At 69.3% G+C, this 56701-nt stretch carries 53 protein-coding genes and 1 pseudogene (2 of these 54 running past the window's edge); 20 read left to right on the forward strand and 34 right to left on the reverse strand.

From position 1 onward, the window contains the following. The 3 genes from AKJ13_RS05540 to AKJ13_RS05550 form a co-directional block, all read left to right on the forward strand. Positions 1 to 142: the final stretch of a hypothetical protein gene (locus tag AKJ13_RS05540; protein ID WP_050732435.1), read on the forward strand. The gene continues 872 nt to the left of window position 1, outside the view; 142 of the gene's 1014 nt are visible here — the last part of the coding sequence; its start codon lies beyond the left edge, outside the window; the stop codon is at positions 140 to 142. 66 nt (positions 143 to 208) lie between these two features. Further along, entirely contained in the window at positions 209 to 733 is a 525-nt protein-coding gene (locus AKJ13_RS05545; RefSeq protein ID WP_050732436.1) for a DUF2937 family protein, read from the forward strand. A 117-nt stretch (positions 734 to 850) separates the two neighbouring features. After that, complete coding sequence (locus AKJ13_RS05550; RefSeq protein WP_050732437.1) at positions 851 to 2083, forward strand: hypothetical protein; 1233 nt, start codon at positions 851 to 853, stop codon at positions 2081 to 2083. A gap of 8 nt (positions 2084 to 2091) precedes the next feature. Here the strand turns inward: AKJ13_RS05550 and AKJ13_RS05555 are convergent, their stop codons facing one another. Together AKJ13_RS05555 and AKJ13_RS05560 are read right to left on the reverse strand one after the other, a co-directional pair. Further along, positions 2092 to 3096: an alpha/beta hydrolase gene (locus tag AKJ13_RS05555; RefSeq protein WP_050732438.1), complete on the reverse strand. Its 1005-nt coding sequence runs from the start codon at positions 3094 to 3096 to the stop codon at positions 2092 to 2094. Between the two features lie 130 nt (positions 3097 to 3226). Continuing rightward, positions 3227 to 4585 carry an RsmB/NOP family class I SAM-dependent RNA methyltransferase gene (locus AKJ13_RS05560; protein WP_244471523.1) on the reverse strand — a complete coding sequence of 453 codons (1359 nt, stop codon included), beginning with the start codon at positions 4583 to 4585 and terminating at the stop codon, positions 3227 to 3229. 157 nt (positions 4586 to 4742) lie between these two features. Here AKJ13_RS05560 and AKJ13_RS30270 point away from each other — a divergent pair, with 157 nt between their 5' ends. Further along, positions 4743 to 4928 carry a hypothetical protein gene (locus tag AKJ13_RS30270; RefSeq protein ID WP_007568255.1) on the forward strand — a complete coding sequence of 62 codons (186 nt, stop codon included), beginning with the start codon at positions 4743 to 4745 and terminating at the stop codon, positions 4926 to 4928. 197 nt (positions 4929 to 5125) lie between these two features. On the opposite strand, the gene panE is transcribed toward AKJ13_RS30270, so the two are convergent. The 3 genes from panE to AKJ13_RS05575 all read right to left on the reverse strand — a co-directional run bounded on the left by panE (position 5126) and on the right by AKJ13_RS05575 (position 8908). Continuing rightward, the gene (gene panE / locus AKJ13_RS05565; RefSeq protein WP_050732439.1) at positions 5126 to 6070 is read right to left on the reverse strand and encodes a 2-dehydropantoate 2-reductase; all 945 of its coding nucleotides are present in this window, start codon (positions 6068 to 6070) and stop codon (positions 5126 to 5128) included. 294 nt (positions 6071 to 6364) lie between these two features. Further along, the gene (gene guaB, locus AKJ13_RS05570) at positions 6365 to 7858 is read right to left on the reverse strand and encodes an IMP dehydrogenase (protein WP_007568264.1); all 1494 of its coding nucleotides are present in this window, start codon (positions 7856 to 7858) and stop codon (positions 6365 to 6367) included. 162 nt (positions 7859 to 8020) lie between these two features. Then, entirely contained in the window at positions 8021 to 8908 is an 888-nt protein-coding gene (locus AKJ13_RS05575) for a DUF3313 domain-containing protein (protein WP_050732440.1), read from the reverse strand. Positions 8909 to 9114: 206 nt separating this feature from the next. On the opposite strand from AKJ13_RS05575, the gene AKJ13_RS05580 reads away from it, so the two are divergent. Continuing rightward, positions 9115 to 10563 carry an MFS transporter gene (locus AKJ13_RS05580; protein WP_050732441.1) on the forward strand — a complete coding sequence of 483 codons (1449 nt, stop codon included), beginning with the start codon at positions 9115 to 9117 and terminating at the stop codon, positions 10561 to 10563. 5 nt (positions 10564 to 10568) lie between these two features. Here AKJ13_RS05580 and AKJ13_RS05585 read toward each other — a convergent pair whose 3' ends face one another. From AKJ13_RS05585 to AKJ13_RS05600, 4 genes are all read right to left on the reverse strand, one after another. Beyond that, positions 10569 to 11099 carry a DoxX family membrane protein gene (locus AKJ13_RS05585; RefSeq protein ID WP_050732442.1) on the reverse strand — a complete coding sequence of 177 codons (531 nt, stop codon included), beginning with the start codon at positions 11097 to 11099 and terminating at the stop codon, positions 10569 to 10571. Between the two features lie 75 nt (positions 11100 to 11174). Further along, a complete protein-coding gene (locus AKJ13_RS05590) occupies positions 11175 to 12446 on the reverse strand; it encodes a multidrug effflux MFS transporter (protein WP_200905590.1) in 1272 nt (423 codons plus the stop codon). Positions 12447 to 12533: 87 nt separating this feature from the next. Next, positions 12534 to 13829 carry an MFS transporter gene (locus tag AKJ13_RS05595; protein ID WP_050732443.1) on the reverse strand — a complete coding sequence of 432 codons (1296 nt, stop codon included), beginning with the start codon at positions 13827 to 13829 and terminating at the stop codon, positions 12534 to 12536. 29 nt (positions 13830 to 13858) lie between these two features. Then, a complete protein-coding gene (locus tag AKJ13_RS05600) occupies positions 13859 to 14275 on the reverse strand; it encodes a MarR family winged helix-turn-helix transcriptional regulator (protein ID WP_050732444.1) in 417 nt (138 codons plus the stop codon). 158 nt (positions 14276 to 14433) lie between these two features. Between AKJ13_RS05600 and AKJ13_RS05605 the strand changes: the two genes are divergently transcribed. Then, positions 14434 to 19278, forward strand: coding sequence for an NAD-glutamate dehydrogenase (locus AKJ13_RS05605; RefSeq protein WP_050732445.1), 4845 nt, complete (start codon positions 14434 to 14436; stop codon positions 19276 to 19278). Positions 19279 to 19562: 284 nt separating this feature from the next. On the opposite strand, the gene AKJ13_RS05610 is transcribed toward AKJ13_RS05605, so the two are convergent. The 3 genes from AKJ13_RS05610 to AKJ13_RS05620 all read right to left on the reverse strand — a co-directional run bounded on the left by AKJ13_RS05610 (position 19563) and on the right by AKJ13_RS05620 (position 22504). Beyond that, a complete protein-coding gene (locus AKJ13_RS05610; RefSeq protein WP_050732446.1) occupies positions 19563 to 20738 on the reverse strand; it encodes an MFS transporter in 1176 nt (391 codons plus the stop codon). Positions 20739 to 20888: 150 nt separating this feature from the next. Continuing rightward, complete coding sequence (locus AKJ13_RS05615) at positions 20889 to 21887, reverse strand: LacI family DNA-binding transcriptional regulator (RefSeq protein ID WP_050732447.1); 999 nt, start codon at positions 21885 to 21887, stop codon at positions 20889 to 20891. Between the two features lie 113 nt (positions 21888 to 22000). Next, the gene (locus AKJ13_RS05620; protein ID WP_050732448.1) at positions 22001 to 22504 is read right to left on the reverse strand and encodes a MucR family transcriptional regulator; all 504 of its coding nucleotides are present in this window, start codon (positions 22502 to 22504) and stop codon (positions 22001 to 22003) included. 299 nt (positions 22505 to 22803) lie between these two features. On the opposite strand from AKJ13_RS05620, the gene AKJ13_RS05625 reads away from it, so the two are divergent. Next, positions 22804 to 24609, forward strand: coding sequence for an outer membrane beta-barrel protein (locus AKJ13_RS05625; protein ID WP_244471518.1), 1806 nt, complete (start codon positions 22804 to 22806; stop codon positions 24607 to 24609). A 7-nt stretch (positions 24610 to 24616) separates the two neighbouring features. On the opposite strand, the gene AKJ13_RS05630 is transcribed toward AKJ13_RS05625, so the two are convergent. Together AKJ13_RS05630 and AKJ13_RS05635 are read right to left on the reverse strand one after the other, a co-directional pair. Next, positions 24617 to 25321, reverse strand: a complete 705-nt coding sequence (locus AKJ13_RS05630) for an SDR family oxidoreductase (protein ID WP_050732449.1) — start codon at positions 25319 to 25321, stop codon at positions 24617 to 24619. Between the two features lie 58 nt (positions 25322 to 25379). Next, entirely contained in the window at positions 25380 to 25868 is a 489-nt protein-coding gene (locus AKJ13_RS05635; RefSeq protein ID WP_200905591.1) for a nucleoside deaminase, read from the reverse strand. A gap of 150 nt (positions 25869 to 26018) precedes the next feature. Between AKJ13_RS05635 and AKJ13_RS05640 the strand changes: the two genes are divergently transcribed. The 4 genes from AKJ13_RS05640 (at position 26019) to rsmD (ending at position 29019) form a co-directional block, all read left to right on the forward strand. Next, positions 26019 to 26210, forward strand: a complete 192-nt coding sequence (locus AKJ13_RS05640; protein ID WP_050732450.1) for a CsbD family protein — start codon at positions 26019 to 26021, stop codon at positions 26208 to 26210. Between the two features lie 77 nt (positions 26211 to 26287). Next, positions 26288 to 26464, forward strand: coding sequence for a DUF1328 domain-containing protein (locus tag AKJ13_RS29975; RefSeq protein WP_007558816.1), 177 nt, complete (start codon positions 26288 to 26290; stop codon positions 26462 to 26464). Positions 26465 to 26611: 147 nt separating this feature from the next. Continuing rightward, complete coding sequence (locus tag AKJ13_RS05645; RefSeq protein ID WP_200905592.1) at positions 26612 to 28465, forward strand: pseudouridine synthase; 1854 nt, start codon at positions 26612 to 26614, stop codon at positions 28463 to 28465. Continuing rightward, positions 28462 to 29019 carry a 16S rRNA (guanine(966)-N(2))-methyltransferase RsmD gene (gene rsmD / locus AKJ13_RS05650; protein WP_050732451.1) on the forward strand — a complete coding sequence of 186 codons (558 nt, stop codon included), beginning with the start codon at positions 28462 to 28464 and terminating at the stop codon, positions 29017 to 29019. Before AKJ13_RS05645 ends, rsmD begins: the two co-directional genes overlap by 4 nt. Before the next feature lie 7 nt (positions 29020 to 29026). Here the strand turns inward: rsmD and AKJ13_RS05655 are convergent, their stop codons facing one another. The 4 genes from AKJ13_RS05655 to AKJ13_RS05670 all read right to left on the reverse strand — a co-directional run bounded on the left by AKJ13_RS05655 (position 29027) and on the right by AKJ13_RS05670 (position 31767). Beyond that, positions 29027 to 29380, reverse strand: coding sequence for a cupin domain-containing protein (locus AKJ13_RS05655; RefSeq protein WP_050732452.1), 354 nt, complete (start codon positions 29378 to 29380; stop codon positions 29027 to 29029). A gap of 80 nt (positions 29381 to 29460) precedes the next feature. Further along, a complete protein-coding gene (locus tag AKJ13_RS05660) occupies positions 29461 to 29910 on the reverse strand; it encodes a helix-turn-helix transcriptional regulator (protein ID WP_050732453.1) in 450 nt (149 codons plus the stop codon). Positions 29911 to 30292: 382 nt separating this feature from the next. Next, entirely contained in the window at positions 30293 to 31231 is a 939-nt protein-coding gene (locus tag AKJ13_RS05665) for an alpha/beta hydrolase (RefSeq protein WP_050732454.1), read from the reverse strand. Then, entirely contained in the window at positions 31228 to 31767 is a 540-nt protein-coding gene (locus AKJ13_RS05670) for a phasin family protein (protein WP_050732455.1), read from the reverse strand. Before AKJ13_RS05670 ends, AKJ13_RS05665 begins: the two co-directional genes overlap by 4 nt. A gap of 249 nt (positions 31768 to 32016) precedes the next feature. On the opposite strand from AKJ13_RS05670, the gene AKJ13_RS05675 reads away from it, so the two are divergent. Further along, on the forward strand, positions 32017 to 33669 hold the full coding sequence (locus AKJ13_RS05675; protein WP_050732456.1) for an AMP-binding protein: 1653 nt from the start codon (positions 32017 to 32019) through the stop codon (positions 33667 to 33669). Between the two features lie 4 nt (positions 33670 to 33673). Here the strand turns inward: AKJ13_RS05675 and AKJ13_RS05680 are convergent, their stop codons facing one another. From AKJ13_RS05680 to AKJ13_RS05735, 12 genes are all read right to left on the reverse strand, one after another. Continuing rightward, positions 33674 to 34006, reverse strand: a complete 333-nt coding sequence (locus tag AKJ13_RS05680; RefSeq protein ID WP_050732457.1) for a DUF6285 domain-containing protein — start codon at positions 34004 to 34006, stop codon at positions 33674 to 33676. A gap of 2 nt (positions 34007 to 34008) precedes the next feature. Further along, entirely contained in the window at positions 34009 to 35019 is a 1011-nt protein-coding gene (locus AKJ13_RS05685; RefSeq protein ID WP_050732458.1) for a phosphotransferase family protein, read from the reverse strand. Between the two features lie 3 nt (positions 35020 to 35022). After that, positions 35023 to 35790 carry a glucose 1-dehydrogenase gene (locus tag AKJ13_RS05690; RefSeq protein WP_050732459.1) on the reverse strand — a complete coding sequence of 256 codons (768 nt, stop codon included), beginning with the start codon at positions 35788 to 35790 and terminating at the stop codon, positions 35023 to 35025. A gap of 1 nt (position 35791) precedes the next feature. Continuing rightward, positions 35792 to 36970, reverse strand: a complete 1179-nt coding sequence (bktB, locus tag AKJ13_RS05695) for a beta-ketothiolase BktB (RefSeq protein WP_050732460.1) — start codon at positions 36968 to 36970, stop codon at positions 35792 to 35794. 396 nt (positions 36971 to 37366) lie between these two features. Then, positions 37367 to 38572 (reverse strand): acyl-CoA dehydrogenase family protein, encoded by a 1206-nt coding sequence (locus tag AKJ13_RS05700; RefSeq protein WP_050732461.1) that lies wholly within the window; start codon positions 38570 to 38572, stop codon positions 37367 to 37369. Positions 38573 to 38608: 36 nt separating this feature from the next. Further along, a complete protein-coding gene (mutL, locus tag AKJ13_RS05705; protein WP_050732462.1) occupies positions 38609 to 40567 on the reverse strand; it encodes a DNA mismatch repair endonuclease MutL in 1959 nt (652 codons plus the stop codon). Between the two features lie 78 nt (positions 40568 to 40645). Then, positions 40646 to 40999 carry a hypothetical protein gene (locus AKJ13_RS05710; protein ID WP_007558847.1) on the reverse strand — a complete coding sequence of 118 codons (354 nt, stop codon included), beginning with the start codon at positions 40997 to 40999 and terminating at the stop codon, positions 40646 to 40648. A gap of 90 nt (positions 41000 to 41089) precedes the next feature. Beyond that, a complete protein-coding gene (locus AKJ13_RS05715; RefSeq protein ID WP_050732463.1) occupies positions 41090 to 42076 on the reverse strand; it encodes a branched-chain amino acid ABC transporter permease in 987 nt (328 codons plus the stop codon). Between the two features lie 23 nt (positions 42077 to 42099). Beyond that, positions 42100 to 42987 (reverse strand): branched-chain amino acid ABC transporter permease, encoded by an 888-nt coding sequence (locus AKJ13_RS05720; RefSeq protein ID WP_007558850.1) that lies wholly within the window; start codon positions 42985 to 42987, stop codon positions 42100 to 42102. Between the two features lie 28 nt (positions 42988 to 43015). Then, positions 43016 to 44233, reverse strand: coding sequence for an ABC transporter substrate-binding protein (locus AKJ13_RS05725; RefSeq protein ID WP_050732464.1), 1218 nt, complete (start codon positions 44231 to 44233; stop codon positions 43016 to 43018). A gap of 90 nt (positions 44234 to 44323) precedes the next feature. Next, a complete protein-coding gene (locus tag AKJ13_RS05730; protein WP_050732465.1) occupies positions 44324 to 45067 on the reverse strand; it encodes an ABC transporter ATP-binding protein in 744 nt (247 codons plus the stop codon). Then, complete coding sequence (locus tag AKJ13_RS05735) at positions 45060 to 45818, reverse strand: ABC transporter ATP-binding protein (RefSeq protein WP_050732466.1); 759 nt, start codon at positions 45816 to 45818, stop codon at positions 45060 to 45062. Before AKJ13_RS05735 ends, AKJ13_RS05730 begins: the two co-directional genes overlap by 8 nt. A 261-nt stretch (positions 45819 to 46079) precedes the next feature. Between AKJ13_RS05735 and AKJ13_RS05740 the strand changes: the two genes are divergently transcribed. The 3 genes from AKJ13_RS05740 (at position 46080) to AKJ13_RS05750 (ending at position 48825) form a co-directional block, all read left to right on the forward strand. Continuing rightward, positions 46080 to 46958, forward strand: a complete 879-nt coding sequence (locus AKJ13_RS05740) for a 2-dehydro-3-deoxygalactonokinase (protein ID WP_050732467.1) — start codon at positions 46080 to 46082, stop codon at positions 46956 to 46958. Further along, entirely contained in the window at positions 46955 to 47587 is a 633-nt protein-coding gene (locus tag AKJ13_RS05745) for a 2-dehydro-3-deoxy-6-phosphogalactonate aldolase (protein WP_050732468.1), read from the forward strand. The genes AKJ13_RS05740 and AKJ13_RS05745 overlap by 4 nt, the downstream gene beginning before the upstream one ends. A gap of 77 nt (positions 47588 to 47664) precedes the next feature. Next, entirely contained in the window at positions 47665 to 48825 is a 1161-nt protein-coding gene (locus AKJ13_RS05750; RefSeq protein WP_050732469.1) for an alanine racemase, read from the forward strand. A 9-nt stretch (positions 48826 to 48834) separates the two neighbouring features. On the opposite strand, the gene AKJ13_RS05755 is transcribed toward AKJ13_RS05750, so the two are convergent. From AKJ13_RS05755 to AKJ13_RS05765, 4 genes are all read right to left on the reverse strand, one after another. Further along, positions 48835 to 49077: a hypothetical protein gene (locus AKJ13_RS05755; RefSeq protein ID WP_050732470.1), complete on the reverse strand. Its 243-nt coding sequence runs from the start codon at positions 49075 to 49077 to the stop codon at positions 48835 to 48837. A 182-nt stretch (positions 49078 to 49259) separates the two neighbouring features. Further along, on the reverse strand, positions 49260 to 49430 hold the full coding sequence (locus AKJ13_RS32195) for a hypothetical protein (protein ID WP_200905593.1): 171 nt from the start codon (positions 49428 to 49430) through the stop codon (positions 49260 to 49262). A gap of 182 nt (positions 49431 to 49612) precedes the next feature. Continuing rightward, positions 49613 to 50533 carry a histone deacetylase gene (locus tag AKJ13_RS05760; RefSeq protein ID WP_200905594.1) on the reverse strand — a complete coding sequence of 307 codons (921 nt, stop codon included), beginning with the start codon at positions 50531 to 50533 and terminating at the stop codon, positions 49613 to 49615. Then, positions 50530 to 51384 carry an FAD-dependent oxidoreductase gene (locus AKJ13_RS05765; protein ID WP_244471524.1) on the reverse strand — a complete coding sequence of 285 codons (855 nt, stop codon included), beginning with the start codon at positions 51382 to 51384 and terminating at the stop codon, positions 50530 to 50532. The genes AKJ13_RS05760 and AKJ13_RS05765 overlap by 4 nt, the downstream gene beginning before the upstream one ends. Positions 51385 to 52130: 746 nt before the next feature. Between AKJ13_RS05765 and AKJ13_RS05770 the strand changes: the two genes are divergently transcribed. From AKJ13_RS05770 to rfbG, 5 genes and pseudogenes are all read left to right on the forward strand, one after another. Continuing rightward, on the forward strand, positions 52131 to 52517 hold the full coding sequence (locus tag AKJ13_RS05770; RefSeq protein WP_050732471.1) for a transposase: 387 nt from the start codon (positions 52131 to 52133) through the stop codon (positions 52515 to 52517). Then, positions 52517 to 52864, forward strand: a complete 348-nt coding sequence (gene tnpB / locus AKJ13_RS05775; RefSeq protein ID WP_050732472.1) for an IS66 family insertion sequence element accessory protein TnpB — start codon at positions 52517 to 52519, stop codon at positions 52862 to 52864. Before AKJ13_RS05770 ends, tnpB begins: the two co-directional genes overlap by 1 nt. 102 nt (positions 52865 to 52966) lie before the next feature. Next, positions 52967 to 54473 (forward strand): annotated as a pseudogene (locus tag AKJ13_RS05780) (IS66 family transposase). A gap of 547 nt (positions 54474 to 55020) precedes the next feature. After that, positions 55021 to 55956: a glycosyltransferase family 2 protein gene (locus tag AKJ13_RS30275; RefSeq protein WP_082316870.1), complete on the forward strand. Its 936-nt coding sequence runs from the start codon at positions 55021 to 55023 to the stop codon at positions 55954 to 55956. A 71-nt stretch (positions 55957 to 56027) separates the two neighbouring features. After that, positions 56028 to 56701, forward strand: the 5' portion of a protein-coding gene (rfbG, locus tag AKJ13_RS05785; RefSeq protein WP_050732473.1) for a CDP-glucose 4,6-dehydratase. The gene runs 421 nt beyond the window's last position; the window shows 674 of its 1095 coding nt (coding positions 1-674); it begins with the start codon at positions 56028 to 56030; the stop codon falls past the right edge of the window.

The raw sequence follows: 56701 nt of genomic DNA on the forward strand, positions 1-56701 counted from the left end.
CTTCACCGATGCCTCCGAGCTGCTGGTGCGGCGGGCCGTGCAGGGCAGCGGGATCACGGCGCTCGCCTGGGACGCGCGCGGCAACCGCATGCTGTTCGGCTGCGCCGACGGCCAGGCCGGCCTGCTGACCCTGCCGGCCTGATCGTCTTGGTCTTTGGCCGCAGCCCATCGTTCGGGCTGCAGCCCGTTTCGAACCGGAGGGTCTGACGTGTTCCGCGTGTTCCGCACTTTCGGCCTCGCCCTCGGCCTGCTCGGCGGCGTCGTTGCCGCCCAGGCCCCTGAATTCGCGCAGCAATACGCCCAGCGGCTCGGCGGCGCGGTCGACGAGCTGCGCCGGCAGGTGGCGGTGCTCGAATCGGACGCGCAGGCCTCCGGCACCACCCGCGAGGGCGCGGTCGACCGGCTGCGCACAAATCCCGACCAGCTCGTCGCCCGGCGGGGCGAGGCCGCCCAAGCGGACATCGCCCGGCTCGCCCGGCTGAGCGCCCAGCAGCAGGCCCTGACCTCGGCGACAAGCCCGCTCGGCAAGGTGGTGGCGATGCTGCGCGATCCCGACGTGCCGGTGGCGCAGGCCGCCTACCGGGACTTCAGCCCCGCGGTGCCGACCAATGCCGACGGCCTCGCCGCCGGCCTGATCGGGTTCCTGACCGCCTGGGGCGGCGCGCGCGTCCTGTCGGATCTCGGCCTGCGGATGGTGCGCCGGCGCCCGCGCACGACGACCCGGACGGCCTGAACCGCCGTCGGCTCGGCGCGCGCGGACCCGGGAGTGTTGCTCAGGGTCTACAGCGGCTTGCGCGGAGCTTGCGTATCGAGCGTGATCCGGCCGCCTCGGTCCGGCAGAAGGCGCAAGATGCCCCGCGCGTCGAACCCCACCACGATCGATCCGGCGCTCGACGCCGCCGCCCTGCTGCGGCGCATCGGCTTCTTCGGGCTGTTCGTGATCCTGCCGGTGCTGGCCCAGGTCGCCCGGCGCGCCACCGTGATCCTGGCGCCCATCGCCGTGGTGCTGCTGATCATCGCCAGCGCGATCGACCGCCGCCAGCGCCCGGTGCGCCCGGCCGTCACCCGGCTGCTCACCGCGCCGGCCTTCCTCGCCGGCATGCTGGTGGTGCTGTGGTCGGTCCTGTCCCTGACCTGGACACCGTTCCTCGGGCCGGCAGTGGAACGCCTGGCGAATCTCGCGGCTACGATCGGGCTGGCCCTGCTCGGCTATTTCGCCCTGCCCGACCGGATGCGGTCCGCCAACCTCTATCTGCTGCCGCTGGGGGTGGTCGCGGGCTCGATCGTGGCGATCGTGCTCGGGCTGTTTGGCGCCCATCTGGCGCCCCCCGGGATCGACGACGACGGCGCCCTCGATCGCGGCCTGATCCTGCTGATCCTCCTGGTCTGGCCAGCTCTGGCCTGGCTCCGGTCCCGGCGGCGCGATCGCGAGGCGCTCGGCCTCGCCCTGCTGGTCGCCCTGGCGCTGACGGTCCAGCCCGACGTCACGCAGATCGCCGCCCTGGCGGTCGGCGCGCTGGCCTTCGCGGTGACGAGCTACCGCCCGAAGCTCGGCGTGATGCTCACCGCGACGATCTCGGCCGCGCTGCTGGCCGTCGCGCCGCTGCTGCCGTTCCTGGCCCGCCCGATTGGCGCCGCCCTGCTCGGGCCGCTCTCGCCCGGGGTGCTCTCACTCAAGAGCTGGCAGAAAGTGGTGACCACCGACCCCGTGCGGCTGATCACCGGCCATGGCTTCGAGACCGCCCTGCGCGGGCGCCTCGTCGGGCTGTTGCCGGTGAACGCGCCGACCACGGCCTTGTTCGAGTTCTGGTACGAGCTCGGCATCGTCGGCGCGCTGGCCGCCGCCTTCGCGCTCTACGCCTCGATTCGCCGGGGCGGCCGGGACATCCCGGCGCTGATCCCGGGGGCGATGGGCTGCTTCGCCGCCGCCTTCACGGTGGCCTGCCTCGGGGTCGGTCTGACGGCGATCTGGTGGCTTAGCATCATCGCCATCGCCGTCGTGGTGTTCGTGGCGGTGGAGCGCGGCCAGTTCCGCACCAGCCGCCCGAAGGTGGCGAAGCTCCATCGGCTGCGCGAGGAGTGATCCTCAGGTCACCGGTTCAGGAAGCCGTGCAGCCGGATCCAGGCCAGGAAGAGGCCCGGCCAGGCTGCGGCGGGGCTGCCCGGCGCGCCGAGCCCGAATCCGTGGCCGCCGCGCTCGAACAGGTGCAGCTCCGCTGGCACCCGCGCTTTGCGGAGCGCCGTGAACATCAGCAGCGGATGGTCGGCCACCGCGATCGGATCGTCGATCGCCTGAACCAGGAAGGTCGGGGGCGTCTCAGGCCCGACCTGGAGGTCCACCGAATAGGTCTTCATCTCGAACGGGGTGACCTCGTCGCCCACCAGAATCCGGCGCGTCGCGGTCCGGTCGAACGGCTTGCGCATGGTGATGACCGGGTAGATCAGCCCCGCGAGCACCGGACGCACCGGCTGCGCATCGGCCTCGTCCAACGGAGCGTAGAGGTCGTTGGCGGTGCCCACCGCGGTCTCGCCCATCAGGTGGCCGCCCGCGGAGAAGCCGAGCACGCCGACCCGGGCCGGATCGACGCCGTATTCCACGCCCCGCGCCCGCACCAGCCGCAGAGCTCGCTGTGCGTCCTGCCGCGGCGCGTCGGGGCCTGCGCCCCAGCCCTCGGCGGGCAGGCGGTAGACCAACAGGAAGACCGTGATGCCGGCCGCGTTCAAGAGGCGCCCGACCGGCACGCCCTCGTTACCCAGCGCGATGAACTGGTAGCCGCCGCCCGCCGCCACGATGATCGCCGCGCCGTTGGGATTGGCCGGCCGCATCGCCAGCAGGCAGGGTTTTTGCACGCGGGTGACGTCGCCCGAGACGCCCTCGACGTAGCGAAAACCCTCGGCGTCGGGCCCGCTGCCGCCCCCCGGCGGCTCGCCGGGCCATAGGTCGATGACCTGGAGATCGGCTCCCGGCAGCGAGCGCGGCAGGGCGCGGATCGCCTCGTGCGGCGCCGGCTCCGGCGGTTTTTCCTCAGACTTGGCGGCGCGCAGGCCGAGAACGGTACTCAGTCCGGCGAGCAGCAGGCGGCGGTCGAAAGGCATGAACCGGTCCCGGGCGGCGCTCAGGACAGCGCCCGGCGCGCGGGACGGACGGGCTCGGGCATGGTGCTCTCCTGAAACATCCCTCGCCCAACGTCGCAGGACGCGGGGGCGGTTCCGGAGCGGCGCGCGCTCAGCTGCGCCGGGTGATCACGGAGACGTAGAACCCGTCGGTCCCGGTCCGCAGCGGCGTCATCTGCAGGCCGTGCGCGGTGTGGCGGACGGCCGAGGCGAGGCCCGGCGGTCCCGCCGCCAGAACGGTCTCGGCCGGGACGGCGTCGAAGCGCCCGCGCCAGCGTGACAGCAGGCCAGCCACGGCGGCGTCGTTCTCCGCGGGCAGGAGCGAGCAGGTGATGTAGACGATCCGGCCGCCGGGCCGGACCAGCTTGGCCGCCCGGTCGAGCACTTGGCTCTGCTCGGCGACGCGCAAAGCCAGGCTGCCGGGGCGCAAGCGCCACTTGGCGTCCGGGTTGCGCCGCCAAGTACCCGAGCCGGTGCAGGGCGCGTCGACCAGCACCCGGTCGATCGTGCCGTCGAGATCCTCCAGCACATCGGCCCGGGCCTTGCCGCTGCGCGGGGTGCGCACCTTGGCCGTCGCGCCGGAGCGGCGCAGGCGGTCGTGGATCGGGGCGAGCCGGCGCGGATCGCCGTCGGTGGCAATCAGGCGTGCGCCGTTGCGGGTCTGGGAGGCCAGCGCCAGGGTCTTGCCGCCGCCGCCGGCGCAGAGGTCGACGATGGTCTCCCCGGCCTGAGGATCGGCCAGCAGGGCGGCGAGCTGCGAGCCCTCGTCCTGGATCTCGTACCAGCCGTCGAGGAACTCGGCCTCGACATGGAGCGCCGGGCCGCGACCGTCGGCGCCGATCGGGATCCGCACGCCCATCGGGGCATGCGGGGTCGGAGCGGCCCCGTGAGCCTCCAGCGCCGGCATCAAGTCATCGCGGCCGCCGCGCAGGGCGTTGACGCGGATGTCGAGGGGCGCGCGCCGGGCGAGCGCCTTCAAGTCGGGGATGAGGTCGTCCCCGAGCGCGGCCGTCAGCTCGGGCAGGACGAAGGCCGGGGCATCGCCGGCCACCTCGGGCGGGGCCTCTTCCAGGGTACCGGATTCGAGGCGGGCACGCTCGTCGTCGCTCAACGGCGCCGGGGCGAAGCGCTCGCCGGAGAACAGGGCCGCCACGGACGCCGCGGCGAGACCCTGCTGCAGCCGCAGGGAGCCGATCAACACGGCGCGCGGCGCGTCCGAACTCATGATCCAGGCGGCCGAGGCCCGACGGCGCAGGGCGTCGTAGACCAGGCTGGCGATCCCGGCCCGGTCGCCGGAGCCGGCGAAGCGGTGCGCCAAGCCCCAATCCTTCAGCGCGTCGGCGGCCGGGCGGCGGCGCTCTGCGATATCGGTCAGGACTTCGATGGCGGCGGAGCAACGGGCGGCGGGGGTCAGGGTCCGGATCCTTTTGACTGCGTCGAGGCCGACGCGAAACGGCCACGCTTGGCCCACGATGCCGCCACGGTACGGCCGAGCTTCCAGCACGATCCCGGTGCAGACCGGATCGTGGGCGGTCCCGCGGCGCGGGGCTTGCCCGTGTCGTATGGCATCCTCCCGCTGCGGGCCAGTGCGTTCCGCCCCGGGGGCATGGCCGGGAGTGCCTCAGCTCATGTCTTCTGTCGTTCGCGTCACGCTTTCCGGCATCCTTGCCGGCCTCGTCGCCGCCAGCCTCGCCGCCTGTGCGAGTGCGCCGGCCGCCGCCCCCGACCTCACTCCGCCGCCGCGCCGGCCGGTGGATGCCAAGACGCAGCTCGAATACGGCAACCCGCCCCCGCCCCCGCCCGGCCGGTACTGAGATCGGGCGGCGACCGTAGGCTGATCCCCCATAGCCCTCATCCTGAGGCGCCGGAGCGCAGCGTAGGCCTCGAAGGAGGCCTCCAGCCAGCCGAGCGACCCCTGGAGGGCTCATTCGAGGCTGCTGCGCAACACCTCAGGATGAGGAGACCTGTTGGGATTGTCTTCGCTAAGAGTCGGACCTGTGCGTGTCGCCCCTCAAGCCGCTTCCCGCGCCCGCCGGGCCTCGTAGGCTTTAAGCCCGGCATAGACCTGCTCAAGCATCGGGAAGGCCGCCTCCGGCGCGAGCCGCCGCCCGCGGTCGATCAGGTCGCCGATGACGTGGTCGGCCTCGATCCGACCGCCATTCTCGATGTCACGCAGCATCGAGGCGGTGAAGGTCGAGCCCTCGGCCGTGAGCTGCGCCCGCGCCCGCTCGGCGACCACGCCGCGCGGTGCGAAGCCGCTCGCCGCCGCGACGGCCGTGCATTCGGTGTGCAAGGCGGCGACGAAGGCCGCGCCGCCGGGCGCCGCCACGATGTCGCCGACGGCTGCGCGCATCAGGGTGGTCGCCCCCGCCAGCGTGGCGAGGAAAACCCACTTCTCCCACATCTCCTGAAGGATCACATCGCTGAGGCGGGCCTGGAACTTCAGGCCGCGCATCAGGTCGTCGATCGCCTCGATCCGAGCCGAGCGCGATCCGTCCCGCTCGCCGTAGGTAATGCTGCACAGCTCGCTCATGTGCCGGATTGCTCCGTCCGGCGCGAGGGTCGCGGCGATGGCGCAGGAGCCGCCGAGCACCCGCTCCGGACCGAACTTGGCATCGAGCGCGTCGAGATGGGACATCCCGTTGAGCAGAGGCAGGATCGCGGTCTGCGGCCCGACCGCGGGCGCCAGGTCGGCGATGGCGCTGTCGAGGTCGTAGGCCTTGCACGACAGCAGCACGAGGTCGAACGACCCGGCCTGTGCCAACGTATTGGCCGTGACGGTGGGCGGGGCAGCGAGATGCAGGTCGCCGAGCGGCGAGCGCAGCACGAGGCCGTTCGCCGCCAGCTTCTCGGCCCGGGCCGGCCGGACCAGGAAGGTCACGTCGGCCCCCGATTCGGCGAGCCGTGCCCCGTAATAGCCGCCGGTCGCCCCGGCTCCGACGATCAGCGTGCGCATTGGGATACTCCGGGCCGGACTCGCCGACCGTACCGGCTCAAGTAAACTCGATCATCGAAGAGCGCTGGCAGCACCGAGTCAAGGTGGTGACGGCTCCACGGGCGCCAACTGAACGCGGTCCCGCCGTGCGGGTCGGCGAAGTCACACGGCGCGGAAGGAAGCTCGGGTCCCCTCTCCCGTGCGGGAGAGGGACAGGGTGAGGGATGCAACCTCTCCGGATAGACCTGTCCCCTCACCCCAGCCCTCTCCCGCGCAGGAGAGGGGGGCGCGTGGTGACTGCGGGGTCGTTTCGCCTCAGGTCCGCGACGGGTAGTTCGGGCTCTCGCGGGTGATGGTCACGTCGTGGACGTGGCTCTCGCGCAGGCCGGCATTGGTGATGCGGATGAACTGCGCGCGTTCCTGGAAGTCCGGGATGGTCGCACCGCCGACATAGCCCATGGCGGCGCGCAGGCCGCCGGCGAGCTGGTGCAGGACGTTGCCAACCGGTCCCTTGTAGGGGACCTGGCCCTCGATGCCCTCGGGCACGAGCTTGTGGGTGTCGTTGACCTCGGCCTGGAAGTAGCGGTCGGCCGAGCCGCGGGCCATGGCGCCGACCGAGCCCATGCCCCGGTACGACTTGTACGAGCGGCCCTGGTACAGGAACACCTCGCCGGGGGCCTCGTCGGTGCCCGCCAGCAGCGAGCCGAGCATCGCCACCGAGGCGCCGGCCGCGATCGCCTTGGCGAGGTCGCCGGAATACTTGATGCCGCCATCGGCGATGACCGGGATGTCGGCCTCGCCCGCGGCCTCCACGGCCTCCATAAGGGCGGTGAGCTGGGGCACGCCGACGCCCGCCACGATGCGGGTGGTGCAGATTGAGCCCGGGCCGATGCCGACCTTAATGGCGTCCGCGCCGGCATCGATCAGGGCTTTGGCGCCCTCGCGGGTGGCGACGTTGCCGGCGATCACCTGGACGGCGTTGGAGAGCTGCTTCACCCGGGCGACGGCATCGAGCACCTTGATCGAGTGGCCGTGGGCGGTGTCGACCACGATCACGTCGCAGCCGGCATCGATCAGGCGCTCCGCCCGCTCGAAGCCGCTGTCGCCCGTGGTGGTGGCGGCGGCGACCCGCAGGCGGCCCTGCTCGTCCTTGACCGCGAACGGGTAGGTGACGCGCTTCTCGATATCCTTGACCGTGATCAGGCCGATGCAGCGGTAATGGTCGTCGACCACCAGAAGCTTCTCGATCCGGAACTGGTGCAGCAGGCGCTTGGCCTCGTCCTGGGTCACGCCCTCGCGGACGGTGATCAGCCGGTCCCGGGTCATCAGCTCGGCCACCGGCTGGGCGGAGTTGGTGGCGAAGCGCACGTCACGGTTGGTCAGGATACCGACCAGCTTGCCCCGGGAGCCGTTGGGACCGCGCTCGACCACCGGGATCCCAGAGATCCGGTTGAGCTTCATCACCTCGAAGGCGTCGGCCAGGGTCTCGTCCGGGTGGATGGTGATCGGGTTCATCACCATGCCGGACTCGTACTTCTTCACGAGCCGGACCTGCTCGGCCTGCTCCGGCGGCTCCAAATTGCGGTGGATCACGCCCATGCCGCCGTTGGCCGCCATGGCGATGGCCATCGGCGCCTCGGTGACCGTGTCCATCGCCGAGGCGAGGATCGGCAGGTTCAGGGGGATCGTGCGGGTGAGCCGCGAGGCGACGTTCACCTCGGTCGGCATCACCGAGGAGGCGGCGGGCCGCAGGAGCACGTCGTCGAAGGTCAGGCCCTCGATGATCGTTGCGGAATCTACTCGGGCCATGTGCCAACTTTCCTCGGACGGCCGCGCTTAGGGGGCTGCGCAGCGGGATCGGGTTGGCAAGTGCCAGTATCATGGGGTCCGCGGCCGCGCCAATGCGCCGTCGCCGCGCCGCGGGGGGAAATCGCGCATGGCTCCCCCGCTTTTTCGTGACGGCGGCGTGGCTCAGCGCGGCGCCGGTGTCGCCCCCTTGTCGGTATATTCCGGCGGCAAGCCGACGTAGTCGCCCAGGATGCCGTCGATGCCTGGCGCCCGGCCGAAGGCCTCGCAATCCGGGTCCAAGGGCGCCTCGCCCAGCGTGGTCACCCGAATGCGGTCCCAGGTGGGCAGGGTGTTCGGGGCATTGAACGGATCGTCGCCGGTGGCGAGCATGAAGCCGAAATCCTGGCCGAACTCGCCCGCGAGGTCGTAGGCGTCGCTGGCGCGGGAGAAGCGCGGCTGGCTGGTGAACGAGTTGGCGGCCCCGCCCCAGACCATCGCGGCGCGCTGCTCGCGGCGACGGTCCAGCGCCTCGGCCTCGACCGTGAGGCTGCCGAGGCCGATCGGGATCCGCGGGATCGGGATGCGGCCGACGCCCTCGGCGACGCTCAGCCCGAGCTGCGAGGCGACCGTGACGCCGGCCGAGCCCGCGATGGTGGCGCCGGCACCGAGGAGGTCGGTGGGCTCCACCCGGGTGACCTGCGCGCGCACGGTCAGGTCCGCGTCGCGGCCGGTCACGATGTCGTAATGCAGCGACAGGTCGTAGCAGAGCGCCCGGTCGGCGGCGTTGGCGATCAAGCGGCGTTCCACCTGGGTCAGCGGCGCCGCGCCCTCGACATCGGCGTGGAAGGCCGTCGGGATGATCCGTACGGTGCGGGCCTTAGCCAGAGCCGGACGGTCCACGTAGAGCCGCGAGGCCGAGGCCACCGCACTGCTCGCCTTCAGGCGGTCGTAGCGCGTGAGCGAACCGCGATCGTTCAGCAGCACGGTGCCGCAGGCCGCGACCGTCGACAGGAGCGCGACGGCGACGGCGATCCGCGACAGGGAACGGCGCTTACTCGGACTGGGCTGCATCGATTGTCTCGTGGCCGGCACCGCGCCGGTATCGACGGCCGGAAGACCGCTCGTCGCAAACGTAGCCATTGGACCACCCGCACAAAAGGTGGTGTTCGGTCACGATGCAACCCCTGTTGCGTTACGGATACAGGCGCGAAACACGACCGTGCGAGATCGCGGCCCCGCCGTGCAACCGTCCCGGCGCGCTACGCGTCTGCTGTCCGATGCCCGCCCCGACCCAAAAACCGTTCTGGATCGTCCCCCTGACGGTGGCGACCGCCCTGTTCATGGAGAACACCGATTCCACGGTGATCGCCACGGCGCTGCCCAGCATCGCGGCGAGCCTCGGCGAGGATCCGATCGCCCTGAAGCTGGCGCTGACCTCGTATCTCGTCAGCCTCGCGATCTTTATCCCGGTGAGCGGCTGGATGGCTGACCGCTACGGTTCGCGCACGGTATTCCGCGCCGCGCTCGTCGTCTTCATGTTGGGTTCGCTGGCCTGCGCGGCTGCCAACGGCCTGGCCTGGTTCGTCGCCGCTCGGTTCCTCCAGGGCATGGGCGGGGCCATGATGGTGCCCGTGGGCCGCCTGGTGGTGCTGCGCAGCGTGCCGAAATCGCAGCTCGTGACCGCGCTCGCCTACCTGACTTTCCCGGCGCTGGTCGGCCCGGTGATGGGGCCGCCGCTCGGCGGGCTGATCACGACCTGGTTCGACTGGCGCTGGATCTTCTTCATCAACCTGCCGATCGGCTGCGCCGGGATCGTGCTGGCCAGCCTCTATTTCGAGGATATCCGCGAGCCGGAGCGGCCGCCGCTCGACATCGCCGGCTTCTTCCTGCTCGGCACCGGCCTCGCCGCCCTGATGCTGGGGCTGGCCTCGATGGGGCGCCACCTCCTGCCGGCATCGGTTTCCTGGGGATGCCTGGCGGCGGGCGCGGTGCTGCTGCCGCTCTACTTCGCCCATGCGCGGCGAGTCGCCCACCCGATCGTGCGGCTCGACCTGATGAGCCGCACGACCTTCCGGGTCGCGATCCTCGGCGGCAGCCTGTTCCGGGTCGGGACGGGGGCGATCCCGTTCCTGCTGCCGTTGATGCTGCAGGTCGGGTTCGGGCTCGACGCCCTGCATTCCGGGCTGATCACCTTTGCGGCGGCGGCCGGGGCGATGTTCGTGAAGGCCCTCGCGCCCAAAATCCTGCGCCGCCTGGGCTTCCGCACCGTGATGGTCTCGAACGCCGTGCTGGCCTCGGCCTTCCTGGCGGTTAACGGGCTCTACACCGCCGAGACGCCGCACTGGATCATAATCGCGCTGCTGTTCATCGGCGGCTGCTCGCGCTCGGTGCAGTTTACCTGCGTGAACGCCATCGCGTATGCTGACCTCGAATCCCGGGAGATGAGCGCGGCCACGAGCTTCGCCAGCGTCTGCCAGCAGCTGTCCCTGAGCCTTGGGGTCACCCTCGGGGCCTTGGCGCTGGAGGGCACGGCCGGGCTCCATGGCCGGACCCGGATCGAGGCCGGCGATTTCGGGCCGGCCTTCTTCGCGGTCGCCGTGCTGTCGGCCCTCTCCGTGCTGGCCTTCCGCAAGCTGACGCCCGATGCCGGCGCCGAGATCTCAGGCCGCCGGATGGTATCCGTGACCCCGCCGGCCTCGCCCGAGCTGAAGCCCCGGGTGGGCTGAGAAAGTCAGGCTGCGGCGCGGGCCGGGGCGCGTCCGCCGGCCTTCTTGGCGCCGCCACCGCGGGCGGCCGAGCTCTTGCCGGCGGCCTTGGCCGGCGCGCGCTGCGGGGCCGGGCGTTCGGCCGCCTGCCCGGCCCGCCAGCCCTGCCAGCTCCAGGCGCCCGGGCCCGTGAGCGCATACATCAGGAAGCCGCCCGCCAAGCCGAGATCGGCCAGCATCAGCGTCCGCTCGGCGATCGCCGCCGGCCCGACGAATTGCCAGAAGGCGTGCAGCATCACGGCCGTCACCGCCGCGAAGGCGGCGAGCGCCAGCCCGGTCAGGCGCGGCAGCACGCCGAGGATCAGGGCGAGCGGGCCGAAGACCTGCACCACCACGGCCGCGGTGGCGACGCCGTTCGGGAACGGCATGCCGCTGCCGGCCAGCGTCAGCGCGAAGCCCGAGACGTTAAGCGCACGGGCGATCCCGGTCGGCAGCAGCGCGGCCGCCAGGAGCAGGCGCGCGGCGAGAAGGGTTCCGTCCTGGGCGCGGGCGATCATGGTCGAATCCGGTCGGCTGTGAGGGCTGACCGGAGGCTGCCGGATTCTCTTGAAGGCTGGGTTAAGTCCGAAGGCTCAACCTGCGACGCCGCCCCGGAACAGCCGGCCGCGCTCGGTCCAGAGCACCACCAGAACGGCCAAGCCCCCAAGGGCGGCGTAGCCGATCCCGACCGGCAGCACGGTCCCGTCGAAGGCCTGGCCGATCACGTAGCCGGAGAATGCCCCCAGGATCGTCGTATAGAAGCCGACGAATGAAGAGGCCGTGCCCGCGATGGCCCCGAGCGGCTCAAGCGCCAGGGCGTTGAAGTTCGGCAGGGCGAAGCTCATCAGGAACTGGTTCGCCGCCAGGATCGTCAGGAACGCCGCCAGCGGCGGATGGCCGTGATAGGCGAGCCCGACGCCGACCTGGACCAGGGCCACCAGCGTGAAGGCGATGATGCCGGCATGCGACAGCGCCCGCATCCCGAGCAGCCGCACGATCCGGGCGTTGATCAGCGTCGCCGCCCCCATGGCGCCAGCCACCAGCCCGAAGGCCAGGGGGAAGAGCGGCCCGAGATGGTAGAGCCCGGTGTCGAACACCTGCTGAGCCGAGCCGACATAGCCCATGATGCAGCCGGTGAGCAGGCCGAGCGCCGTGGCGTAGCCGATGGAGACCCGGGTCGTGACGGTCGTGCGCACCGCATCCCAGGTCGCCCCGAGCGAGAGCGGGCGGCGATATTCCGGATGCAGCGTTTCCGGCATCCGCAGCGAGAACCAGACGGTCAGCCAGAAGGCCAGCGCCAGCATTGAGACGAACACGTAGACCCAGGAGCCCAGCGCCAGCATCAGGCCGCCGATCGCCGGGGCGATCATCGGAACGATCAGGAAGACCATCATGGTGAGCGACATCACGCTCGCCATCTCGCGCCCGGCGAAGCGGTCGCGCACGATCGCCACCGAGAGCACGCGCCCGCCGGCCGCGCCGATGCCCTGGATGACCCGGGCCGCCAGCAGCCAGCCGAAGCTCGGCGCGACCATGGCGAGCCCGCAACCGACCACGTAGATCGCCAGGCTGGCGAGCAGGACCTTGCGACGCCCGAACGTATCCGAGATCGGCCCGTAGGCGAGCTGGGCGACGCCGAACCCGGTCATGAACACGTAGACGAGGAGCTGCAGCCGGTTCGGATCGGGCACGGAGAACCGCGTCTCGATCGCCGGGAAGGCCGGAAGCAAGTTGTCGATCGAGATGGCGGTGACCGCCATCATCAGCGCGATGATGGCGACGAACTCGGTGAAGCCCGGCCCCGAGTGCTTCTGCGGGGCGCGCGCCTCGGGGACCGGCGGGTTGGGCCGGATCGCGACTGTCACAATGGGCACTCGTGCTGCGAAGGGATCGCCCGAGCGAGGCGCCCCCTTCGCGGCACGCTTATGGCCGTCGCGCCTGCGCGGTGCAGCTCAGGCCGGCACCGGGTGCAGGGCCGGCGCGCGGGGATTGCGCCCCACGAAGCCCGCCATCAGGGCGGCGACCAGGCAGAGCAGCCCGGCCGACACGAAGGCGCCGAGATAGCTCCCGGTATCGGTCCGGACCATGCCGGCGAGCCAGGCGGCCGAGGCGGCGCCGATCTGGTGGGACGCAGCGATCCAGCCGAACATGAGCGCGGCGTTCTCCTCGCCGAAGGATTTTCCGGCGAGCTGCACGGTGGGCGGCACGGTGGCGATCCAGTCGAGCCCGTAGAACACCGCGAACAGCGACAGCCCGTAGAAGCTCAGGTCGAACGAGTAGGGCAGGAAGATCAGCGACAGGCCGCGCAGGCCGTAATACCAGGCGAGCAGCTTGCGCGAATCGAACCGGTCGGTGAGCCAGCCCGACGCCGTGGTGCCGATCAGGTCACAGATGCCCATGACCGCGAGGAGGCCCGCCGCCGTCACCTCGGCGATGCCGTGATCGATGCAGGCCGGGATCAGGTGGGTGCCGATCAGCCCGTTGGTCGAGGCGCCGCAGATGAAGAACGTGCCGGACAGGAGCCAGAAATCCTTGGATTTGAGGCCGGTCCGCAGACCGCGCAGGGCCCGGATGGCGGGGTTCTCGGTGAAGGTGGGCGCCGGGGTCACCGTGGTCTCGCCGTAGCGGGGCAGGCCGAGATCCGCCGGACGGTCGCGGAGCAACAGGGCCGCCACCGGGATCAGAGCCAGGGTCACCCCCGCGACCAGCAGCGACACCGAGCGCCAGCCCTGCCCGACCGCGAGCGAGGCCAGAGCCGGCAGGAAGATCAGTTGCCCGGTCGCGCTGCTCGCGGTGAGCAGCCCGACCACGAGGCCGCGGCGCTTGCCGAACCAGCGGCCCGCCACGGTGGCGCCGAGGACGTTGGCGACCATGCCGGAGCCCGAGCCGACCACGATGCCCCAGAGCAGCACCATCTGCCATGGCGCCGTCATCAGGCTGGTGGCGGCCGTACCCACGGCCAGGACGAAGAGCGAACCGCAGACCGAGGCACGCAGGCCGAACCGCTCGATGATCGCCACCGCGAACGGCCCGATCATGCCGTACAGGAAGATGTTGAGCGCGATTCCGACGCTGATCGTGGCGGCGGTCCAGCCGAATTCCCGCTCCCACGGGACGATCAGGATGCTCGGCGTCGCCCGCACCCCCGCCCCGATCAGCAGCACCAGGAAGGTCACCGCGACCACGATCCAGGCGTAATGCAGGCGTGGCACGGGTGGCGCCGGCAGCGTCTCGACGGGTGCGGCCATGTTTGAGCTCCGGGGTGCGAGACGATCGATTAGGAGGCGGCGATGAGGGCTTCCGCCAGGGCGGCGACGGCCTTGGGATCGACCTGCGCGTTGATCCGGGCCTGGGCCGCCTGCCAGTACGGCGTCGCCGCCGCGACGGCCTCACGCCCGAGATCCGTCAGGACGACGATGCGCTCGCGCGCATCCTGGCCCGGCTCGATCCTCACGAGGCCGCGCCGCTTGAGCGGGTCGAGGTTGCGGGCCATGGTGGTCCGCTCCAGAACCGCCTCGACGGCCAGCCGGGTCAGCGGCGTCGGTCCGAGCCGCTCCAGGCGGCGCAGGATCGAGAATTGCGTCACCCGCAGCCCGGCCGGGCGCAGAGCCGCGTCGTAGGACGCCGTGAGGGCGCGGGTCGCCTGGCGAAGCGCGACGCAGGTGCAGGGCTCGGTCGGAGAATCCGTGGTCACGATGCGTGTATATGCACGTATTTCGACGCGGACAAGCCGGGCCTGACGGTTCGTCCGGTTCGATACGCGAGAACCGGGAATTGCGGCCGCCTGTCATCGACACGGCGGATCACCCTGCTATCGCTGCGCCGGCAGGCTCCCGGTTCGTGAGAGACGCGATGACATTGGAAACCGCCACGGCGTTGTCATCCTCGGAACAGAAGTCGGCCCGGACAGGGCTCATCGAGGCCGCGGCCGAGACTGTCGCCGAGCAGGGCGGCCCCGGCGGCTTCGTCCGCGACCTGTTCGGGCGCGTGACCCCCGAAGATCTGGCCCCCTACCCGGCCGATACGGTCGCCGATCTCGCGGTCCGGGCGCGCGCCCTCCTGTCCGAGCCGCGCAGGCCCGGCGATCCGGCCCGGGTGCATCTGAGCGACGTCGCGCTGGTGCGCGACGGTCGGCCCCGGGAGATGACGATCGTCGAGATCGTCAACGACAACCGTCCGTTCCTGCTGGATTCCACCCTGGCCGAGCTCACCGAGCAGGGCCTGACGCCGGATCTCGTCGCCCACCCGATCCTCGGGGTCGAGCGCGACGCGTCCGGCGCGCTGGTCCGCGTGGTCGGCGAGACCACCGCCGACGCCCATGGCAGCCTGGCGCGCGAGAGCTTCATCCATCTCCATCTCGGCCGCCTCGACGGCGAGGCCCGCGAGCGCCTGGTGGACGCCCTCGCCCAGGTCTACCGGGACGTGGCCCTGGCGAGCGACGACCACGATGCCATGCTGGCCCGGATCGCCGAGCTGTCCGACAGCCTCGGCCGCGCCCCCTCCCCGCTGCCGGAGGCCGAGATCGCCGAGGCACGCGCCTTCCTGGACTGGCTTCGGGACGGTCAGTTCCTGGTCTTGGGGATGCGCCAGCACGGCATCGCCGGCGACGCGCATCCGCTGATCGAGGGGTCGAGCCTCGGTGTGCTGCGCGATCCGGGCACCACGCCCCTGCGCCGGGGCCGGACGCCGGTGGATTACACGCCGGAAATCCTCGCGTTCCTGGAGGAGCCGCAGGCGCTGATCATCACCAAGGCGAGCGCGAAGTCCCGCGTGCACCGGGTGTCGTATCTCGACTATATCGGCGTGAAGCTGTTCTCGGCCACCGGCAAGCTCTCGGGCGAGGTGCGGATCGTCGGCCTGTTCACGGCCGCCGCCTATACCAGCCCGGCGCGCGAGGTGCCTGTCCTGCGCCGCAAGGTCGAGGCGGTGGCCGAGCGGGCCGGCCTCGACCCGACCAGCCATGCCGGACGCAGCCTGCTGGCGGTGCTGGAGACCTACCCGCGGGACGAGCTGTTCCAGATCGATATCGAGCGCCTGTACCGGTTCACCCTGGCGATCGCCAACCTCGCCGACCGGCCGCGGATCCGGGTGCTGTCGCGCCCGGACCGGTTCGGACGATTCGTCTCGCTGCTGGTCTTCGTGCCGAAGGACCGGTTCGATTCGACCGTGAGTGCCCGGATCGCCGCCTATCTGGCCGAGGCCTATGGTGGGCGGCCGAGCGCGGCCTATTCGGAGCTGCCCGAAGGTCCCCTGGCCCGGACCCACTACATCATCGGCCTGCCCGACGAGGGCACGCCGGAGCAGGACCCCGCCGCCCTGGAGGCTGGCATCGCCGCGCTGGTCCGCACCTGGGGCGACGCCCTGGGCGCGGCGCTGGCGGAGGCGCATGACGGCGGCAAGGCCCGCCAGCTTGCGGCGCGCTACGCCGACGCGTTCTCGGCGGCCTACCGGGACAATTTCCCGCCGGACGCGGCGGTCGCCGACATCGCCATCCTCGAGGCGCTGAGCGACGCACGGCCGCGGGCCGTGCATCTCGGGCGCCGGGCGGGTGATTCCGACGCGCAGGTCCGCCTGAAGGTCTTCTCCCGCGGCACCGCCATCGCCCTGTCCGACCGTGTGCCCGTGCTGGAGAATCTGGGGTTCCGCGTCATCGATGAACGGACCTACCGGGTCCGGCCGGCGGGGCCCGACGAGTCCGCCCGGATCTGGCTGCACGACATGCGGCTCGAGCGCGCCAGCGGCGCCGCGATCGATCTCGCCACGCTGGAGCAGCCCCTCGAGGCGGCGATGCTGGCCTTAGCCGACGGCGCGGCGGAATCCGACGGCTACAACCGCCTCGTGCTGGAAGCCGCCCTCCCCTGGCGGGATGCGGCCCTGCTCCGGGCGCTCGGGCGCTATCTGCGTCAGCTGCGCATCCGCTACGGCCAGGATTACATGGCCGGCACGCTGAGCCGCCATCCCGGGATCGCCCGGGCGATCGTCAACCTGTTCCGGACCCGCTTCGACCCGCAGACCGAGGGCGACCGGGCCGCGCAGGAAGCGGAGACCCGCTCCCTGATCGAGGAGGCCTTGGGCGACGTTACCAGCCTGGACGACGACCGGATCCTGCGCCGGTTCGTCAACCTGGTCGAGGCGGCGGTGCGGACCAACTTCTTCCAGAAGGCCGCGGATGGCGGCCCGCGGGAGACGATCAGCTTCAAGTTCGCCTGTGCCAAGGTGACGGCGATGCCGCTGCCGCGGCCGTTCTTCGAGATCTTCGTCTACTCGCCCCGGGTGGAGGGCGTGCATCTGCGCTTCGGCTACGTCGCCCGCGGCGGCCTGCGCTGGTCCGACCGGCCGGAGGATTTCCGCACCGAGATCCTGGGCCTGGTGAAGGCGCAGCAGGTCAAGAACGCGGTCATCGTGCCGGTGGGCGCCAAGGGCGGCTTCTTCCCCAAGCGCCTGCCGCCTGCCTCCGATCGGGCGGCCTGGATGCAGGAGGGCACCGAGAGCTACCGAATCTTCATCCGCACGCTTCTCGAGCTCACCGACAACATCGTCGACCAGGGGATCGTGCCGCCGCCCGACACGGTGCGGCACGATCCCGACGACGCCTACCTCGTTGTGGCCGCCGACAAGGGCACCGCCACCTTTTCGGACATCGCCAACGCCCTCTCCCTGGAGAAGGGCCACTGGCTCGGCGACGCCTTCGCGTCCGGCGGCAGCCAGGGCTACGACCACAAGGGCATGGGCATCACCGCCCGGGGTGCCTGGGAGGCGGTACGGCGCCACTTCCGCGAGATCGACGTCGACGTTCAGACGGACCCGATCACCGTGGTGGGCGTCGGCGACATGTCGGGCGACGTGTTCGGCAACGGCATGCTGCTCTCGCAGAGCCTCCGGCTGATCGCAGCCTTCGACCACCGCGACATCTTCCTCGACCCCAATCCCGACGCGGCAAAGAGCTTCGCCGAGCGTCGGCGCCTATTCGATCTGGGTCGCTCCTCCTGGGCAGATTACGACCGGTCCCTCATCCCCGAGGGCGGCGGGGTGTTCTCGCGCAGCCTGAAGACCATACCGCTCTCGGAGCAGGCCCGGGCGGCCCTCGGCGTCGATCGGGACGAGGCGACGCCGACCGAGCTGATGCAGGCGATCCTGAAGGCGCCGGCCGACCTCCTCTGGTTCGGCGGTATCGGCACCTATATCCGCGCCACCACCGAGACCGACGAGGATGCGGGCGACCGTGCCAACGACGCCGTGCGGATCACCGGCCCGGAATTGCGGGTGAAGGCGATCGGCGAGGGCGCCAATCTCGGCCTGACCCAGCGCGGACGCATCGAGGCGGCCCGGGCCGGCATCCGGCTCAACACCGATGCGATCGACAATTCCGCCGGTGTGAACACCTCCGACGTCGAGGTGAACATCAAGATCGCCCTGATGGTGCCCGAACGCGACGGGCGGCTCGATTACGATGCGCGCAACCGGCTGCTGGCCGCCATGACCGACGAGGTCGGGCGGCTGGTCCTGCGCAACAACGAGCTGCAGACCCTGGCGCTGTCGCTCGCCCAGCGCGGCGGCCTCGGCGAGACCGGCTTCGCCATGCGCACCATGCAGGCGCTGGAGGCCGAGGGGCGCCTCGACCGGGCTGTCGAGTACCTGCCGGACGATGCCGCGATCACCGAGCGGATGCGTCGCGGCGAAGGGCTGACCCGGCCGGAATACGCGGTGCTGCTCGCCTACGCGAAGCTGTCGCTCCACGACGCGATCCTCGCGAGCACGGTGCCGAACGACCCGTATTTCGACCGCGAATTGCAGCGCTATTTCCCGAAGGCCTTGCGCGAGCAGTTCCCCGACGCCGTGAAGGGCCACCGGCTGCGCCGCGAGATCATCTCGACGGCTTTGGCCAACATCATCGTCAACCGCGGCGGCCCGTCCCTCGTCACGCGGCTCGTCGACGGGACCGGGGCGGATGCCGCGACGATCGCCAAGGCCTACGCCATCACGCGCGACGCCTTCGGGCTGATGGAGCTCAACCTCGCCATCGACGGGCTGGGCGGCGGCCTGTCCGGGCAGGACCAGCTGGGCCTCTACGCCGAGGTGCAGGGCCTGCTGACCAACCGGATCGTCTGGTTCATCCGCAACCTCGATCTGACCGGTGGCCTCGCCCCGCTGGTGGCGCGCTACCGCGATGGCGTCGCGGCGGTCGAGGCGGCTTTGCCGAAGGTGCTTGATGCCGAGGCGCTCACCGCCATCGGCGACCGGGCGACGGAGCTCGAAGGTCACGGCATGGCCCGGGAGCAGGCCCGGCGCCTCGCCTCGCTCAACGCCCTGATCTCCGCGCCGGATATCGTGCGCGTCGCCGAGGCCAGCGGCCGCCCGGTCGAGGAAGTGGCGGCGACCCATTTCGCCCTGGAACACGCGTTCCGGCTGGACGAGCTGGCCGCCGCGGCCCGGACCGTGCCGGTGGCCGACACGTTCGACCGGGTCGCGCTGGAGCGGGCGGTCGCCGGCATCGCCGCCGCCCACCGCAAGCTCACTGCCGAGGTGGTGGCCGATCTCGGGGCCGGTCCGGAGGCGGTCGAGGCCTGGACCAAGGCCCGCGGCGCGCCGCTGGTCCGCATCCGCGACGCGGTGGACGCGATCAGCGCCTCCGGCCTGACGGTCTCGAAGGCGACCGTGGCGGCGAGCCTGCTCGGGGATCTGGTGCGGGCGGATTGAGGGCCGTTCTCGCCTGTCTCAAAGCTTAGAGCCGCACACATCGTGTGCGGCTCTAAGCTCTGGAATCACCACGCGTTTTCCCCTCCCCCTTGTAGGGAGGGGTCGGGGTGGGGGTGGTTCAGAAGTGATCGCTGAGCCTCTTCCGGCACCACCCCCACCTCCGCTCCCCCAAAGGGCGAGGAGAGCGCGTCGTGGCCTGCATGAGGCGATGCGGGAGCATCGAGGCGCAGGCCCACGACGTTACGAGCGCTCCGAAGCCGGGGACCGGCGTTCGAAGCCGTCCGTTACGCGCCCGGCGCCGAAGCAGAAAAAATTCGGCTCCCGGTCCGGCTGACGGCTGTGACCGTCAGGCCAAGGCCGAGGATCGAGACGGCGGCGGCGATCAGCGGCAGCTGGCCGTAACCGGCACCCAACGTCAGGGCCGTGCCGCCAAGCCAGGCGCCGGTGGCGTTGCCGAGGTTGAACGCACCCTGGTTCAGCGTTGAGGCGAGGTTCGGGGCGTCGCTCGCGGCCTCGACCACCCAGATCTGCAGCGGCGAGACCAGCGCGAAGGCGAGGCCTGCCCACAGGACCAGCACGGCCACGGTCGGGATCGCGTGATGGGCGACCCCCGCCAGGACCAGCAGCACCGCCACGATGCCGATGAACCCGCCGATGATCGTCGCCATCAAGCCCCGGTCGGCGAAGTGGCCGCCGGCAAGGTTGCCCACCGTCAGGCCGATTCCCGCGGCGAACAGCACGCCGGTCACGCCCTGCGGCGAGAACCCGCTCACGCCGGTGAGGAACGGCGTGATGTAGGTGAACACCGTGAAGAAGCTCACCGACGACAAAGTGGAGATCAGCATCGGCCGGAGCACGGGCCAGCGCCCGAGCGTCCGGAACTCCTTCACGAGGCCGCCGCGTGTGCCGGGCAGGCCAGAGGGCACGAAGGTCTGGATCGCCAAGCCGGCGGCGACCCCGATCGCGACCACGGCCCAGAAGGTCGAGCGCCATCCGGCGACTTGGCCCAGGGCGGTGCCGAGCGGGACGCCGAGCACGTTGGCGAGGGTCAGGCCGGCGAACATCAGGGAGACCGCCTGGGTCCGCTTCTCGCGCGGCACCAAATCCCGCGCCACCACAGCGCCGATGCCGAAGAACGCTCCGTGCGCGAAGGCGGTGACGACGCGGGCCGCCATCAGCAGGCCGTAGGTCGGCGCCAGGGCACAGCCGATATTGCCGATGAGGAATACCGCCATCAGGGCGAGCAGCGCCGTCTTGCGGGGCAGCCGCGCGGTGGCGATCGCCACGATCGGCGCGCCCACCACCACGCCCATGGCGTAGCCGGACACGAGATAACCCGCCTGCGGGATGGTCACGCCGAAGCTCCGGGCCACCTCAGGCAGGAGGCCCATGATAACAAATTCGGTGGTGCCGATTCCGAACGAGGCGACGGCGAGGGCGAGGATCGGAAAGGGGGGCACGGCGACCTCCTACAGACGGGAGACAAGCGTCGCATTGTGCGGCGCAGCATGCCGTAAGGATGGGCGGCATCGCGCTTTTGCATAGCGATGCAGACGCGACGCACGGTTGCGTCGCGTGCAGGGAGGCCTTGGCTGAACTGTTCGGATTGCTCAGGGGCGGGTGCTGCCCCGCTCGGTCAGGCGCGGCGGGATCAGGACCCGCTCGCCCGCGGTCGCATCCGTCGCGGACATCCGGTCGAGCATCGCCAGTGTGGCCTCCACCAAGGCCGGGACGTCCTGGTCGAAGCTGGTTAGGTCATAGCCGCCCCATCCCGCCGCTGGGATGTCGTCGTAGCCGATCACCCGGACATCCTCGGGCACGCGCCGACCCGCGCGCCGCAGGGCGTCGATCGTGCCGAGCGCGCAGAGATCGTTGGCGCAGAAGATGCCGTCGACCGGACCTTCGGCGCAGAGCTGCGTCGCCGCCTCGGCGCCGCCCTCATAGGTATAGGCCGACCCCGCAACGCGCGGCTCGGGCCGGCCCGCTTCGCGCAGGGCCTCGCGGAAGCCGGTCAGCCGCTCGGTGCTGGCGGGGCTGATGGCGGGACCGGCCACGAAGGCGGGATGGCGCACGTCGCGGGCGTGCAGGAGCCAGGCGGCCTGCCGCCCGCCCAGGGCGTTGTCGGAGCCGACCGAGGCGACCCGCGCGGCCGTAACCGGGGTGTTGAACGAGACGACCGGGATGCGAGAATCCGAGAGCGTCTCGGCGGCGTCCTGGGAGAGGACCGCCAGGGCGCTGACGATCGCGTCGACCCGGTACTGGGCGAGGCGAGCCGCGACGGCATCGAGGGTGTAATCACTGTCGACTGGGACCAGCACGATCTGGTTGCCGGTTTCCCGCAGGCGTGCCGCGAGGCTCTGGACGACCCGCGCGTAGAAGGCATTCTCCAGGCCGCCGACCACCAGGGCTACGAGGCCGGACCGGTCGGTCAGCATGATCTTGGGGATCAGGCTCGGCTGGAAGCCGAGGGTCTCCGCCGCGGCCAGGACCTTCTCGCGCGTCCGGGCCGAGACGCTCGCCCCCGGCGTGAAGGTGCGGGACACCGCCGATTGCGAGACTCCGGCGAGGCGGGCAACCTCGATCGACGTCGGGTAGCGCTTCGAGACCATGATTGGCGTGTGTCGCTGCGGCGGATGACGCTCTTAGGTTGAGCGCTCCGTCCGCCGTGTCACGCTTCCGGGCGGTTCCTGTCAAACGGCTCCGACGCGATCGGTGCGGGCTTCTACTCCACCGGCGCCTTCTTGCGGCCCCGCGTCTTCGGCGCAGGAGCGGCGGGGGCTTCCTCCGCGGAGGCCGCTGCCGCACCGCGGGGCTTGCGACGCTGCTGGCCGAGGCCGAGGGCGCGGGCCAGCTCGGAGCGCTGCGCCGAATAGCTTGCTGCCGTCATCGGGTAGTCCCGCGGCAGGCCCCATTTCTCGCGATAGGCTTCGGGGCTCAGCCCGCGCAACGTCAGGTGACGCCGCAGGGTCTTGTAGGGCTTGCCGTCTTCGAAACTGACGATGTGGTCGTGCGTGATAGACTTCCGGATTTGCGCCGGGCTCATCTTTTCCACGACGGTCGAAGACCCCGTCCCCGAAGCCGAAAGGCTGTTCAGGGCTGCGTGAATGCCGCCGATCAGGCCCGGAAGTTCCGAGGGCGGCACCGAATTGTTCGACACATAGGCCGCGATGATATCGACCGCCAGCTCAATGTGTTCGGCCTGCTCAGCTTCAGCGCTATCGCTCACGTTGAACCTCTGACGTAGCAACTATCCGGTTCGCTCAATCCCGTAAGGATCGTATCGAATTCTGACAGACGCTACCGGATCTGCGAGAAAAGCTCAATCGCTACTTTTGCAGGCGAACGAAATTTAAGAGCGACTGGCCGTCCGCTGGAAGAGCCGAACTGGTTCGGCGTTGACGGCGCATTAACCATGCGGACGCTAGCTTACGTTAACCATACCGACGACCTCGAAGGCGCCGGTGTGATCTGTAGATCCGGTCTCAGGGGCCGCGGTGCGTAGGTGGAGGCCAAGATCAGGTGCGGATGGCGGGCGCCGATCGGCGGGGACGGCAGGAGATCAGGCTCGCCCTCGCGGCCCTGACGCTCGCGCTCGCCGCATCGCCCGCCCTCGGCCAGCGCTTCGACGCGACCAGCCCGGTCACCGGCCAGCCGGACAATCCCGGGATCGGACAGGATACCGGGCCGAACGGTCTTCCAGCCCTCCGGCGGCGCGTCCCCGACGGCCTGTCCCGGGATAACGGCCGCACTTCCTCCGGCGGAGACGCGACGGGCGGCGAGCAGACCGGGGGCGACAGCCTGCGGTCCCCGCTCTCGCCGGCGATCCCCTCGCAGAGCCAGCCGGGCCTCTCGCAGCTCGGGACCCGCATCACCGGCAGCGGCCAGCGCACCGGAGGATCGACCACGGCGCCGAGCAACCGCACGCCGTCGAGCCTGCTGCGCTCCCGGGCCGCCCCGCCCCGGCGCATCGGTTCCCCGACCCGCAGGGTCACCCAGGAGGTGACGCAGGTGCCGGCGCCGGCGCTGCGCCTGACCCCGGTGATCCAGCAGGCCGTCGTCGGCGTGCCGGTGCAGCCGGTCCTGGCGTCGCGTCCCGTCCTGCCGCTCTTCGCGATCACCCCGGCGCTCGGCCTGCTCACGCCGGGATTCATCCTGGGGACGGATCTCGCTCGGCCGATCCCGACCGATCCGGCCTACGCGCCGATCGGCTACCGGATCGGCACCTTCACCGTGCTGCCGAGCTTCACGCAGAGCATCGGCTACGATTCGAACCCGGACCAGACCAACCGGCAGGCGGCCCGGGGATCGGTAGCCTTGCGCACCGAGGCCGCGGTCGATTTCCGCAGCGACTGGTCCTCCAGCTCGCTCCAGGGCGCGCTGCGCGGCTCATACCTGGAGACGCCGCAGAACGAAGCCGCCAGCCGGCCGGCCGCAGACGGCACCGTCCGGCTGCGCATCGACGTCAACCGCGACCTGCACGTCGATGCGGAGGGCCGCTTCCTCGTCGACACGCAGCGCACGTCGAGCCCCAACCTTCAGGCCGCCGCAGCCACGAGCCGGCCGCTGCTCGCCGTCTACGGCGCGTCGCTCGGTGCCACGGAGACGTTCAACCGGCTCTCCGTGACCCTGCGCGGCTCGGTCGACCGCTCGCAATTCGACAATGCCCAGCTCGCGGGCGGCCAGACCATCAACCAGGCCGACCGCAACCTGAACCAGTACAGCCTGCAGCTGCGCACCGCCTACGAGGTCAGCCCCGATCTGAGCCCCTTCGTGGACCTGCTGGGCGATACCCGAATCTACGACCTGCGCCGCGACACCAACGGCATCCGCCGCGATTCCGACGGCATCGCCCTCATGGTCGGGGCGAGCTTCGGCCTCGCCCGCTCGATCACCGGCGAGATCTCGGCTGGCATCCAGCACCGCTCCTACGTCGATCCCTCCTTGCGGGGCATCGACGCGCCGCTGGTCAACGCCGCGCTGGTCTGGTCGCTGAGCCCGCTCACCACCGTCCGGTTCACCGCGGCAACGGGCGTGACCGAGACCACGATCCTCGGCTCCAGCGGCATCCTCACCGAGGTCGCCACCGTGGAGCTCCAGCATGATCTGTTGCGCAACCTGTCGATCGTGTTCGGCGGCTCGTTCCTGAAGAACGATTACCAGGGCAGCACCATCCGGGAGAACGGATTCTCCGCCACCGCGCGGCTCGATTACCGCTTCACCCGGTGGCTGACCTTGCGGGGGACCTACATCTACCAGCAGATCGACAGCACGTCGGTGGGCTCGAGCTTCCGCGACAACACCTTCCTGGTCGGCCTGCGGGTCAATCCCTGACCGCGTGTCAGAAGCGCTCGACCCAGGGGCGCAACTCCAGCTCCGAGGTCCAGGCACTGCGGTCCTGGCGCAGCAGGTCGCGGTAGGTGCGGGCGATCGCGTCCGGGTCGAGATGGCTGCCCGGGGCGTCCGGCGGCTCGCCGCCCTGGGCCGGATTCCGGATGGCACCGTCGATCACCACGTGGGCGACGTGGATGCCCTGCGGCTGCAATTCGCGGGCAAGGCTCTGGCCGAGGCCCCGCAGCGCGAATTTCCCCATGGCGAAGGGCGCCGAGCCGGCAAAGCCCTTCACGCTCGCCGAGGCACCGGTGAGCAGGATCGCCCCGTGCCGGTGCGGCAGCATCCGGCGCGCGGCGGCCTGCGCCACCAGGAAGCCGCCATAGGCCGAGACCATCAGGGATTGGGCCACCGCCGCCGGATCGAGATCGACCAACGGTCCGCGCAGCCGGCCGCTCGCGTTGTAGACGACCACGTCGGGCGCGCCGCCGAGCGCCGGCTCCAGGCGCGCGAACAGGGCCTCGACGTCGCCTGGGTCGCTCGCATCGCAGGCATGGATGGCCGCGCCGGTCTCGGCCGCGAGGGCCGACAGCTTCTCGACGTTGCGGGCCGCGAGCCCGACCTTCAGCCCGTCCGCCGCCAGGAGCCGGGCGAGCGAGGCGCTCAGGCCGGAGCCCGCCCCGACGATCAAGGCGCGCAAATAGGTCGGTGTCATGGGCGGACGCTCCATTCGATCCTTCGAGGATGCCGCGACGGCCCGCGTCTTCAAGCCCTCAGGCGCGGCGTTCCGCGAAGAAGGCGCGCAGAAGTTCGGCCGCCTCGGTCTCGCGGAAACCGCCATAGACCTCCGGGGCGTGGTGGCAGGTCGGCTGGTTGAACACCCGCGGCCCGTGCTCGACCCCGCCGCCCTTGGGATCGGCCGCGCCGTAATAGAGCCGTCGGATCCGGGCGAAGGAGATCGCGCCGGCGCACATCGGGCAGGGCTCCAGGGTGACGTAAAGATCGCAGCCGGTCAGGCGCTCGTCGCCGAGGGCCGCACAGGCGGCGCGGATCGCCAGGATCTCCGCATGCGCGGTCGGGTCGTGGAGCGCCCGTGGCCGGTTATGGGCGACCGCCAGCACCCGGCCGTCGCGGACCACGACGGCGCCGACCGGCACCTCGCCGGCCGCGACCGCCGCCCGCGCGGCGGCAAAAGCCCGGTCGAACGCCCCTTGGGCGCCCGCGGATTCGTGCTCCGCTCGGTGGATCGGTTCGGCCAACACTGTGTTTATCACCCCATCGCCGGAACGGGCACCGACCGGCGCCGGGCGCTGATCCAGGTCAATGTTAATGGCTGGAACATTCCTCTCAGCGCCACCGTTGCTACATCGATTGCGGCGCCGCCGCGAGAGTATTGGACGGAAGGACACGCCATGAGCAGCACCACCGACAAGATCAAGGGCGCCGCCAACGAGGCCCTCGGCAAGGCCAAGCAGGGCCTGGGTGACGCGACCAACAACGACAAGCTGAAGACCGAGGGTGCCGCCCAGGAGCTCAAGGGCAAGGCCCAGGGCACCGTGGGGGATGCCAAGAGCGCCGTGAAGTCGGCGACCGACAAGATCTGAATTCGCTGACCCGACGGGATCGGAATCCGCCGCCGGCGGGTTTCGATCCTGAACCGGCTGAACTTCGTGAGGATGCCATGATCGGTTGGGCTATCACGTTTCTCGTCGTCGCTCTCGTGGCGGCGCTTCTGGGTTTCGGCGGCATCGCCGGCACGGCCGTCGAGGCGGCCAAGATCGTGTTCTTCGTGGCGATCGCCCTGTTCCTGATCTCCGCCGTGTTCGGCGTGATGCGCGGGCGGTCTCCGAGACTCTGAACGACGCGATTTCGAAACGACGCGCCGAAAGGCGCGTGAGCCGGGCCGGTCCATCTGGGCTGCCCCTTCGCGTTCGGGCGGGGCATATTCCTTTGCCGCCGCTCAACCCGTCTCGCCTGTCCGGGCCGGCTCTGGTAAGGCCGGCGCATGAGTGACTTGCCGAAAGACGACGGTCCGGGGGCTTCCGCCCAGCCGGACACTGAGACCACGCGAACCGAGCGCTGGACGCCCGCGACCGATGCGGGCAGCGAAGCCGCGACTCCCCTGAAGGGCCAGCCGTCCGCGAGCGAGCCGAAACCGCCCCGGCCCTCCGTGCCGGCCGAGCCCGTGGCCGAGCCCGCGGAGGCCGACGGCGAAGCGGCCACACCGCCCGGCGAGCGCATCGCCAAGGCGATGGCCCGGGCCGGGATCGCGTCGCGACGCGACGCCGAGGCGATGATCCTGGCCGGGCGCGTCAGCGTCAACGGCGAGACGCTGACCTCGCCCGCACGCAACGTCACCGACGACGACACGATCCTGATCGACGGCGAGCGCATGCCGGCGCGCGAGCGCAGCCGGCTGTGGATCTTCCACAAGCCGCGGGGGCTCGTCACCACGGCGCGCGATCCCGAAGGCCGCCAGACGGTCTTCGAGGTCCTGCCGGAGGACCTGCCCCGGGTGGTGGCGGTCGGCCGGCTCGACATCAACACCGAGGGCCTGCTGCTGCTGACCAACGATGGCGGTCTCGCGAAAGTGATCGCTCACCCCGACACGGGCTGGCTGCGCCGCTACCGCGTCCGCGCCCATGGCGACACCGATCAGGCCCAGCTCGACAAGCTCGCCAAGGGCGTGACCATCGACGGGATGGAGTACGGCCCGGTCGAGGCGACCCTGGACCGGGTCCAGGGCGACAATCTCTGGCTGACGCTCGGGCTGCGCGAGGGAAAGAACCGCGAGGTCAAGCGGATCCTCGAACATCTGGGCCTGTCGGTGAATCGGCTCATCCGGCTCTCCTTCGGCCCGTTCCAGCTGGGCGATCTGGAAGTCGGCCTCGTCGAGGAAGTGCGCATGCGCGTCCTCAAGGATCAGCTCGGCAAGGCGCTCGCCGAACAGGCCGGAGTGGATTTTGAAAGCCCGGTCCGCGAGCCGATCGGCGCCTTCGGCAGCCCCAAGAAGGCCGAGCGCGCCCCGGCGCCCGCCGGCACCCGCAACGCCGCGCGCCCCGCGCCGGCACCCCGGGTCTCGACCGGCGGGGTCGGCTCCGGCCCGCGCAAATCCGCCTGGCGGGCCGAGGAGGAGGCCGGTAAGCCACGGGCTGCCCGTGTCCCGCGCCGAGGCGCCGATCCCCGCGCATCGCAGGCGGCCGCGGCCGAGCGCGGCCATGAGCGGGTCGGTTCGTTCCAGAAGGGCGACCGCCGGGTCGTCGTCGAGCGCCTCGCTCCGAGCCCGGTCGAGCCAGTCCAAGAGGAGAAGCCGCGTCGGCGTTACGCCGATCGCGGCGCCCCCGAGGGCGGCCAGCGCAGCGCGGCGGGCCGTCCGGAACGTGGCGGTTGGGATAGAGGCGGACCGTCGCCGCGGGGTGATCGCGGTCCGGGCGAGCGGCCGAGCTACGGGGATCGTTCGGGACCGCGCGATTCGGCGCGGAGCGCATCCAGTCCGCGCGACGACGCACGGCGCGACGATCGACGCGACGCAAAGCCGGCGGGACGCCGGGATCGCCCCTTCGCCGGGGCCTCGGCCGAGGGCGCCCCGCGCGGTGGCGGAGGCTTCCGGAGCGAGCGGTCCGGTCCCGGGGGCAAACCCGCCTTCGCCGGCGCAAAGCCCGGCGGTGGATCGCGCCCGGGCGGCAAGCCCGGCGGTTTCGCCGGCAAGAGCGGCGGCGGCTTCGGCGGCAAGGCGCCTGGCGGCTTTGCCGGAAAGGGCCCAGGCGGACGTCCGGGCGGCTTCAAGGGCGGTGGCAAGCCCGGAGGCGCGAGACCGGGTGGCGCTGGCGGCGGGCGTCCGCCGCGCGGAGGCCGATGAGGATCGTCGGCGGTGCGTGGCGCGGCCGCAAGCTGGCGACGCCGCGCACCGATGCGATCCGCCCGACCTCGGACAGGCTGCGCGAATCCCTGTTCAATGTCCTGACCCATGCCTACGACGACGCCGTCGTGGGTGCGCGGGTGCTCGACCTGTTCGCCGGCACCGGGGCACTGGGTTTCGAGGCGCTGTCACGCGGCGCTTCCTACGCCCTCCTGGTCGATGAGGGTGCCGAGGCGCGCGCCGTGATTCGCTCCAACATCGAGGCCTTCGGTGCGGAAGGCGTGACCCGGCTGTTCCGGCGCGACGCGACTCGCCTCGGGCCGGTCGGCACCACGGCGCCGTTCTCGCTGGTTTTCTGCGATCCCCCGTACAATCGCGGATTGGCGCCCCAGGCGCTGGCGAGTGCCGCCGCGGGGGCCTGGCTGGCGCCGGGCGCCCTGGCTGTCGTGGAAGAGGCCGAGGGCGTCCATCTCACATGGCCCGAAGGTTTCACCGCGCTTGAGCGGCGGGTCTACGGCGACACCGCGGTGGCCATGGCGCGCTTCGCCGCCTGACAACGCTTCAGGGTTGAGGCTCCACCTCAACCTCAGGCCCGAAATGGATCGCCAGCCAGATCGTCGGCGAATCGGTGCGCTCGACCCGGTGCCGACGATGGGGCTCGATCAGCACGCTATCGCCCGCCGACAGCGTGCGCGGCGCCGGCTCATCGGTGAAGCGCAGCGCGGCGGACCCCGCCAGCACTGCCACCCATTCGGCATGGGGCTGATCGTAATGGAATCCCGGCGGGCTCGTTTGCCCGGTCGAGACGATGCGCTCGACCCGCAATCCGGGTGCCGCGTGCAGGATGGTGATGACCTCCTCGGAGGCTCCGAGGTCGAGATCGGCGTAGAGGTTCGTCAGGTGCAGAGCCGCCATTGCCGTCGCCTCTCGAATCAGGATCGCGAGACGACGTGTGCCGGGGCGTGGTGCCGGTCAACCGGCGGCGGCTGCCGGGTTCAGGCTGACGGCGCGGCGCCGTTGGTGGAAGCCTTCTGCGCCGCGCCGTCCGTAGGGGCGGTGGCATGGCCGATTCGGGCCGCGGACTTCACCAGCGCGATGACATCGCGGCGCATCTGGTCGTCGCCGATCTGATTGTAGGCCCTCAGCAGTTCCACGGCCCCGGCGACCCGGAGCAAGGCCGGGCCGTTCTCGCTCGATGCTTCCGGCTCCGGCTCGAAGAAACTCGACACTGGAACGCCGAGGCGCTCGGCGATCGCCTGAAGGCGCCCGGCCCCGACGCGGTTCTTGCCGGTCTCGTATTTCTGAACCTGCTGGAAGCTGACGCCCAATGCACTGGCCAGGGCGGACTGGCTCAGCCCGTTGGCCGCTCGCAGGAACGCGATCCGGCTGCCGACCCCGTGATCGATGGCCGTGGTCTGCTTCGGCTTGGGGGTGGGGTTGGACATGATGAAAAGTCCGAACTTCTTCAGGTTGCGGCAATCGTGGTCGTCAGACCTTGGCCGCCGTTCACAACCCAAAGGCGCAACATCACGCGGCTAAGGTCCAAACGTGACGTATGTTAGTGCCATAGTGCAGCCGAGTGCGCAACGAATGGTCACGCTTATGCCACCATGCAGAGCGAACATAGCCACCTTGGTTTCGCAATCGTGCCAAGGCGATCGACACACAGATCGGCGACCGACCAATTTTAATGAAAACGACTACGCAAGCCGGGACTTTCCGGAGATGATCGACTGCGCACGATTGCCTGCGGCCCAAGTGATTCGCTTTTGTCTAAACTGGCGCGCGACCCACCGACCGGACTTCGAACTGTGCCGGGCCCTCCGCTCAGTCGGCGGGACCGAGCCAATCGGTGACGATGCGAAGTTGATCCGCGTCGAGCAGAGCCGGTGCGTGCCCGCAATCCGGGATCTCGACGCGCTCGGTGGGCGGGCCGCGGCGGGTCATCTCGTCCGCCGTGGAGGCGAGGAGCAGTTCCGAATGCTCGCCACGCAGAAGCAGGACCGGGCAGGTGATCGCGTCCCAGTCGCGCCACATGCTGACGCTGTAGACCCGCCCCGGCCGGAACGCGTCGCCGATGCCGGGATCGTAATGGGGCCGCCAGCCGCCGTTGGGCTCCGGGAAGAAGCTGTGCTTGGCGATGTGGCGCCACTGTTCGTCCGTGAGCGGGCCGAAATCCGACAGCACGGTCCGCAGGCGTGATTCGCCAGACGCTAGGTTGTGGTGGAGGCGCGGCGCGTCGCGCAGCCGCGTGCCGATATGGCGAATCGGCGCCCAGGGCAGGAACGGCCCGATGTCGTTGATGACCATCCGGCGGATCGGCGTATTGGCCGCGGCCGCCAGCACCATGCCGGTGAGGCCGCCGAGCGACGTGCCGACCCAGTCGATCTTCCCGCTGATCCGCAGATGCCCGATCAGCGCGGCCATGTCGGCGGCGTATTGCGGCAGGCCGTAGAGTTCCGGATCTTTGAGCCAGCCGCTCAAGCCCCGCCCGGGCAGGTCCGGGCACACGACCCTGTAGCCCATCTTCGCCAGTTTGTAGCCGAGCGGGTCGAAATCCCGGCCCTGCCGGCTGAGACCGTGGACGCAGACGACCACGTGCGGGCTGTCCGGATCGCCCCATTCGACATACGCGATGCGGTGGAAGTCGTGGGGCGCGTAGGCCGCGAAATGGCCGGTCCGGAACGGCACCTCGGCGCGGCTGAGGTCGTCGAGCCGCGGCATGGATTCGGGTGCCGCCACGCCCTCGGCAGCCAGCGCGGTCACGGGGTTTCCGTGCGCGACGCGGCCTCACGGGCGAGACGGCTGGTGGTCTGGTGCAGGTCGACCATCTGGTCGGTCAGGCGACGCGACTGCTCCTGCATGAACGTGACGTGCAGCGCCGCCATCTCGCGGGCATCGGCCGCCTTGGCCAGCCGCTCCGCGAAGTCGAGGGAGGCGCGGACATTGGTGTCCGAGGCGACCAGCATGCGGTGCCCGATCTCCCGCATCGCCGCCATCGTGTGCGCGGCATTGTCCTCGAAGGCGTTGTAGAGCCGCGCGCCGGCGGCGTCCCATTGCTCCCGCATCTTGCGGGCGCCGGCGACGTTGCTGTCGGAGAGCTGGTGCGCCGTCTCCCGGCTCGAGCCCATGACCGAGCGCCAGCCTTCGAAGCTCTGCGCCATCGAGGTCTCGAAGGCGTTGAGCGCCATCTCGCCGGCCTCCGCGAAATGCTCGTAGGCCTCGCGGACCCGGGCGAGGCTGCCTTCGGCGAGTTCGCGCCCGGCCTGCGGCGAGACCATCGGCAGGTTGTCGTCCTTCACAAGCCTCTCCCGCGTTTCGACCGTGCCGCCGCGACGGGCAGCACCCCGGCATCCGTCAGGGCGGCGGCCTCGTCAACCGCCGCGGCCTGACAGAACAGCCGATCGCCCCGACAGGTTTCCGCATCCGTGCAAGGGGATGATGACAGGCCCTGCCTGTAACCAACGCGCCGATTGACAGTCCGGCGGGGCGCGACGTCATCTCTTGCTCACGCGCACGCCACGCCAGACGCCCGATCAGAAGGCCGAGAGATGACGGAGACAGATCCGCCCCGAGCGGGCGCCCAGGAATCCGCCCGTCATCCGTTCGAGACCGGCCTCGACCGGACCCCCGCGAATTACGTCCCGCTGACACCCGCCAGCCTGCTCGCCCGGGCGGCCGCCTCGGTCGGGGCCCGAACCGCCGTCATCGACGGGACGCGGCGCCTGACCTACGCCGAGCTGTATCGCCGCTGCCGCCGCCTCGCCTCGGGGCTGGCTAGGCGGGGGATCGGACGGCTCGACACGGTGGCGATCCTCGCGCCGAACGTGGCGGAGATGATCGAGGCGCATTTCGCCGTGCCGATGCTCGGCGCTGTGCTGAACCCGCTAAACACTCGCCTCGATCCGGCGACGATCGCGTTCTCCCTGGACCATGGCGGCGCCCGCGTGCTGATCGTCGAGGCCGAGTACGGGGCTCTCGCCGCCCGGGCGCTCGCCGACCGCGCCGGGCCGATCCTGGTGGTGGAGATCGGCGCCAGCGGCATCGCCGGCGCCGTTCCCTACGAGGCCCTGCTCGCGGAGGGCGACCCGGACTATGCCTGGCCCGGCCCGGCGGACGAGTGGCAATCGCTCTGCCTGCTCTACACCTCGGGCACCACCGGCGATCCGAAGGGTGCGGTCTACAGCCATCGCGGCGCCTATCTCCAGGCGCTCGGCAACGCCGTCACCTTCGGACTCACGGGCGAGAGCGTGTATCTCTGGACCCTGCCGATGTTTCATTGCAGCGGCTGGTCCTACCCCTGGGCGAGCGTCGCCGCCTGTGCGACGCAGATCTGCCTGCGCAAGGTCGAGCCGGCGGCGATTTTTTCGCTGATCGCCGAGCATGGGGTGACGCACCTCTGCGGCGCGCCGATTGTGCTCTCGATCATCGCCCACGCCCCGGCCTCGGATCGCGTGCCGTTTCCGCAACGGGTGCGCTGTGCGGTCGGCGGCGCGGCGCCGTCCTCGACGATCATCCGCACCATGGAGGAGCTCGGCTTCGCAGTGACGCATCTCTACGGCGCCACCGAGAGCTACGGCCCGGCGACCGTCTGCCTGGAACAGCCCGACTGGGCAGACCTGCCGGACGACGACCGCTACGCCCGAATGGCCCGCCAGGGCGTCGCCCTCGCCACCCTCGAAGCCGCCATCGTGGCCGATCCGGACACCGACCGGCCGGTGCCGCAGGACGGGCTAACCGTCGGGGAGATTTGCCTGCGCGGCAACACGGTCATGAAGGGCTATCTCGGCAATCCTGACGCCACCGCGGAGGCGCTCGCCGGCGGCTGGTACCGCACCGGCGACCTCGCCGTCTGGCACCCCGACGGCGCCGTCGAGATCAAGGACCGGGCCAAGGACATCATCATCTCGGGCGGGGAGAACATCTCCAGCCTGGAGGTCGAGGAGGTGTTGATGCGCCACCCCGCGGTGATGCTGGCGGCCGTGGTGGCGCGCCCGGACGCGACCTGGGGCGAGAGCCCCTGCGCGTTCCTCGAGATGAAGCCGGGCGCGACGTCCCCCAGCGATCACGAGTTGATCGCGTTCTGCCGGGAACGGATGGCGCGATTCAAGGTGCCCAGGACGGTGGTGTTCGGCCCCCTGCCCAAGACCTCGACCGGCAAGATCCAGAAATTCGTCCTGCGCGAGCAGGCCCGGGCGCTCTGAGACGTCAGGCGCCCGCTTTCGCCGGCTTCCAGATTTCGGCGGCGGCCTCGGCGGCGGCGCTGAGGGCGGCGTGAAGCTCAGGATCGGCGTCGCGCGCGCCGGCCCGGATCGCCCGGACCAGATCGTCCAGTGCGTCATCGCCCTTGCTGCCCAGGACCCGCGCGCCGGCGTCCTTCAGCCGATCTGCCTGAGCGAGCTCGCGGGCCGCGATGCCGATCGCGTTGGCCACCATCAGGGCGACGTAGCGCGGCCGGCCGGCGAGGCCTGGAACGACCTCCTCGGTGAGCGCCCGGCGGGCGGCGTCGAGAAGGGCGGCGCCGGAGGGTTCGTCCTGCATGCTCAGCTCCAGCTTTCCGGGGCGGTGGCCCGCAGGATCGTGCGTTCCAGCTCCGGCACCATCCGGCCGGTCAGGGCCAGCTCCAGCGAGAACTCCCGGCCGGAGACGTGGCGGGCGCCCTGTTCCAGGGCGATCACCGCCCAGCGCAGATGCGCCAGCACCTCCCAATAGGCGACGCTCTCGGGTTCGATCGCGCGCCCGCTCTCCTGTGTGTAGCCCCGGTAGAACGCCGCCCTGGAGCCGATGCCGCCGGCCTCGAGATCCGGTCGCCCGAAGCGCCAGCAGGCGGCGCAGAACCAGCCCAGATCCTGTGCGGGATCGCCCCAGCCGGCGAATTCCCAATCGAGGATCGCGGTGAGCCCGGATCCGTCGACCATGTAGTTTCCGGTGCGGAAATCCCGATGCACCAGGGATGGCGACGGACAATCCGGCGCCCGGACCTCGCCCCAGCGCAGCCCCCATTCGATCGCCGGGCGCTTGGCGCCGATCCCGTCCAGGCTGGCGCGCAGGCGCGCGATCTCGGCGTGCGCCGGCTGCGCCTCGGGCGCTCCCAGGAAGGCGAGCGCAGCGGGCGGCTCCCGCGGGTCGAGGGAACCGTGGATCCGGGCGAGTTCCCGGCCGAGGGTCTCGGCCAGAACCTCCCGGTCGCCGCCGAGGGAGAGATCCTTGACGATGCGCGGCCCGAGACCGACGCCCTCGACCAAGTCCATCAGCGCGAAGGGCGCGCCAACCACGGCGGGATCGTCGCAGAACCCGACCGGCTCCGGCACGCGTACGCCGGCCCGCCAGACCGCCTCCAGGATGCGGAACTCCTCCGCCCGCGAACGGCTCGACGCGATGGTCGCGGCGGCGTCCATGCGCAGGACGAAGGCCCGCGCCGTACCGCCGATCCGGCACTGAACCAGCCGGTTCTCCTGAATCGAGCCGCCCCCCAGCGGCCGAATGTCCTCGATGGCGAGATCCGGACAGCCGAGATGCTCGGCGATCCAGTCACGCAGCCGCGCCTGTTCCATGGGCTAAAGACCCGACACGAGGTGGCCGCCGTCGACCGCGACGACGCTGCCGGTCATGTACGACCCGGCATCCGACGCGAGCAGCAGGAGCGGCCCGTCGAGCTCGGAGGCGTCGCCCAGACGGCGCTGCGGTACGCGCTTGATCAGGGCCTTGCCGGGCTCCGATTCGAAGAAGGCGTCGTTCAGCTCGGTGGCGATGTAGCCGGGGGCCAGGGCGTTCACCCGGATCCGGTGGCGGGCCCATTCGAGCGCCAGGCTCTTGGTGAGCTGGACGACGCCGGCCTTCGAGGCAGCGTAGGGCGCCAGCCCGCCGGCGACCCGCAGGCCCAGGATCGACGCGATGTTGACGATACTGCCGCCCGCCCCGTGCCGGACCATGCGCCGCCCGGTCGCCTGCGCCACCAGCCAGACACCCTTCAGATTCGTGTCGAGCACGAAATTCCACGCGGCCTCGTCGAGGTCGAGGGCCGGTTTCGTTGCGGTGACGCCGGCATTGTTGATGAGCACCGAAACGGGTCCGAATCGCGCCTCGGCGGCGTCGAGGGCCTGCTCGACGCTTGCGGCCTTGGTCACGTCCATGACGATGGCGTGTGCCTCGCCGCCCTCCCCTTCGACCCGGGCGACGGTCTCGGCCAGGGCGTCGGCGCGGCGGGCGCCGAGCGACAGGCGGGCGCCGGCCTTGGCTAGCGTGAAGGCGAAGTGGCGGCCGAGGCCGCTCGACGCTCCGGTGATTAGAACGTGCCGGCCGGTGAGATCGAATAGACCCGCCATCTCAGTGCAGCCGCTCGATCGCCATGGCGATGCCCTGGCCGCCGCCGATGCACATGGTCACGAGCCCGTAGCGGCCATTCACCCGAGCCAGCTCGTAGAGCGCCTTCACGGTCACGATCGCCCCCGTGGCGCCCAGCGGATGGCCGAGCGCGATGGCGCCGCCATTCACGTTGACCTTGTCGGGGTCGAGGTCGAGGGCACGGGAGACCGCGCAGGCCTGAGCCGCGAAGGCCTCGTTCGATTCGATCACGTCGAAATCGGCGGCGCGTAAGCCGGTGCGTTCAAGGAGGCGCTGTACGGCCGGCACCGGACCCATGCCCATCTCGGAGGGATCGACGCCGGCATGGGCGTAGCCAACGATCCGGGCGAGCGGCCTCGACCCGTCCCGCTCGGCCGCGGCCGCGCTCGCCAGCACCACGATCGCGGCGCCGTCGTTGAGGCCGGACGCGTTGCCGGCGGTGACGCTGCCTGTCCTGGAGAAGGCCGGGCGGAGCTTGGCGAGATCCTCGGCGGTGGTGGCCTTCGGGTGCTCGTCGGTGTCGAACGCCACGGTCTCGCGCTTGCGCTGAACCTCGACCGGCAGAATCTGGTCGCGGAACCGGCCCTCGCGGATCGCTCGCGCGGCCCTGGCCTGGCTCTCGGCCGCGAAATCGTCCTGCATGGTGCGGGAGATGCCGTAGCGCTCGGCGATATTCTCGGCGGTGACGCCCATATGGCCGTGGCCGAACGGGTCGTTGAGCACGCCGACCATGTAGTCGACCAGGGCGGCCTCGCCCATGCGATGTCCGAAGCGGCCGGTCTTCAGCAGGTGCGGCGAGCGGCTCATGCTCTCGGCGCCACCGGCGACCGCAACCTCAGCATCGCCCAGCATGATCGCCTGGGCGGCCGAGACGATCGCCTGCAGGCCGCTGCCGCACAGGCGGTTGACCGTGAGCGCCGGCACTTCCTTCGGCACCCCGCCCTCGATGGCCGCGACCCGGGCGATATAGGCGTCCCGCGGCTCCGTCGGGATGACGTTGCCGAGCACCACATGGCCGACCGCCTCGGGCGCGGTCCCGGCTCGCTTGAGTGCTTCCGCCACGCATTGGGCCGCCAGCGCGGCCGGCGGGACCGCAGCGAGCGAGCCCCCGAAGGTGCCAATCGCGGTGCGCACCGCACCGGTGATCACGACATCGGTCATTGTGTTCGGACCTTTCCTCTCGCTCGCCGGCTACCGATCACGGCATTCTCAGAGCCGGATTTTATTCTTCATTGCTGAATTAGCAGACAAACGATCGTTCGGCCCGCGCCATCATCCTGAGGCGACCGGCGATCGAAGAACCTTGAGCCTCGAAAGCGTTCTGCAAAAGCAAAGCGATCCCTGGAGTCTCCTTCGAGGCGGCTTCGCTGAAGCTTAGATGCTGTGCGTTTTCCTCTTCTTCGGGGACGGAGCGCGACGGGCCCCCTCTCCCGTGCGGGAGAGGGGGCCCGCGCTTCGTCCTAGCCATGCGAGCCCGCCAGTCCATCGAAAGACTTACAGCCTGTCAGGATGAGGGGTTTGGGTTGGATGTTCTCCCCACGGGTGGCAGAACACCCATCACGCCTCGACCCCCCAAGTCCAAAATGAATCGCCTTCGGCCTCGAGACTGCGGTTGAGCACCATCTTGTGGACCTCGTCGGCCCCGTCCACCAGCCGGGCTTGCCGCGCGTAGCGGTAGATCCATTCGAGCGGCGTGTCGGTGGAGTAGCCGCGGGCGCCGTTGATCTGGATGGCGATGTCGGCCGCCGCGTGCACCAGGTTGGCAACGTGAACCTTGGCCATCGACACCTCCTTGCGGGCGAAGCTGCCCTGATCGAGCGCCCAGGCCGCCTTCATCACCAGCAACCGGCCGATCTCGATCCGCATGGCGAGGTCGCCCAGCATGAGCTGGATGCTCTCCCGGTCGGCGAGCCGAATCCCGAAGCCGTGCCGCTCGGCCGCGTAGGCCCGGGCGATCTCGACGCAGCGCTTCGACAGGCCGAGCCAGCGCATGCAATGGGTCAGTCGGGCCGGACCGAGGCGGATCTGGGTCAGCTTGAGGCCGTCGCCTTCGTTCATCAGGACGTTCTCGGCGGGGATCTCCAGCCCGTCGAACAGCAATTCGCAATGGCCGCCATGCTCCTCCGGACCCATGATCGGGATCCGGCGCAGGATCTCCCAGCCGGGCTGGTCCTTGTGGAACAGGAAGGCGGTGAGCCCCTTGCGGGCGTCGTCTGAGGTGCGCGCCATCAGGATGAAGTGGGCGGCCTCCTCGGCGCCGGTGATGTACCATTTGCGGCCGGTGACCACGTAGGTGTCGCCCCGCCGCTCGGCCCGGGTCTGGATCATGCCGGGATCCGAGCCGCCGCCGGGATGCGGCTCGGTCATGGCGAAGGCCGAGCGGACCTCGCCCCGCACGATCGGCGCCAGCCAGCGCTCCTTCTGGGCCGGGGTGGCGACCTTCTCCAGCACCATCATGTTGCCGTCGTCGGGGGCGGCGGAGTTGAAGACCACCGGCCCGAAGATCGAGCGGTTCATCGCCTCGTAGCAGACCGCCATGCCGACCTTGTCGAGCCCGGCCCCGCCGGTCTCGGGCTTGAGCTGCAGGCACCACAGCCCCTCCGCCTTGGCCAGCGCGCGCAGCCGGGCTAGCTCGGCCAGGCCGATATTCCCGTGCGCGTCGTACGCCGACCGATCCGCCTCCACCGGCAGGATCTGCGCATCCACGAAGGCCGCAATCCGCGCACGGTAATCCTCGATGCGGCGGGAGATGGTGAAATCCATGGTCGCGGGCTCCGATGGGTTCCTATGCGCGGAAAATTACCGGCGGCCGAACAGCCGCTCGATGTCGGAGAGCTTCAACTCGATCGAGGTCGGGCGGCCGTGGTTGCACTGGCCGGAATTGGGCGTCGCCTCCATCTCGCGGAGCAGCGCGTTCATCTCCTCCGGATGCAGGCGCCGCCCGGCGCGCACCGAGCCATGACAGCTCATGCGCGAGAGCACCGCGTCGAGGCGCCGGCCGAGGGGGCCGCCCTCGGTGGCGGGGGCGCCGCCCTCCTCGTCGCCGCTCGCCTCCAGCGCGTCGAGGATGTCGGTGACGAGATCGCGGACCGAGGCGCCGATCAGGGCGGCCGGCACCTCGCGCACCAGCACGGCGCCGGTCCCGAACGCCTCGATGGACAGGCCAAGCCGGTCGAGATCCGGGGCGGCGGCGACCAGGCGCTCGGCGGCGTCGGGGCTCATCTCGACCACATCCGGGATCAGCAGGCCTTGGCGGGCGATGCCGCCGCGCGCCCGCTCCGCCTTCATGCGCTCGTAGACGAGGCGCTCATGGGCGGCGTGCTGGTCGACGATGACGAGGCCGTCCCGGGTCTGGGCCAGGATATAGGTCTCGTGGATCTGCGCGCGCGCCGCGCCGAGCGGGTGGTCGACAGCCTCAGCCGCTTCGGGCGCCAGGCGGACATCCGCCTGAGGCGGCGCCGCGAGATCCGCCGGCCCTTCGAACGGGGCCTGCGCCGCCTCGCCGAGGCCCTGCGGCTCCCCGAAAATCGGGGCCGCCTCGTCCTCGGCCGCCTCAGGCGCCGGGCGCCAGCTCTCGGTCCGGCGGTAGTCCGACGGCGCCGCCACGGACGGCGTGCCGGCCGGAAAGAAACTCGGTCGCGCGGTGCGGAACAGGCTCGGCGCGGCCGCGCCGGTATGGGTGGCGAGCGCCGGGCCGGCGGGGCGCAGGGCGTCGAGGGTCCGGCTGGCCCCAGTAGTGGCCGAGCGGGCGCCGCCCCGCCGCAGGGCGTCGTGGATCGCGCTGACCACCAGTGCCCGCACCAGGCCGGGCTCGCGGAAGCGCACCTCGGTCTTGGCCGGGTGGACGTTGACGTCGACATGGTCGGGGTCGCACGCGATTGCGAGTCCGAGCACCGGGTGCCGGTCGGAGGCGAGCGTGTCGGCATAGGCCCCGCGCACCGCGCCGAGCAGCAGGCGGTCGCGCACCGGCCGGCTGTTGACCACGAGGTGGATGTAGCCGGCCGCTCCCCGGTGATAGGTCGGCAGGCCGACATGGCCGGTCACCCAGAAGCTCTCGCGGATGAGCGACACCGGCAGGGCGTTGGCGGCGAAATCCGGCCCGAGCACCGCGGTCAGGCGGCGCAGTTCCGCCTCCGGCCCGGTTTCGGCGGGCAGCACCAGCGGCTGGCCAGCATCCGCCTTCAGGGTAAAGCGGATGCCGGGCTGGGCCACGGCGAGCCGACGCAGGGTCTCAGCGATGGCCGCGTTCTCGGCCCGGTCGGATTTGAGGAATTTCAGCCGGGCCGGTGTCGCCGCGAACAGCTCGGTCACCTCGATCCGGGTGCCGCGCTGGGCCGGGGCCGGCCGGACCGCGCCCTTCAGGCCGGCCTCGACGGTCAGGCTCGCCCCGGCCTCGGCCCCCTCGGTGCGGGTGGTGATGGCGAGCCGCGACACGGCGCCGATCGAAGGCAAAGCCTCGCCGCGGAATCCCAGCGTGTCGATAGCCGAGAGATCGCCGCCCGGGAGCTTCGAGGTGGCGTGACGCTCGACGCACAGCGCCAGATCCTCCGGGCTCATGCCACGGCCGTCGTCGACGACCCGGATCAGCCGGCGACCGCCATTCTCCACCACCACGTCGATCGTGCGGGCCCCGGCATCGATCGCGTTCTCGACCAGCTCCTTCACGGCCGAGGCCGGGCGCTCCACCACTTCGCCCGCCGCGATGCGGTCGACGAGGATCGGGTCCAGGCGGCGGATGACGGGTTGAGGGGCGGACATCGGGGCGCACGATAGCCGGCGGGCGGCGGCGCTCCTAGCGTACTGGATGACAGGGACCGTGTCGCGAAGCTGCGGCGTTCAGGCCCGGCGGCTCGAACCGCCGAGCGAGATGCGGCTGCCCGCGGGCCGGGCGCCGTGGCTCGGCGCCTTGTAGGGCCGGCGGGACGCGTCGTAGAGGGCGGTGCCGACGAGGCCGGCGGTGCGTCGAAGCGTGGCACCGTCGCAGGTCGCCGCGACGCGCACGCCGATCTCGTGGGTGTGGCTGCGGCCGTACAACCAGACCGCAAGACGCGCCCGTGTCGCCTCCGGGATGCCGTCCAGGATGTATGTCGCCGCATCGGCGTCGGCCTTGATCAATCGGCCGACGGTCTCGACCGGGATCGGGCAATCCGCCGCGGGATCGTCGATGCTCAGCGGCTGGGTCTTCGTCATCTTCAAACCTGTCAGCCTGGGAACTGCAGGTTGAGCTGCCGTGGTTAACGATCCGTCAACGCGCCGGCGCCGGCCGCCTGCGGCCGCCCGTCACAGCGGCTTGCGGATCATCCGGGCGATCAGCCCGACGATGCCTTCCCGGAACAGCAGCACGCAGAGCACGAAGACGCAGCCCTGGATGATCGTCACCCAGGCGCCGAACTGCGCCAGGTACGTCTCCATGGTGACGATCACCAGCGCGCCGACGATCGGCCCGAACACCGTGCCCATGCCGCCGACCAGTGTCATCAGCACCACCTCGCCCGACATCGACCAGTGGACGTCGGTCAGCGAGGCGAGCTGGAACACGATCGCCTTGGTCGAGCCGGCGAGCCCGGCCAGCGTCGCCGAGAGGACGAAGACCGCGAGCTTGTACTGGTTGGCCCGGTAGCCCAGCGAGATCGCCCGGGGCTCGTTGTCCCGGATCGCCTTCAGCACCTGGCCGAACGGCGAGTGGATGATCCGGTAGATCAGCAGCATCCCGGCCATGAAGACCACGCAGACGACGGCGTACATCGCCCGGTCGTCCGCTAGGCTGAACACCCCGAACAGGTTGCCGCGCGGTACCGCCTGGATGCCGTCCTCGCCGCCGGTGAACTTGGCCTGCAGCGAGAAGAAGAACGCCATCTGGGCGAGCGCCAGGGTGATCATCGAGAAGTAGATGCCCTGGCGCCGGATCGCCAGGGAGCCGAAGACGAGCCCGAGCAAGGCCGCCGTGGCGGTGCCCGACAGAATCGCCAGTTCCGGGGCGAAGCCGAGGCTCTTGGCCGTGTAGGCGCAGAGATAGCTGGCCATGCCGAAATAGGCGGCGTGGCCGAACGAGAGCAGGCCGCCGTAGCCGAGCAGTAGGTTGAAGGCGAGCGCGAACAGCGCGAAGCACAGCACCTTCATCAGGTAGACGGGATAGAGCACCAGCGGCGCCGCGATCAGCAGCACCGCGATGCCGACGAAGATCATCCGGTGCAGCGCCTTGTCGTCGCGGCGCGTCGGCAGCGCGGCGGCGATCGGTGCAGCGTCGATGGCGGCGGTGTCGGCCATGGGGATCGAGCCTCAGATCTCTATCAGGCCGTGCGCCCGAACAGGCCGGCGGGTTTGACGAGCAGCACCAGCACCATGATCACGAAGATCACGGTCGCCGACGCCTCCGGGTAGAACACCTTGGTCAAGCCCTCGACCAAGCCCAGCGCGAAGCCAGTGATCACCGAGCCGATGATCGAGCCCATGCCGCCGATCACCACCACGGCGAAGACCACGATGATGATGTCGGCACCCATATTCGGGTTCACGGAGTAGATCGGCGCCGCGAGCACGCCGGCGAAGCCCGCGAGCGCCACGCCGAACCCGTAGGTCAGGGTCAGGAACAGGGGCACGTTGACCCCGAATGCCTGGACAAGCGTCGGATTCTCGGTGGCGGCCCGCAGATAGGCGCCGAGCTTGGTCTTCTCGATGACCAGCCAGGTGGCGATGCAGACGGTCAGCGAGGCCACCACCACCCAGGCCCGGTAGTTCGGCAGGAACATGAACGGGAGGCGCTGGCCGCCCGACAGCTCGGCCGGGATCGCGTAGGGCAGGCCCGAGACCCCGTACTGGTTGCGGAACAGGCCCTGGATGATCAGCGCCAGACCGAAGGTCAGGAGCAGGCCGTAGAGGTGGTCGAGTTTGTAGAGCCGGGCGATCAGCACCCGCTCCAGCAGGATGCCGAAGGCGCCCACCACCAGCGGCGCGAGGCCCAGCGCCCACCAGTAGCCGAGCCCGACATAGGTCAGCAGCATCCAGGCCACGAACGCGCCCATCATGTAGAGCGCGCCGTGGGCGAAGTTGATGATGTTCAGGAGCCCGAAGATGATCGCGAGCCCGAGCGACAGGATCGCGTAGAACGAGCCGTTGATCAGGCCGAGCAGCAGCTGCCCGAAGAGGGCCTGGGTCGGCACGCCGAAGATCATGGTCATGGCCGTCCTCCGTGCCGGACCCGCACCGTCAGCCCTTCACCAGCGGGCAATTGCCCTCGTTGAGCGGCCGAAAGACCTGATCGCCCGGGATCGTCTCGAGCTTGTTGTACAGGTCCCACTCGCCCTTCGACTCGGACGGCTTCTTGACCTCGAACAGGTACATGTCGTGGATCTTGCGCCCGTCGGCGCGGATCGTACCCTTGCCGAACAGGGGATCGTCGGTCGGCATCGCCTTCATCTTGGCCACGACGGCGGCGCCATCGGTGGCCGTTTTCAGCTCGGCCATAGCCTTGAGGTAGTGGAGCACGTCCGAGTAGACGCCGGCGTGGTTGGCGGTGGGCTTCGAATTGCCCTTCATCTGCTTGGCGAAGCGGTCCGAGAAGGCCCGGGTCTGGTCGTTCAGGTCCCAGTAGAACGGCTCGGTCAGGACGAGGCCCTGCGCGACCTTGGTACCGAGCGAGTGCACGTCCGAGGAGAAGACCAGAAGGCCGGCGAGCGCCTGGCCGCCCTCGGTGATGCCGAACTCGCCGGCCTGCTTGATCGCGTTGATCGTGTCGGTGCCGGCATTGGCGAGCCCGATCACCTTGGCGCCGGAGCCCTGGGCCTGGAGCAGGAACGATGAGAAGTCCGAGGTCGGGAACGGCGTCTTGACCGAGCCGATGACCTTGCCGCCGTTCTTGGTGATCACCGCGCTGGTATCGCGCTGCAGGGTCTGGCCGAACACGTAGTCGGCGGTGAGGAAGAACCAGGTGTTGCCGCCGCGCTTGACCATGGCGCCGCCGGTGCCGTTGGCGAGCGCCACCGTGTCGTAGACCCAGTGGATCGTGTTCGGCGTGCATTGCGGGCCGGTGAGGTCGGCGGTGCCGGCGCCGGTATCGATGAAGACCTTGTTCTTCTCCTTGGTCACCTGGCTGATCGCCAGGGCGACCGACGAGGTGACGCCGTCTGTGATCATGTCGACGTTGTCGCGGTCGTACCATTGCCGGGCGATGGCCGCGCCGACATCGGGCTTGTTCTGGTGGTCGGCCGAGACGATCTCGACCTTCAGCCCGTGCTCGGCCGGCTTGAAATCCTCGACGGCCAGCCGGGCGGCGACGACCGACCCCTCGCCGCTGATGTCGGAATAGGCGCCCGAGCGATCGCCCAGGATGCCGATCTTCACATTCGTCTGCGCGCTCGCGCTGCCCATCATCAGGGCACCGGCGACGGCGGCGAGGGAGACGGACCCGATGAGACGTCCGAACATGGTCTTCCTATCCTCCAGCGGCGCGGCGGATCTCGCCTGCCGAGCGTTCGACGCCGTTCTCCGGCGCTTATTGGGTATTGGTCGCCCGCCTCAGACGCCGAGATAGGCGTGAAGCTTGTCGATATTGGCGTCAAGATCGGCATTGGGGATCATGTCGACCACCCTGCCCTGCTCGATGACGAAGTGCCGGTCGGCCAACGTCTGGGCGAAGCGGAAATTCTGCTCGACCAGCACGATGGTGTAGCCCTGAGACTTCAATTGCTGGATCGTCCGGCCGATCTGCTGGACGATCACCGGCGCGAGACCTTCGGTCGGCTCATCCAGCAGGATCAGCTTCGCGCCGGTCCGCAGGATGCGGCCGATGGCGAGCATCTGCTGCTCGCCGCCAGAGAGCTTGGTGCCCTGGCTGCCCGCACGCTCCTTCAGGTTCGGGAACAGGGTGTGGATCTCGGCCACCGACATCCCGCCCGGTTTCACCCGGGGCGGCAGCATCAGGTTCTCGTGGACCGTGAGGCTCGCGAAGATGCCGCGCTCCTCCGGGACGTAGCCGAGGCCGAGGCGGGCGATGTTGCGCGAGGCCATCCGGATGGTCTCGACGCCGTCATAGACAATCGAGCCGGCCCGCCGGCCGAGGATGCCGATGATCGCCCGCAGCGTCGTGGTCTTGCCGGCGCCGTTGCGGCCGAGCAGCGTGATCACTTCGCCGGCCCGGACATCGATGTCGATGCCGTGGAGCACGTGGCTCTCGCCGTACCAGCCCTCCAGCCCGCGCACGGTCAAGAGGGCATCCGTCGCCGCGGCCGGCAGGGGCGTCTTCACGGCGGCCTCAAGCATGTCCCGCCCCGATATACGCTTCGACCACGCGCGGATCCTTCGAGACGGTGGCGTAATCGCCCTCGGCCAGGACCTGGCCGCGGGCCAGGACGGTGATGCGGTCGGACAGCGACGCGACCACCGAGAGATTGTGCTCGACCATCAGGATGGTCCGGTCCTTCGAGACCCGGCGGATCAGCTGGGCTGTCCGCTCCACATCCTCATGGCCCATCCCGGCCATCGGCTCATCGAGCAGCAACATCTCGGGATCGAGGGCCAGGGTCGTGGCGATCTCCAGCGCGCGCTTGCGGCCGTAGGACAGCTCGACGGCCAGCGAATCCGCGAATTCGGACAGGCCCACCGCCTCGACCAGGGCGAGCGCCTCGCCGTCGAGCGCCCGCAGCACTCGCTCGGGCCGCCAGAAATCGAAGGAATCACCCCGGCGTCGCCGCTGGAGCGCGATCCGCACGTTCTCGGTCACCGTCAGGTGCGGGAACACCGCCGAGATCTGGAAGGAGCGTACGAGCCCGAGCCGCGCCACGTCGGCGGCCCGCATTCCGGTGATGTCCCGATCCTTGTACCGGATGGTGCCGGCGGTGGGGATGAGGAACTTCGTCAGCAGGTTGAAACAGGTGGTCTTGCCGGCGCCGTTCGGGCCGATCAACGCGTGGATCGTCCCGCGCTCGACTTCCAGCTTGACGCCGTTGACGGCCCGGAATCCCTTGAATTCCATCGTCAAGCCATCGGTCGCCAGGATCACGTCCCGTGCCAAGCGCGTCCCTCCCGCGTATGATTTATTGCCTGCCATATCGCCGATCCGGCCCTGAACAGTCCATCGCAAACGCTCGGCGCGGCGGGACAATCCCCGGCTCATGATATGCTGATGCTTGCCGCGCCTGATCTGGTAGCCGGCATCGGGGATTGCGGAGCCGGCGCGGCCAAGGTTTTCCCTCCGGTTCGGCGGTCCGGCCGAGCTTGACCAGCCTCGCAAGCCCCATATAACTCAGACAAATTCGTGAGAGGGAGGAGGCGCATGGTCGGCCGATCGGCCTACATCGCCATCGACTGGGGAACCACCAATCGGCGCGCCTACGCGATGACCGCGGGCGGCGCCGTGGTGGACAGCCTTCAGGACGACCGCGGCGTCCTCACGCTGACCCAGAGCGACTATCCCGACGCCATCACGGCGTTGCGCGACCGCTTCGGCGTGCAATCCGTCATCGCTGCAGGCATGGTCGGCTCGACCCGGGGCTGGCGCGAGGCCCCCTATATCGACGCGCCCGCCACGCTCCAGGATCTCGCCGCCGCCTGCCTCGAGGTCGCGCCCGATGTGCGGATCATCCCCGGGATCGCCCTGCGGAGCGGCCCTCGCCCGGACGTGATGCGCGGCGAGGAGGTCCAGGTGCTCGGCGCGATCAGCACCGGTGCCGCGCCGTCCACGGCCCTGTTCTGCCAGCCGGGCACGCACAACAAGTGGATCGAGACGGTCGACGGCGCGATCACGGATTTCGCCACCGCCATGACCGGGGAGCTCTTCGCACTGGTCCGGTCGCACGGCATCCTGGCCGGCATGCTGGATGGCCCGGTCGCGGATTCCGATGCCTTCCGGGACGGACTTCGGCGCGGTCGCGAATCGCGCAACCTTGCCGCCGCGCTGTTCGAGGTCCGAGCCGGCGTGCTGCTCGCCCGGCTGGCGCCCTGGGACGCGGCGGCCTATGCGAGCGGCATCATGATCGGCGCGGATGTCGCGACGCGCAGCGATCTCGGCCAGCGCCCGGTCTACCTGCTCGCCGGCGGGGCGTTGGCCACGCTCTACGCCGTGGCGATCGCCGAAGCCGGCGGCCGCGCCGTCGCGGTGCCGGACGGATCCACGACCGCCGGCATCCACGCCATCTGGAGCTTCCGGGCATGACGATCCTCAATCGCTTCGAGTCCGCCTTCGCGGCTTGCCCGCTGGTGGCGATCCTGCGCGGACTCACGCCGGACGAGGCGCCCGCCGTCGGCGATGCGCTGGTCGAGGCCGGCTTCACCCTGATCGAGGTGCCGCTGAACTCGCCGGAGCCGCTCAAGAGCATCGCGTCGCTCGCCGAGCGTTTCGCCGGTCGCGCGCTGGTCGGTGCCGGCACGGTGCTCACACCGGCGCAGGTTGCGGAGGTCGCGGCGGCGGGCGGCACCCTCATCGTCTCGCCGAACACGGACGCGGCGGTGATCCGCGCAACCGTCGCGGCCGGGCTCGTTTCGCTGCCTGGCTACCAGACACCAAGCGAGGCCTTCGCGGCGCTTGCGGCCGGGGCGACCGCTCTGAAGCTCTTCCCGGCGGACATCGCCACCCCGGCGGCGCTCAAGGCGCACCGGGCCGTGTTCCCGTCCAGCGCCCGCGTGCTCGCCGTCGGCGGCGTCACGCCCGACAGCGTCTCGGTCTGGCGGCAGGCGGGCGCAGTGGGCTTCGGGCTGGGCTCGAATCTCTACCGCCCCGGAAAGCCTGCGGTCGATGTCGGCCGGGACGCGGCCGCCTTCATCGCGGCGATTGGGGGATCTTGATAAGCGCGAAGCTGCCGTGACGGCGCATCGATCGCTCATTAGAACCTCGCCCAGGTGGAGAGCGCGGGAGCGGGCGGATGACGGATGGGCGCATCGGGCAGGCGGACGGCTTCGAGGCGCTGGAGACGCCCTGCCTGCTCCTGAACTCCGACAGGCTGAAAGCCAATGTCGCCGGGATGCGGGCGCGGCTCGACCGGCTGGGCGTGTCGCTGCGACCGCATCTGAAGACCGCCAAATCGCTCGACGTCGCCCGCATCGCCATGGCGAGCCCGTCCGGTCCGGCGACCGTCTCGACGCTGCGGGAGGCGGAGTACTTCGCCGAAGGCGGCGTCCGTGACCTGATCTATGCCGTGGGGATCGCGCCGCAGAAGCTCGACCGGGTGGGCGCGATCCGGCGGCGCTGGGGTACCGATCTCGCGATCGTTCTCGATTCGGTCGAGCAGGCCGAGGCCGTGGCAAGCTGGAGCCGTCGCGCCGGCGATACGCTTCCGGTCCTGATCGAGGTCGACGCCGACGGGCATCGCTCCGGCGTTGATCCGCGCGACGCCGATCGTCTTGTGGCGATCGGGCGGGTGCTCGCTGCGGGCGCAACGCTCCGGGGCGTGCTGCTGCATGCGGGCGACAGCTACGGGCTCAGCGACCGGGCGGCGCTGAAGGCGGCGGCCGAGGCCGAGCGTCGGGCCGCTTTGGCAGCCGCCGCGATCCTCCGCGAGGCGGGCCTGCCCTGCCCGGTGGTCAGCGTCGGCTCGACCCCGACGGCGCGCTACGCGGACAATCTCGACGGCATCACCGAAGTTCGCGCCGGCGTGTTCATGATCGGCGACCTGTTCCAGGCCGGAATCGGCTCCTGCACGATCGATGACATCGCGCTCAGCGTCCTGACGACGGTGATCGGTCACCAGCGGGATAAGGGCTGGATCATCACTGATGCCGGCTGGATGGCGCTCTCGCGCGACCGCGGCACGGCGCGCCAAGCGGTCGACCAGGGCTACGGCGTCGCCTGCGACGGGGCGGGCCAGCCCTATCCGGACCTGATCGTGCGGGACGCCAACCAGGAGCACGGGATCCTGGCCCTGCGGCCCGGCTCAACCGCAACGCTGCCGGATCTTCCAGTCGGTGCACGCCTGCGGATCCTGCCCAACCATGCCTGCGCCACCGGCGCCCAGCACGATCGCTACCATGTCATCACCGGTCAAACGCTGACCGGCGCGGTCTGGCCGCGCATCAACGGCTGGTGAGGGGTCGCGTCAGCGCCGGTTCGAGACGGTTCGGACTGAGCGGTCGGACTGGTCCATCACCAGGCCGCAGCCGGGGCTGAGATTGAGACGCTGCTTGCGCAGGCAGGCTGCGATCGCCGTGGCATTCGGGATCTGCGATGCGCAGAGGCGCATGACGTCCGGCGTGCAGGCGGCACGGTCCGCCCGGGATTCGGCCAGCGCCGGCACCGCGCCGGCGATCAGGGCGAGCAGAGCGAACGAAGCGGACTTCATCGAAACGGATCCTCTATCCAGAGCGTAGACGGCCCGAACGGCCAAGCCTCGAAGTGGGGCGTGAACGCCGGACCCCGCCGAAATATCCCCCGGCCGGCGGACCATTCTGTCGCATGACCGGTGCCCGGCCGATGTGCGCTCGCACTCCGATGTGACTGGCGACGGGGAGGCAGCCAGCGCGATCAAGGCCTCGCGCCGGGCGTGATGGCCCCGGTCGCCGTAGGCTCGCTTATAGCCGCGGCATGGGCCGGCGGCTTGCGCCGATCGAGCTTGTCCGCCGAGACGAGAGCGGCCGTGATCAGTGCCACCACCGCAATCGTCGCCTTCAACACCTCCCAGATTCGCGCAAGCATGACTGAATCCCAACGGCTTCACAGGATCGTCAGCACATCTGCCTGGGGCGAAGCTGTTCAGGCCGCTCGGCGCGCGCGATTTGATCGATCCGTGACTTCCGGATCCTCGCCGCCGACCCTTCCCAAAACCTTTCGCGGTGCTGCGTCCGAAACGATGCCCGGACACCTGATGCATCCGCGCCTCACCCGGGCGAGGATGCCCCTGCGGCCTCCGCCGCCAGCGCCTCGAAGACCAGGGCATGCCGAAGCGCGAGCGCCTCGACATCGTGGGTGTATCCGCCGCCGATCACGGCCACGAGCGGGATGAGGCGCGCGCGCGCCTGCGCCACCACGTACCGGTCCCGCGCTAGGAGCCCGGCATCGCTCAGGCACAGCCGCCCGAGGCGATCGTCCCGATGTGGATCGACCCCGGCATTGTAGAAGATGAGGTCGGGAACCAGCGCGTCTAAGAGCGGTGGCAGGCGAGCGCGCAGCACCTCCAGGTAGCCGGCATCGTCGAGACGGTCCGGCAGTCCGATGTCGAGATCTCCGGCAATCTTCTGGGTGGGGTAGTTGTTCTCGCAATGGATCGAGAGCGTGAACAAGTCGGGATCGAAGGCCAGGCAATCCGCCGTGCCGTCACCCTGATGGACATCGCAATCGACCACCAAAACCCGCCGCACTGCGCCCTCGGTCTGAAGGGTCCGGGCCGCGACCGCGACATCGTTGAGCACACAGAAGCCGGCGCCCTGCAGACGCCGAGCGTGATGAGAGCCGCCGGCCGCGCTGCCCGCCAGCCCCTCGGCCAGCGCCAAGCGGGCCGCCAGGAGCGTCCCGCCCACCGAGGCGCGCGACCTTCGAACCAGCGACGCATCCACCGGCAGGCCGATCGCCCGCTCGATCTCCCGGGGCACGGCCACGCCGAGGACCGCCGCGACGTAGGCGGGATCGTGCGCGTTGACCAAGATCTCTGCGGTGGCCAGTTCCGGCGTCACGAAGCCCAGCGGTGCTAGCCCCTTGGCCACCAGCGTTTCGGCCAGCAGGCCGTATTTCCGCATCGGAAAGCGATGCCCGGCCGGCAGGCTCGACTCGTAGGCCGGATGGAAGGCGATGGGCGGGATCACGCAGCCCCGCCAAGATCGGCCAGAATCGCGTCTGCGAGCGCCAAACCGCTGTCATGCGCCGCCTCGATGCGCGGTCCGAGACACCAATCGCCCGCCGCGCCGAGCCGCAAGTCGGGATCGTACAGGCATGGCTTTTCGAGCGCGGTCTCGACCTGGGCGAAGCGCCAACGGTGCGCCTGGACATAGCCGATCGGAAGCGGTGATCCGAGCCACGCTTCCGCAGCCTTCGACAAGACCGATACGATCGCCTCCCGGGGCACCTCGAGATGGGCGCGTGACCAATCCGGCTTGGCATGCACGGTCAGGCGGCCGCCCTCCGGCCGGCCGGGCTTCGAGGAGTCCGAGGCGATGAGCCCGATCGGCCCCTCATTCGGCTCGATCAGCATTTCCGGGGGCGCCCGCTCGACCGCCAACATCAAAGACCAGCACGGTGCGTAGGTCGCCCGCTCGACCCCGGCCAGGGCAAACCCCGATGCCGCGAGCAGCGCAGCGATCTGAGGCGCCGGGAAGGTGATCGCCACCGCCGCGAACGGACCGTGTTCGCCACCTGCACCGTCCGCCAGCCGCCAGCACGCCCCATCGCGGCTGATCCACGTGATCGCCATACCGGAGGCGACGGAGAGGTCGGACAGGAGATCTCGGACCGGTGCGGCCATGTCCGGTATGCCGACCCGCCGTCCTGCCCCCGCCCAGGGGCCGACGATACCCCGCCGCTCCCAATCCGCGAGGCGCGTTGCGAAGACGTCGCCGTGCGCTTGCATGAATTGCGCACCCTGGTCGAACTGCATCCCATCCGCGCGCCGGTTCGCCATCCGGCCGCCGACGCCGCGTCCCTTGTCGAAGACGCGCACATCCAAGCCAGCCTCCGCGACGCCGCGGCTGCGCCGGCCATACCGGCTCCCAGGATCGCGACGCATCGGCGCTGATTCACGAGATCGCCTTACCCGCGCGGCGGACCTTCCTTAGCCGCCTATCCGCGCGATGTAGTCGACGATATTGGACGTGTCATAGGGGCTTGGCCGCGACACATGGACTGGCGCGAAAGGCTCGCTTGAAGCTTCCGGTAAGACGCCTTTAGCTTTATAAAGCGAGCTTATTTCTATCCAAATTTAAGCGTATGACTACGAAAATGATTGCAGAAACGTCGGCACTCATATCTAAACGTTGGCCGAATGCTAACTGATATCTGGTAATTTCGCCTTTCATATGGATCATTAAGTGGAATGGCGAATTTTTGATCTCATCAGGTATTTATCCTTGAATTTGCGGCGCCTTGAAAATTCGACATCATCAGAATTGTACATATTGTAGTTTCTAGCAAGGGCTACAATAATGACCTATATGCCGGGCGCTTGCCAACAACAAACCCACCTAATAAGGCCGAAACACGGGTGAATTCCATTCGAACAACGCCCCTAAACTGCTCAATTATGCCAACTCGATCTTTTGCTCGCGCACCAATATATCGCCATGCATCAATCTGGGCATTCCGTCGATTCAAAACATTTGAACCTAAATAGTGCGCATCCGACGAAGGCCGCCTTATCGGCTGGCCCGGTGAAGCTGAGGTCATAGGAGTAATCCTAGGATCTCGAGAATGATGCAGGCGGGTATCGAACTAGTTAGAGCCGGACGGCGTCGACGATGGACGCGGGCTGAGAAGGAGCGGTTGGTCGCCGGTTCATTCGAGCCGAATGCGTCGACCTCGGATGTCGCCCGCCGGGCCGGTCTCCACGTCAGTCAGCTGTTCCGCTGGCGCAAGACGCTGTGCAAGCATGCCTGTGCTCCAACGCCAGGGCTGGTCCCCGTCGTGATCGCTCCTACGCCCGCCGCGATGATGGCTGAGCCCGGTCAAGAGCCCGACCGCGGCCGTCGCTCCGGCGGGACGATCGAGATCGATCTCGGCCGATGCCGGCGCGTGCGGGTCGGCTCCGAGGTCGATGCCGCGGCGCTGCGGCGGGTGCTCGATGTCTTGGAGGGCTGATGATCCCGCTGCCGGCCAACGTGCGGGTGTGGCTGGCCACCGGCCACGCCGACATGCGCAAAGGCTTTTCCAGTCTCGGCCTGATCGTTCAGGTGACGCTCAAGCGCGATCCTCATTCCGGGCACCTGTTCGTGTCCCGAGGGCGGCGTGGCGACCTGATCAAGGTGATCTGGCACGATGGCCAGGGCGCGTGCCTTTACACGAAGCGGCTCGACCGCGGCCGTTTCCTGTGGCCGTCGGTGGCGGACGGAGCCGTAACGATCTCGATGGCGCAACTCGGCTACCTGCTCTCGGGCATCGACTGGTGGATGCCGCAGGAGTGCTGGCGGCCGAGCGCTCTCGGCTGAGGATAACGCGTTACAAAAGCTGAGGAATATGTTCTTCTCTCAAGCGTGCCGAACACGCCCGAGCCCCCGCCGCCTCCCACGGATCTCCCCGCCGCCCATGCCATGATCCTGGCCGAGCGGGCGGCGAGGCTCGCCTCGGAGATCGCGGTCGAACGGCTGAAGCTGGAGGTCGCCCGGCTGCGGCGGGAACGGTTCGGGACCTCTTCGGAGCGCAGCGCCCGGATCGACCAGCTCCAACTCGTCCTGGAGGATCTGGAGGGGACGTTGGCCGAGACGGAGGCGCAGGCGGCCGCCGAGCCCGAAGCGCTCTCCGATGCGGCATCCTCGCGGCGCAAGCCCGCCCGTCGGCCTCTGCCCAAGCGCCTGCCGCGCGAGCGCGTCATCCATCCCGGTCCGACGACCTGCGCGTGTTGCGGTGGGGCGCGCCTTCGCCCACTCGGCGAGGACGTCACCGAGACCCTGGAGCGGATCCCAGCGCGCTGGGTCGTGATCCAGCACGTACGCGGGCGCTTCTCGTGCCGCGACTGCGAGACGATCAGGCAGACCCCGGCCCCGTTCCACCCGATCCCGCGCTGACGAGCGGGCCCGAACCTCTTGGCCGAGGTGATGATGGCCAAGTTCGGCCTGCACCTGCCGCTGCATCGCCAGAGCCAATGCTTCGCCCACCAGGGCGTAGCGATCGACATCTCGACGCTGGTCGGCTGGGTCGGAGCGGTGGCGACACCCCTATCGCCCCTGGTCGCCCGGATTGAGGCCCATGTCCGAGGGGCTGAGCGCCTGCATCTCGACGACACGCCCGTACCGGTCCTGGCCAAGGGCAAGACCCGCAATGGGCGGCTCTGGACGGTGGTGCGCGACGACCGTCTTTTCGGCGGTCCCGAGCCGCCGGCTGTGGCCTACTTCTACTCCCCCGACCGCTCGGGTGCGCACTGCCGAGACCTGGCTGGGCGATTTCCACGGCATCGTGCAGGCGGATGCCTTAACCGGGTTCGGTCGGCTGTACGAGCCCGGTCGCAAACCAAGCGCGATCCACGAGGCGGCTTGCCGGGCGCATGCCTGGCGCAAGTTCTTCGAGCTGGCCGACCTGAGGAAGGCTCCGATCGCCATCGAGGCGGTGGCGCAGATCGACGCGATCTTCGCGGTCGAGCGCACCATCATTGGCCTCGGAACGAACGAGCGCCGTGCGCATCGAAGCGCCCGCTCGGCCGCCCTCGTCGCCGAGTTGAAGGCGTGGCTGCTGGCCAACCGCGCCAAGCTCTCGTCCAAGGCTCCGGTGGCGCAAGCGATCGACTACATGCTCAAGCGCTGGAGCGCCTTTATCCTCTTCCTCGACGACGGGCGCGCCTGCCTCTCAAACAACGCCGCCGAACGGGTGATCCGGCCGATCGCGGTAGGCCGCTGCAACTGGACCTTCGCCGGCTCAGACGCGGGCGGCCATCGCGCTGTGGAACTCTACACAATGATCGAGACCGCCAAGCTCAATGGTGCCGACCCACAAGCCTGGCTTGCCGACATCCTCAGCTGTCTGCCCGGCCATCCGGCCCGGCACATCGATGATCTGCGGCCCTGGAACAGGACCCCGTCTCGACCCGAGCAGATCGCCGCCTGATACCCCGTCGGAAAAACGACCGCGGCCTTCACTGCAGGCGTACGGCGTCCGCTTCGGCCAGGATGATGCGTTTCTGCTCGGGCGATAAGACGCAGTGCGTGCCCGCAACGACGACATGAGGAGAGCTGGTCATAGGCCCAGACACAGGGCCGATACAGCGCCTTCTGACGCCAGAACCCTGTATGTAGACCAAAGCACTACAGGCACAAGGCGGCCTTCACTCAGTGCTTACTCCAAATAAGACAAATACTGGAATGGAAATTTTTTATTCGTGAATCAGCTGAGTGTTTGTCTGACTCGAGATAATATCGATGACTAAGATGTAATAGAGCGATATTTTTAATCAAACTGCTGCGCAGCGTCTCGCAAGGTCTGCCTTTTCGGACTATGGATCTTACTCGGGTCGTTTGCGACCATCCGAATCGAGCAAGATTCATCCGGTGGAATGGTATGTCGTTCTTTATTTTTTAGACGATTAAAGTCGATACCTGCGGGCTCACTGCGCTGAATAACATCAAAACGTCGGCGCGCTTAGAGGAAAACTTGGATGGCTCTTCCGCTCGTCTCCATCATCATCCCTACATTGAATCGCATTGAACTTCTCATCCAGACCATACGGTCCGTAAGTTTGCAGAACTATGCAAACATTGAGCTGATTATCAGCGACAATGCTAGTCGAGACGGCACGAAGAATGCAATTCCGCATCTCATCGATGCCAAAACAAAGATTATTAGGCGGCCCTTTACTCTGCCCCTTGAAGTAAACGTGATGGAGGCGGCAAAAGAGGCGCGCGGCAAGTATATAATGATTCTCAGTGACGACGACCTGATATCAAGTGATTACGTATCGACGATGGTGGGTGCGTTTGAGAGCGACGAAAAGATACAAGTGGGGCTCGGTCGAAGAATACTCATCGATGGGAATACAAATATATTGTATAGATCTGACCCGTTGTCCGACAGTTCGCATTCTGAGTTTTCAGAAAAATGGATGACGCAATATTTTCAGAGTCAAAATGCGCACAATCAGATCAACACCATATTCTCCACTTTTTATCGCCGATCAGAATGGATAAATTCAGGCGGACAACCACCTCTTTCCGGATCGTTTTTCGCTGACACCATTCCATTCGTGGGTGTCAGCAGCACTCGGTCAAAAGTCTTTTATTCTCCAGATGCACTTTTCCTATATCGCGTACATCAAAAGCAAGAAATTCAGCAGCCGTCGCTCGCTGGTAGACAAAAATTTTTAGGGATGTTTCAGTTCTTCCAACACCTCAAGCCGGCAATGGGGGATCTCTCTTACTCGGATGGACTGCGAGCGGCCATTATTAAATACATCATTTCGATGTTCCTCGGATCCTCCCACGAATTTACCAAGGACGAAGCCATCAATCCTTACGTGCTTTATGACACATTCTGGGACTATCTGAGCCCAAACCGCACTTCGAGTCCCAATCCAACTGGCCTGTCGGACAAGTAAAGAATCACATTGCGGACTTATGTATGCGATCAAAATATCATACTTTATTGATGTCAGCTCTGAGTTGTTGGATGAATATTGAGAGATATCGAGGCGCCCGCGTCTTGGTCACGGGGCATACCGGGTTCAAGGGGGCATGGCTCGTCGCGTGGCTGCTCAGCCAAGGCGCGGAAGTAATGGGACTCGCGCTGCCGCCGCCTAACGATAGACCAAACCTGTTCATCGATATCGGGCTGGCAGACCGTATGCGATCCCAATTCTTGGATATACGCGATGCGGAGGCCGTGCTGGATTCCGTTGCCGCTTACCGTCCGCAAATCATATTTCATCTGGCGGCGCAGGCGCTCGTAAGACGCTCCTATCAGGACCCGCTCGAAACCTTCGCAGTCAATGTCATGGGCGCGGCCCATGTGCTCGAGGCGGCACGCCGCACTGATTCGGTTCAGGCGGTTGTCTGCGTCACCTCGGACAAGTGCTACGAGAACCGTGAGTGGGTCTGGGGCTACCGCGAAATCGATCCTCTGGGTGGCAAGGACCCGTATAGCGCGAGTAAGGCTGCGGCGGAGATCGTTGCGGGTAGCTACCGGCAGGCGCTGCTGTCGGGATCGCATCTGCATCTTGCGACCGCGCGTGGTGGCAATGTGATTGGGGGCGGTGACTGGTCCGAGGACCGACTCGTGCCCGATTTGGTCCGGGCGATCCGGACACGTTCGCCGCTGGTTTTGCGAAATCCCGAGGCCGTCAG

Origin of the sequence: Methylobacterium sp. ARG-1, assembly GCF_001262595.1 — a bacterium.
GTDB classification, from domain to species: domain Bacteria; phylum Pseudomonadota; class Alphaproteobacteria; order Rhizobiales; family Beijerinckiaceae; genus Methylobacterium; species Methylobacterium brachiatum.

Coding starts and splice junctions, on each gene's coding strand:
- AKJ13_RS05595 (WP_050732443.1), bottom strand. CDS start 13,829: ATGGCCGCACCCGTCGAGACGCTGCCGGCGCCACCCGTGCCACGCCTG.
- AKJ13_RS05630 (WP_050732449.1), bottom strand. CDS start 25,321: ATGACACCGACCTATTTGCGCGCCTTGATCGTCGGGGCGGGCTCCGGC.
- bktB (WP_050732460.1), bottom strand. CDS start 36,970: ATGACCGATGTCGTGATCACCGGTGCGGTGCGCACCGCGATTGGCACC.
- AKJ13_RS05725 (WP_050732464.1), bottom strand. CDS start 44,233: ATGTTCGGACGTCTCATCGGGTCCGTCTCCCTCGCCGCCGTCGCCGGT.
- AKJ13_RS05640 (WP_050732450.1), top strand. CDS start 26,019: ATGAGCAGCACCACCGACAAGATCAAGGGCGCCGCCAACGAGGCCCTC.
- AKJ13_RS05550 (WP_050732437.1), top strand. CDS start 851: ATGCCCCGCGCGTCGAACCCCACCACGATCGATCCGGCGCTCGACGCC.
- AKJ13_RS05625 (WP_244471518.1), top strand. CDS start 22,804: ATGGCGGGCGCCGATCGGCGGGGACGGCAGGAGATCAGGCTCGCCCTC.
- AKJ13_RS05685 (WP_050732458.1), bottom strand. CDS start 35,019: ATGGAACAGGCGCGGCTGCGTGACTGGATCGCCGAGCATCTCGGCTGT.
- AKJ13_RS05755 (WP_050732470.1), bottom strand. CDS start 49,077: ATGAAGTCCGCTTCGTTCGCTCTGCTCGCCCTGATCGCCGGCGCGGTG.
- AKJ13_RS05660 (WP_050732453.1), bottom strand. CDS start 29,910: ATGTCCAACCCCACCCCCAAGCCGAAGCAGACCACGGCCATCGATCAC.
- AKJ13_RS05555 (WP_050732438.1), bottom strand. CDS start 3,096: ATGCCTTTCGACCGCCGCCTGCTGCTCGCCGGACTGAGTACCGTTCTC.
- AKJ13_RS05680 (WP_050732457.1), bottom strand. CDS start 34,006: ATGCAGGACGAACCCTCCGGCGCCGCCCTTCTCGACGCCGCCCGCCGG.
- AKJ13_RS05585 (WP_050732442.1), bottom strand. CDS start 11,099: ATGATCGCCCGCGCCCAGGACGGAACCCTTCTCGCCGCGCGCCTGCTC.
- AKJ13_RS05770 (WP_050732471.1), top strand. CDS start 52,131: ATGATGCAGGCGGGTATCGAACTAGTTAGAGCCGGACGGCGTCGACGA.
- AKJ13_RS29975 (WP_007558816.1), top strand. CDS start 26,288: ATGATCGGTTGGGCTATCACGTTTCTCGTCGTCGCTCTCGTGGCGGCG.
- AKJ13_RS05745 (WP_050732468.1), top strand. CDS start 46,955: ATGACGATCCTCAATCGCTTCGAGTCCGCCTTCGCGGCTTGCCCGCTG.
- AKJ13_RS05615 (WP_050732447.1), bottom strand. CDS start 21,887: ATGGTCTCGAAGCGCTACCCGACGTCGATCGAGGTTGCCCGCCTCGCC.
- AKJ13_RS05730 (WP_050732465.1), bottom strand. CDS start 45,067: ATGCTTGAGGCCGCCGTGAAGACGCCCCTGCCGGCCGCGGCGACGGAT.
- AKJ13_RS05580 (WP_050732441.1), top strand. CDS start 9,115: ATGCCCGCCCCGACCCAAAAACCGTTCTGGATCGTCCCCCTGACGGTG.
- AKJ13_RS05715 (WP_050732463.1), bottom strand. CDS start 42,076: ATGGCCGACACCGCCGCCATCGACGCTGCACCGATCGCCGCCGCGCTG.
- AKJ13_RS30270 (WP_007568255.1), top strand. CDS start 4,743: ATGTCTTCTGTCGTTCGCGTCACGCTTTCCGGCATCCTTGCCGGCCTC.
- AKJ13_RS32195 (WP_200905593.1), bottom strand. CDS start 49,430: ATGCTTGCGCGAATCTGGGAGGTGTTGAAGGCGACGATTGCGGTGGTG.
- AKJ13_RS05605 (WP_050732445.1), top strand. CDS start 14,434: ATGACATTGGAAACCGCCACGGCGTTGTCATCCTCGGAACAGAAGTCG.
- panE (WP_050732439.1), bottom strand. CDS start 6,070: ATGCGCACGCTGATCGTCGGAGCCGGGGCGACCGGCGGCTATTACGGG.
- tnpB (WP_050732472.1), top strand. CDS start 52,517: ATGATCCCGCTGCCGGCCAACGTGCGGGTGTGGCTGGCCACCGGCCAC.
- AKJ13_RS05575 (WP_050732440.1), bottom strand. CDS start 8,908: ATGCAGCCCAGTCCGAGTAAGCGCCGTTCCCTGTCGCGGATCGCCGTC.
- AKJ13_RS05700 (WP_050732461.1), bottom strand. CDS start 38,572: ATGGATTTCACCATCTCCCGCCGCATCGAGGATTACCGTGCGCGGATT.
- AKJ13_RS05690 (WP_050732459.1), bottom strand. CDS start 35,790: ATGGCGGGTCTATTCGATCTCACCGGCCGGCACGTTCTAATCACCGGA.
- guaB (WP_007568264.1), bottom strand. CDS start 7,858: ATGGCCCGAGTAGATTCCGCAACGATCATCGAGGGCCTGACCTTCGAC.
- AKJ13_RS05710 (WP_007558847.1), bottom strand. CDS start 40,999: ATGACGAAGACCCAGCCGCTGAGCATCGACGATCCCGCGGCGGATTGC.
- AKJ13_RS05675 (WP_050732456.1), top strand. CDS start 32,017: ATGACGGAGACAGATCCGCCCCGAGCGGGCGCCCAGGAATCCGCCCGT.
- AKJ13_RS05645 (WP_200905592.1), top strand. CDS start 26,612: ATGAGTGACTTGCCGAAAGACGACGGTCCGGGGGCTTCCGCCCAGCCG.
- AKJ13_RS05720 (WP_007558850.1), bottom strand. CDS start 42,987: ATGACCATGATCTTCGGCGTGCCGACCCAGGCCCTCTTCGGGCAGCTG.
- mutL (WP_050732462.1), bottom strand. CDS start 40,567: ATGTCCGCCCCTCAACCCGTCATCCGCCGCCTGGACCCGATCCTCGTC.
- AKJ13_RS05740 (WP_050732467.1), top strand. CDS start 46,080: ATGGTCGGCCGATCGGCCTACATCGCCATCGACTGGGGAACCACCAAT.
- AKJ13_RS05655 (WP_050732452.1), bottom strand. CDS start 29,380: ATGGCGGCTCTGCACCTGACGAACCTCTACGCCGATCTCGACCTCGGA.
- AKJ13_RS05750 (WP_050732469.1), top strand. CDS start 47,665: ATGACGGATGGGCGCATCGGGCAGGCGGACGGCTTCGAGGCGCTGGAG.
- rsmD (WP_050732451.1), top strand. CDS start 28,462: ATGAGGATCGTCGGCGGTGCGTGGCGCGGCCGCAAGCTGGCGACGCCG.
- AKJ13_RS30275 (WP_082316870.1), top strand. CDS start 55,021: ATGGCTCTTCCGCTCGTCTCCATCATCATCCCTACATTGAATCGCATT.